The organism is Mesorhizobium sp. WSM4837 (assembly GCF_055811435.1).
In genome coordinates this window covers 1-54712 of sequence record NZ_JBVVQE010000048.1, presented here as the reverse complement: position 1 = coordinate 54712, position 54712 = coordinate 1, and the positions used below count along the sequence as shown (strand labels likewise).

Annotated in this window: 43 protein-coding genes and 1 pseudogene; 27 read left to right on the top strand and 17 right to left on the bottom strand. The window is 64.0% G+C overall.

The annotated features are described in order from the left end of the window. Window positions 1–159 precede the first annotated feature (159 nt). The 4 genes from AC0L3D_RS24605 (at window position 160) to ppa (ending at window position 2884) form a co-directional block, all read left to right on the top strand. The gene (locus AC0L3D_RS24605; protein WP_473646087.1) at window positions 160–969 is read left to right on the top strand and encodes a TPM domain-containing protein; all 810 of its coding nucleotides are present in this window, start codon (window positions 160–162) and stop codon (window positions 967–969) included. An 8-nt stretch (window positions 970–977) separates the two neighbouring features. After that, window positions 978–1616, top strand: a complete 639-nt coding sequence (locus AC0L3D_RS24600) for a TPM domain-containing protein (protein ID WP_473530301.1) — start codon at window positions 978–980, stop codon at window positions 1614–1616. Between the two features lie 116 nt (window positions 1617–1732). Then, a complete protein-coding gene (locus tag AC0L3D_RS24595) occupies window positions 1733–2239 on the top strand; it encodes a GNAT family N-acetyltransferase (RefSeq protein WP_473646086.1) in 507 nt (168 codons plus the stop codon). Between the two features lie 111 nt (window positions 2240–2350). After that, window positions 2351–2884, top strand: coding sequence for an inorganic diphosphatase (ppa, locus tag AC0L3D_RS24590; protein WP_023800478.1), 534 nt, complete (start codon window positions 2351–2353; stop codon window positions 2882–2884). A gap of 248 nt (window positions 2885–3132) precedes the next feature. Here the strand turns inward: ppa and AC0L3D_RS24585 are convergent, their stop codons facing one another. Further along, window positions 3133–3726 carry a hypothetical protein gene (locus tag AC0L3D_RS24585; protein ID WP_128248088.1) on the bottom strand — a complete coding sequence of 198 codons (594 nt, stop codon included), beginning with the start codon at window positions 3724–3726 and terminating at the stop codon, window positions 3133–3135. Between the two features lie 45 nt (window positions 3727–3771). Continuing rightward, window positions 3772–4371 carry a TetR/AcrR family transcriptional regulator gene (locus tag AC0L3D_RS24580; protein ID WP_473646084.1) on the bottom strand — a complete coding sequence of 200 codons (600 nt, stop codon included), beginning with the start codon at window positions 4369–4371 and terminating at the stop codon, window positions 3772–3774. A gap of 82 nt (window positions 4372–4453) precedes the next feature. Between AC0L3D_RS24580 and AC0L3D_RS24575 the strand changes: the two genes are divergently transcribed. Continuing rightward, complete coding sequence (locus AC0L3D_RS24575; protein WP_473646082.1) at window positions 4454–5737, top strand: MFS transporter; 1284 nt, start codon at window positions 4454–4456, stop codon at window positions 5735–5737. Window positions 5738–6015: 278 nt separating this feature from the next. Next, window positions 6016–7584 carry an alkaline phosphatase D family protein gene (locus AC0L3D_RS24570; protein ID WP_473646081.1) on the top strand — a complete coding sequence of 523 codons (1569 nt, stop codon included), beginning with the start codon at window positions 6016–6018 and terminating at the stop codon, window positions 7582–7584. Between the two features lie 118 nt (window positions 7585–7702). Here AC0L3D_RS24570 and AC0L3D_RS24565 read toward each other — a convergent pair whose 3' ends face one another. After that, on the bottom strand, window positions 7703–7978 hold the full coding sequence (locus tag AC0L3D_RS24565) for a hypothetical protein (RefSeq protein ID WP_023800473.1): 276 nt from the start codon (window positions 7976–7978) through the stop codon (window positions 7703–7705). Window positions 7979–8178: 200 nt separating this feature from the next. On the opposite strand from AC0L3D_RS24565, the gene typA reads away from it, so the two are divergent. Next, a complete protein-coding gene (typA, locus tag AC0L3D_RS24560) occupies window positions 8179–10008 on the top strand; it encodes a translational GTPase TypA (protein ID WP_027154593.1) in 1830 nt (609 codons plus the stop codon). A gap of 300 nt (window positions 10009–10308) precedes the next feature. Then, window positions 10309–10923, top strand: a complete 615-nt coding sequence (locus AC0L3D_RS24555) for a LysE family translocator (protein ID WP_023800471.1) — start codon at window positions 10309–10311, stop codon at window positions 10921–10923. An 8-nt stretch (window positions 10924–10931) separates the two neighbouring features. Here AC0L3D_RS24555 and AC0L3D_RS24550 read toward each other — a convergent pair whose 3' ends face one another. Continuing rightward, entirely contained in the window at window positions 10932–11255 is a 324-nt protein-coding gene (locus AC0L3D_RS24550) for a YciI family protein (protein WP_023800470.1), read from the bottom strand. 159 nt (window positions 11256–11414) lie between these two features. Then, window positions 11415–11582, bottom strand: a pseudogene (locus AC0L3D_RS24545) (peroxidase-related enzyme); the annotation flags it as partial. A 135-nt stretch (window positions 11583–11717) separates the two neighbouring features. Here AC0L3D_RS24545 and AC0L3D_RS24540 point away from each other — a divergent pair. Next, window positions 11718–16526: an NAD-glutamate dehydrogenase gene (locus AC0L3D_RS24540; RefSeq protein WP_473646079.1), complete on the top strand. Its 4809-nt coding sequence runs from the start codon at window positions 11718–11720 to the stop codon at window positions 16524–16526. A 91-nt stretch (window positions 16527–16617) separates the two neighbouring features. Continuing rightward, complete coding sequence (locus AC0L3D_RS24535) at window positions 16618–17997, top strand: MFS transporter (RefSeq protein WP_473646078.1); 1380 nt, start codon at window positions 16618–16620, stop codon at window positions 17995–17997. Between the two features lie 211 nt (window positions 17998–18208). Here AC0L3D_RS24535 and purH read toward each other — a convergent pair whose 3' ends face one another. The 4 genes from purH to htpX all read right to left on the bottom strand — a co-directional run bounded on the left by purH (window position 18209) and on the right by htpX (window position 24178). Further along, a complete protein-coding gene (gene purH, locus AC0L3D_RS24530; RefSeq protein WP_473646076.1) occupies window positions 18209–19825 on the bottom strand; it encodes a bifunctional phosphoribosylaminoimidazolecarboxamide formyltransferase/IMP cyclohydrolase in 1617 nt (538 codons plus the stop codon). Window positions 19826–19915: 90 nt separating this feature from the next. Then, the gene (locus AC0L3D_RS24525) at window positions 19916–21640 is read right to left on the bottom strand and encodes a heparinase II/III family protein (RefSeq protein ID WP_128168599.1); all 1725 of its coding nucleotides are present in this window, start codon (window positions 21638–21640) and stop codon (window positions 19916–19918) included. Between the two features lie 133 nt (window positions 21641–21773). Further along, a complete protein-coding gene (locus AC0L3D_RS24520) occupies window positions 21774–23174 on the bottom strand; it encodes an RsmB/NOP family class I SAM-dependent RNA methyltransferase (RefSeq protein ID WP_473646075.1) in 1401 nt (466 codons plus the stop codon). Continuing rightward, window positions 23165–24178 (bottom strand): zinc metalloprotease HtpX, encoded by a 1014-nt coding sequence (htpX, locus tag AC0L3D_RS24515; protein WP_023800104.1) that lies wholly within the window; start codon window positions 24176–24178, stop codon window positions 23165–23167. The genes AC0L3D_RS24520 and htpX overlap by 10 nt, the downstream gene beginning before the upstream one ends. Window positions 24179–24301: 123 nt before the next feature. Between htpX and AC0L3D_RS24510 the strand changes: the two genes are divergently transcribed. Further along, window positions 24302–24541, top strand: a complete 240-nt coding sequence (locus AC0L3D_RS24510) for a DUF1674 domain-containing protein (protein ID WP_287063409.1) — start codon at window positions 24302–24304, stop codon at window positions 24539–24541. Between the two features lie 172 nt (window positions 24542–24713). Here the strand turns inward: AC0L3D_RS24510 and AC0L3D_RS24505 are convergent, their stop codons facing one another. Further along, entirely contained in the window at window positions 24714–25379 is a 666-nt protein-coding gene (locus AC0L3D_RS24505) for an HAD-IA family hydrolase (RefSeq protein WP_023800102.1), read from the bottom strand. A 172-nt stretch (window positions 25380–25551) separates the two neighbouring features. Here AC0L3D_RS24505 and AC0L3D_RS24500 point away from each other — a divergent pair, with 172 nt between their 5' ends. From AC0L3D_RS24500 to AC0L3D_RS24490, 3 genes are all read left to right on the top strand, one after another. After that, window positions 25552–26421: a transglutaminase-like domain-containing protein gene (locus AC0L3D_RS24500; protein ID WP_473518060.1), complete on the top strand. Its 870-nt coding sequence runs from the start codon at window positions 25552–25554 to the stop codon at window positions 26419–26421. 340 nt (window positions 26422–26761) lie between these two features. Beyond that, window positions 26762–28123, top strand: coding sequence for a pilus assembly protein TadG-related protein (locus tag AC0L3D_RS24495; protein ID WP_473646073.1), 1362 nt, complete (start codon window positions 26762–26764; stop codon window positions 28121–28123). Between the two features lie 432 nt (window positions 28124–28555). Then, on the top strand, window positions 28556–29824 hold the full coding sequence (locus AC0L3D_RS24490; protein ID WP_023800100.1) for an SAM-dependent methyltransferase: 1269 nt from the start codon (window positions 28556–28558) through the stop codon (window positions 29822–29824). 58 nt (window positions 29825–29882) lie between these two features. Here the strand turns inward: AC0L3D_RS24490 and acs are convergent, their stop codons facing one another. Continuing rightward, a complete protein-coding gene (gene acs, locus AC0L3D_RS24485; RefSeq protein WP_473646071.1) occupies window positions 29883–31838 on the bottom strand; it encodes an acetate--CoA ligase in 1956 nt (651 codons plus the stop codon). A 308-nt stretch (window positions 31839–32146) separates the two neighbouring features. On the opposite strand from acs, the gene AC0L3D_RS24480 reads away from it, so the two are divergent. Continuing rightward, complete coding sequence (locus tag AC0L3D_RS24480; protein ID WP_027154578.1) at window positions 32147–32419, top strand: usg protein; 273 nt, start codon at window positions 32147–32149, stop codon at window positions 32417–32419. Window positions 32420–32508: 89 nt separating this feature from the next. Here the strand turns inward: AC0L3D_RS24480 and AC0L3D_RS24475 are convergent, their stop codons facing one another. Continuing rightward, window positions 32509–33543, bottom strand: coding sequence for an aldo/keto reductase (locus AC0L3D_RS24475; protein WP_473646069.1), 1035 nt, complete (start codon window positions 33541–33543; stop codon window positions 32509–32511). Between the two features lie 38 nt (window positions 33544–33581). After that, window positions 33582–34760, bottom strand: coding sequence for an MFS transporter (locus tag AC0L3D_RS24470; protein ID WP_473646067.1), 1179 nt, complete (start codon window positions 34758–34760; stop codon window positions 33582–33584). Window positions 34761–34897: 137 nt separating this feature from the next. On the opposite strand from AC0L3D_RS24470, the gene AC0L3D_RS24465 reads away from it, so the two are divergent. After that, window positions 34898–35806 carry a LysR family transcriptional regulator gene (locus AC0L3D_RS24465; RefSeq protein ID WP_023800095.1) on the top strand — a complete coding sequence of 303 codons (909 nt, stop codon included), beginning with the start codon at window positions 34898–34900 and terminating at the stop codon, window positions 35804–35806. Window positions 35807–35855: 49 nt separating this feature from the next. Here AC0L3D_RS24465 and AC0L3D_RS24460 read toward each other — a convergent pair whose 3' ends face one another. After that, window positions 35856–36905: an aldo/keto reductase gene (locus tag AC0L3D_RS24460; RefSeq protein WP_128248071.1), complete on the bottom strand. Its 1050-nt coding sequence runs from the start codon at window positions 36903–36905 to the stop codon at window positions 35856–35858. 105 nt (window positions 36906–37010) lie between these two features. Beyond that, on the bottom strand, window positions 37011–37673 hold the full coding sequence (locus AC0L3D_RS24455; RefSeq protein ID WP_473646065.1) for a YggS family pyridoxal phosphate-dependent enzyme: 663 nt from the start codon (window positions 37671–37673) through the stop codon (window positions 37011–37013). Window positions 37674–37819: 146 nt separating this feature from the next. Between AC0L3D_RS24455 and leuS the strand changes: the two genes are divergently transcribed. Then, on the top strand, window positions 37820–40444 hold the full coding sequence (leuS, locus tag AC0L3D_RS24450; protein WP_473646063.1) for a leucine--tRNA ligase: 2625 nt from the start codon (window positions 37820–37822) through the stop codon (window positions 40442–40444). After that, the gene (locus tag AC0L3D_RS24445; RefSeq protein WP_128168587.1) at window positions 40431–41018 is read left to right on the top strand and encodes an LPS assembly lipoprotein LptE; all 588 of its coding nucleotides are present in this window, start codon (window positions 40431–40433) and stop codon (window positions 41016–41018) included. Before leuS ends, AC0L3D_RS24445 begins: the two co-directional genes overlap by 14 nt. Before the next feature lie 108 nt (window positions 41019–41126). Here the strand turns inward: AC0L3D_RS24445 and fsa are convergent, their stop codons facing one another. Next, window positions 41127–41780: a fructose-6-phosphate aldolase gene (gene fsa / locus AC0L3D_RS24440; protein WP_023800090.1), complete on the bottom strand. Its 654-nt coding sequence runs from the start codon at window positions 41778–41780 to the stop codon at window positions 41127–41129. 188 nt (window positions 41781–41968) lie between these two features. On the opposite strand from fsa, the gene AC0L3D_RS24435 reads away from it, so the two are divergent. The 7 genes from AC0L3D_RS24435 to AC0L3D_RS24405 all read left to right on the top strand — a co-directional run bounded on the left by AC0L3D_RS24435 (window position 41969) and on the right by AC0L3D_RS24405 (window position 50284). Further along, complete coding sequence (locus AC0L3D_RS24435) at window positions 41969–44152, top strand: primosomal protein N' (RefSeq protein WP_128168585.1); 2184 nt, start codon at window positions 41969–41971, stop codon at window positions 44150–44152. Window positions 44153–44453: 301 nt separating this feature from the next. After that, complete coding sequence (locus AC0L3D_RS24430) at window positions 44454–44849, top strand: AGROH133_08824 family phage infection protein (RefSeq protein ID WP_023800088.1); 396 nt, start codon at window positions 44454–44456, stop codon at window positions 44847–44849. Window positions 44850–45095: 246 nt separating this feature from the next. Beyond that, window positions 45096–45656, top strand: a complete 561-nt coding sequence (locus AC0L3D_RS24425; protein WP_023800087.1) for a F0F1 ATP synthase subunit delta — start codon at window positions 45096–45098, stop codon at window positions 45654–45656. Beyond that, window positions 45656–47185 (top strand): F0F1 ATP synthase subunit alpha, encoded by a 1530-nt coding sequence (gene atpA, locus AC0L3D_RS24420; RefSeq protein ID WP_023800086.1) that lies wholly within the window; start codon window positions 45656–45658, stop codon window positions 47183–47185. The genes AC0L3D_RS24425 and atpA overlap by 1 nt, the downstream gene beginning before the upstream one ends. A 34-nt stretch (window positions 47186–47219) precedes the next feature. Next, entirely contained in the window at window positions 47220–48104 is an 885-nt protein-coding gene (locus AC0L3D_RS24415; RefSeq protein WP_473646061.1) for a F0F1 ATP synthase subunit gamma, read from the top strand. Window positions 48105–48177: 73 nt separating this feature from the next. Further along, window positions 48178–49761, top strand: coding sequence for a F0F1 ATP synthase subunit beta (atpD, locus tag AC0L3D_RS24410; RefSeq protein WP_027154564.1), 1584 nt, complete (start codon window positions 48178–48180; stop codon window positions 49759–49761). Window positions 49762–49876: 115 nt separating this feature from the next. After that, the gene (locus AC0L3D_RS24405) at window positions 49877–50284 is read left to right on the top strand and encodes a F0F1 ATP synthase subunit epsilon (protein WP_027154563.1); all 408 of its coding nucleotides are present in this window, start codon (window positions 49877–49879) and stop codon (window positions 50282–50284) included. A 219-nt stretch (window positions 50285–50503) separates the two neighbouring features. Here the strand turns inward: AC0L3D_RS24405 and AC0L3D_RS24400 are convergent, their stop codons facing one another. Then, window positions 50504–51988 carry a mannitol dehydrogenase family protein gene (locus AC0L3D_RS24400; protein ID WP_473646059.1) on the bottom strand — a complete coding sequence of 495 codons (1485 nt, stop codon included), beginning with the start codon at window positions 51986–51988 and terminating at the stop codon, window positions 50504–50506. Between the two features lie 176 nt (window positions 51989–52164). Here AC0L3D_RS24400 and uxaC point away from each other — a divergent pair, with 176 nt between their 5' ends. Together uxaC and AC0L3D_RS24390 are read left to right on the top strand one after the other, a co-directional pair. Next, window positions 52165–53574, top strand: a complete 1410-nt coding sequence (gene uxaC / locus AC0L3D_RS24395; protein ID WP_473646057.1) for a glucuronate isomerase — start codon at window positions 52165–52167, stop codon at window positions 53572–53574. A 36-nt stretch (window positions 53575–53610) separates the two neighbouring features. Further along, window positions 53611–54588: a TRAP transporter substrate-binding protein gene (locus tag AC0L3D_RS24390; protein WP_287050659.1), complete on the top strand. Its 978-nt coding sequence runs from the start codon at window positions 53611–53613 to the stop codon at window positions 54586–54588. The last annotated feature ends 124 nt before the right edge of the window (window positions 54589–54712 follow it).

Genomic DNA, 54712 nt, shown 5'->3' with positions numbered 1-54712 from the left:
CCGCCCCCCCCGCCGCCCCCCCCCCCCCCCCCGCCCCCCCCCCACCCCCCCCCCCCCCCCCCCCCCCCCCCCCCCCCGGCGCCCCCCCCCCCCCCCCCCCCCCGCCCCCCCCCCCCCCCCCCCCCCCCCCCGGGGGGGGCCCCCCCCGGCAACGCCAGCCTGGCATTCCTGTTCATCGCCCTAAGCCTTCTCTTCCTCCCCCTCTTCCTCCCCCTCACCGCTTTCGCCGCCGAATTGCCTGCCCTGACCGGGCGGGTCGTCGACAATGCCGGCATCATCGACGCCGCAACCGAGGCGGCGCTGACCCGCAAGCTTGCGGATTTCGAGGCCGAGAGCTCTGACCAGATCGTCGTCGCGACGCTTCCTGGCCTCGACGGCGAGGAAATCGAGCCCTACGCCAACCGGCTGTTCCGCGCCTGGAAGCTCGGCCAGGCCGGCGAGGACAATGGCGTGCTTTTGCTGGTCGCCAAAGACGACCGCAAGATGCGCATCGAGGTCGGCTACGGGCTGGAAGGCACGCTGACCGACCTGCACACCAGGCTGATCATCGAAAACGACATGGTGCCGGCCTTCCGCGCCGGCGATTTCTCCGGCGGCATAATGAAGGCCGTCGACGACATGGTCATGGTGCTGGAAGGCAATCCGGAAGAGCTGGAAGCGCGCGGGACCCGCAACCAGCAGCCGCCGTTCAACACCGACGATCTGTTCTTTGCGATCTTCATAAGTATATGGGCGATCATCTTCTTCGGCAGCATCGCCGCCTCCATCCTGCCGCCGATCTTCGGCCGGAAACTCGGCCCCGGCCGCTATCGCTGGCTGGGCATGACCTTCGAGCCGGGCCGGCGATCTTCTGGCGGCTGGTCGTCCGGCGGGGGCGGCTGGTCGTCGGGCGGAGGAGGCTCAGGCGGTGGCGGGTTTTCGGGCGGCGGCGGCTCGTCCGGTGGCGGCGGATCTTCAGGAAGCTGGTGAGACACGACATGGCAACTCGACCGATCAGCCCCGAGGACCATGACCGCATCGCCAAAGCGATCCGCGTCGCCGAATCGAAGACCGACGGCGAAATCTACTGCGTGGTCGCCTATGCCAGCGACGGCTATTTCTTTCCGGCGGCCTTCATGGCGACGCTGGCGATGCTCGTCGTTAGCCTCGCCGTCAGCTACGGGCTGGAAGCGTGGTGGCTGTCGATCCGCTTGCCGCATTTCGTCATTGCCCAGCTTCTGGCGATGGCCTCGGTGCTTGTGCTGTTGTGGGCGCTGCCCGGCTTGCGCATCCATCTGGTGCCGAGACGGCTGCGCTACCAGGCCGCGCACGCCAATGCGATAAAGCAGTTCCTCGCCCGCAACGTCCACCGCACCACGGCGCGCACCGGCGTGCTGGTGTTCGTTTCGATCGCCGAGCACTACGCCGAAGTGATCGCCGACAGCGGCATCGACAGCCGTGTCGGCCAGCATGTCTGGGACGGCGTCGTCCGCGACCTTACCGCGCATGCCCGCGACCATCGTCTCGCCGACGGCTTTATCAAGGCGATCGAAGCGACGGGTGCGGTGCTGGCCGAGCATTTCCCGGTTTCTTCCGGCGACAGCAACGAACTCGACGATCATCTGGTCGAAATCTGAGTCGCTACGAACGGTTTTTTCAGCACTCAACGGCACGTCTATCGTCTGTGCGAAAGCTTGGGAGCGGCTGACCGGACTCTTGCAATCGGGCGATGCGGGTTTATGGTTAACCAATCATGAAGACGCTGAGCATCGACATCAGGAAAGCCGAGCCGCGCGACGCAGGCGCCATCGCCGACGTGCACCTGCTGGCTTGGCGCGGCGCCTACTCCGGCATCATCCCGCATCGCACGCTGACATCGATGATCAACCGCCGCGGCGCCGACTGGTGGGCGAACGCCATCCGCCGCGCCGCCACCGTCCTGGTTGTCGAGATCGGCGGCAAGGTTGCCGGCTACGCCACGATCGGCAAGAACCGCGCCCGCGAGCTCAAGCAGCAGGGCGAGATCTACGAACTTTACGTGCGCCCGGAATATCAGGGCATCGGGCTCGGCAGCCGGCTATTCTCGGCAGCACGGGCGCGACTGGCAGACCACGGGCTGAAAGGCATGGTGGTGTGGGCGCTGGAGGACAACCAGAACGCGCTCACCTTCTATGCCGGCACCGGCGGCCGCGACGTCGCCGAGGGAGTCGAGGTTTTCGAGCAGAAGGCTCTGAAGAAGGTCGCCTTCGTCTGGGAATGACGGCTCGACACGCCTCTCGCCAGCACCCTCAGCCGATTTCAGTACCATTCGCCGCATTGCACCATGCGCCGCTGCCCGCTATCGGTTTCCAATCGAAAGAGGGACAAAGCCATGCGTATCGAAGCCATCGCCATCGGAAAGAACCCGCCGGAGGACATCAACGTCATCATCGAGGTGCCGATCGGCGGCGAGCCGATCAAGTACGAGATGGACAAGGAGGCCGGCACGCTGTTCGTCGACCGCTTCCTGCACACCTCGATGCGCTATCCCGGCAATTACGGCTTCGTGCCGCACACGCTGTCGGGTGACGGCGACCCGATCGACGTGCTGGTCTGCAACACGCGGGCGCTGGTGCCGGGCTGCGTCATCAATGTGCGGCCGATCGGCGTGCTGGTGATGGAGGACAATTCCGGCCTCGACGAAAAGATCATCGCGGTGCCTTCGCCCAAGCTGACGCTGCGCTACGAGAACGTCACCGAATACACGCACCTGCCCGACATCACCCGCCAGCAGGTGCAGCACTTCTTCGAGCACTACAAGGATCTCGAACCCGGCAAATGGGTCAAGATCGAGGGCTGGCACGATGCCGCCTACGCCAAGAAGATGATCGTCGAGGCGATCGAACGGGCCAAGGCAAGCAAGTAGTAGCCGAACGCCTGAAGTTGCGAGCAAACTGCTGGCGTAGCGCCGCCCCTCATCCGCCTGCCGGCACCTTCTCCCCGTGAACGGGGAGAAGCCCGCTGACCTCGACCTTGGCGCCCATTCAGCAACGGTGGTAATTGGCGAAACCATTGATGGCTGCGTCTTTCTCCCCGTCACTATACGGGGAGAAATGCCCGGCAGGGCAATGAGGGGCAGCGCTGACCGACGTTACTTTTCAATGCGACGCGCTCCTAATTGTCGACGCGGCCGAAAGCGGGCGCGTTGCCGATAACCACGCGCTTGTCCTTGCCGCAGGCAAAGGTCCGCGCCTTCTCGTCGGCGAGCTTGCGTGCCTGGTCGTTCGCGCCGGGGTTGCCGGTGGCCAGCACCAGGCCGACGGTGCAGCCTTCATAGGTCTCCGGCTGGGCGACCTTGGCGACGATCAGCACGTCGGTCGGCTTGTTCTCCACCTCGGGATTGCTGATCGAGCGCCGATGGATGACCGCAAACGGGACGGCGCGATCGCCGTTCGTCTCGATGCGCCACTCGAGTTTGGATGCGGCCGTGTTGAAGGCGACAAAACTTTCCCAGACTGCGGTCATGTCGCTGGGCGGAAAACCATAAAACAGCGATTCGCGGGCGTCGTCGTAGGCGATCAGCACCGGGTAGCCGCGATAGCCCGAACAGGCGAGACTGGCCCAGTCGCCGTCGCCTTCCTCCGCTTGCGCGTAGGTCACGCAGTCCTTCTTCCAGTCGAGATCGGTGTAGGCGCTGGAAATGTCGCCGGCCCGGGCAGGCTGGCAGAGGCCGGCGAGGGCAAGCGGGATCAGCAAAAGAGCACGCATCGCGGGCAACTCCGTTTCGGGGCTGCCGCACGGTATCGTTAATCGCTATTTCTTCAAGCTCGCTTCGATCAGCAGGTCGGCGTTGCGGGCCACGGACTTCGCCGGTCCGCCGGCCCCGAACAGTTGGCCACTGATATAGGCGCCTTCGATCAGAAGCAGCAGCCCGTCGCCCAGCGTCTCGGCGTCGCCGGCACCCATCGCCGCCGCCATGGCGCGCAGGCGTCGGCGCAATTCCTGCTTGTTGGCCTCACTCACCACCCGGGCCGGGTGGCCACGTTCGGGATATTCGACGGCCGCATTGGTCATGCCGCAGCCGCGATAGTCGGGCTTTTGCGTGCGCTTGCCGATGCGGGTCAGGAAGGCGGCGATCTGCGTGCGCGGATTGCCGGGATGGGCAGCCACCGCCGCGTCGAAGCGGGCCCAGAACTCGAGGTCGTATTGCCGCAGATAGGACGCGGCCAATTCGTCCTTGGAGGGAAAGCTGCGATAGAGGCTGGGCTTGGTGACGCCAGCGCGTCGCACGATCTCGTCGACGCCGATCGCCCTGATGCCTTGCCGGTAGAACAGGTCGCGGGCAACGCGAAGGATTTTTTCGCCCGCGCGGGGCCGTTCATCCGCTTTGATCGCTGGTTCAATGCTTTTCATTCTTGGACGTGCCGTTGCCTGCTTGACAATGTTACCGATCGGTACGTATGCTCCCATGCGTTGCAACGTACCGGTCAGTAACATGATAGCTCGATCCCGCCCGTTTGGCCAGCGCTATGCTTTCGTCGTGGTCGCCGTCATTTTCCTGTGCCTGCTGATCGCGGCGGGCCTGCGGTCGGCGCCGGCCGTCATGATGCTGCCGCTGGAGGAGAGTTTCGGCTGGCGGCGCGATGTCGTCTCGCTCGCCGCGGCCATCGGCATCTTCCTCTACGGCCTGACCGGGCCGTTTGCCGCGGCACTGATGGAACGGATCGGGCTGCGCCGCACGCTGCTGGCGGCGCTGGTGCTGATGTCGGGCTCGACGGCGCTCAGCCTGTTGATGACCCAGCCCTGGCACCTGCTTCTCACCTGGGGCGTATTCTCCGGCGTCGGTTCCGGCGCGGTCGCCACGGTGCTCGGCGCCACCATCGTCAATCGCTGGTTCAAGACCAATCGCGGCCTGGTGATGGGGCTGATGTCGGCCTCGGCCGCCACCGGCCTGCTGGTGTTCCTGCCATTGCTCGCCGCGCTCGCCCAGTCGGGCGGCTGGAAGCCTGTCGCCATCGCCATTGCGGTCGCCACCGCCTGCCTGGTGCCGCTGGTCTGGCTGCTGGTGCCGGAACGGCCGTCGGCGATCGGCATGGTGCGCTACGGCGCGGACGTCGACGACGTGCCGCCGGTTGCGCCGGCCTCGCAGGGCAATTTCCTCACCCACACGCTCAGCACGCTGCGTTGTGCCGCCGGCACGCGGGTGTTCTGGTATCTGTTCGCCACTTTCTTCATCTGTGGCTTCACCACCAACGGACTGGTCGGAACGCACCTGATCGCGTTTTGCGGCGACATGGGCATCGGCCAGGTGCAAGCCGCCGGCCTGCTGTCGCTGATGGGCATCTTCGACCTGATCGGCACGACGCTGTCGGGCTGGCTCACCGACCGTTTCGACCCGCGCAAGCTGCTCGGCGTCTATTATGGCATCCGCGGCCTGTCGCTGATCTATCTGCCTTATTCCGGCTTTTCGTCGACCAGCCTGATCATCTTCGCCGTGCTCTACGGATTGGACTGGATCGCCACCGTGCCGCCGACGCTCAGGCTGTCGAACGAGGCGTTCGGCGACCGCAGCGGGCCGATCGTCTTCGGCTGGATCGTCGCCGGCCATCAGGTGGGTGCAGCGGCGGCCGCCTTCTTCGGCGGCACCATGCGTGAATTGCAGGGCAATTACGAACTTGCCTTCCTCATCGCCGGCATGACGGCAATAGCCGCAGCCTGCATCTCGCTGTTGATCAACACCAGCCGTCCGGCCTTCGAGCCGAACCCGCAGGCGGCTTGAGCTATAACGGCCGAGCGCTAATCTCCCCCCTTGAGGGGGAGATGGCCGCGGAGCGGCAGAGGGGGTCGGTCCGACCGGGCTCGGCCCCTTATCGCAGACGCAGGAGGTCGGCGCTCCACGCGACACGACCCCCTCTGTCGCCTTCGGCGACATCTCCCCCTCGAGGGGGGAGATTAGCCAGCCTGTTGATCGTCAGAAAACCTTCATGGTTTCGAGATGTGCGTGAAACATTGAGGCTGGACCTTGGCGGCGACGTTTAAGCCATCCAGGAGACAGCCATGAACAAGATTTCGCGCCGCGCTTTTGTCACGTCGGCGAGCGCCGCCGGCCTCGTCGGCGTATCGGGCCTCGCGCTTCCCTATTATTCGCGCGCCAATCAGCGGCCCGCCTTCACCCATGGCATCCAGTCGGGCGATGTCGACGCAACCAGCGGCGTGGTGTGGACGCGGACCGACCGCCCTTCGCGCGTCATGTTCGAGGTCTCGTCGACGGAGAATTTCGCCAATCCCTTGCGCCTTGCGCCGCTCGATACGTCGCCGGCCAGCGATTACACGGTAAAGCGGCTGCTCACCGACCTCACCTCCGACCAGGACATCTTCTACCGCATGGTCGCGGCCGATCTTGCCGACATCAACGCCGTCTCCGAGCCGATCGTCGGCCGCTTCCGCACGGCGCCGGCCTCGAAACGCGACATCCGCTTCGCCTGGTCGGGCGATACCGCCGGCCAGGGCTGGGGCATCGACGACACCGGCATGAAGACCTATGCCACGATCGGCAAGCATACGCCCGACTTCTTCCTGCATTCCGGCGACACCATCTATGCCGACGGCCCGATGAAGGACGAGGTCGAGCTGCCCGGCGGCAGCAAGTGGAAGAACAAGGTCCTCATCGACGAAAAGCGCAAGGTTGCCGAGACGCTGGACGAGTACCGCGGCCAGTGGAAGTACAACATGATGGATAAGAACGTGCTGGGGCTCAACGCCATCTGCCCGACCTTCTACCAGTGGGACGACCACGAGGTGGTCAACAACTGGTCGGATTCGAAGAACCTGAGCGCCGACGACCGCTACTCGGAAAAAAACATCCATGTGATGGCGGCACGCGCGGCACGCGCCTTCCACGAGATGACGACGATCCGCTACGAGCCGTCGGAACCGGGCCGCGTCTATCGCAAGATCGCCTACGGGCCGCTGCTCGACGTCTTCTTCCTCGACATGCGCTCCTATCGCGGCGCCAACGGTCCTGGCATGCAGGATACGGTGACGCCGCAATCGCGCATCCTGGGCGAACAGCAGATGAAGTGGCTGAAGCGCGAACTGGCAAACTCCAACGCGACCTGGAAAATCATCGCCGCCGACATGCCGCTCGGCCTCGTCGTCTGGAACGACGCCACCAACAAGGCCGGCGCCGAGGCCGTCAGCAATGGCGACAATGGCCTGGCCAAGGGCCGCGAATTGGAAATTGCCGACCTCCTTCGCTACATAAAGAATGCCGGCATCACCAACACCGTCTGGCTGACCGCCGACGTGCACTACACGGCGGCGCATTACTACAATCCCGACAAGGCGCAGTTCCAGGACTTCAATCCGTTCTGGGAATTCGTCTCGGGTCCGCTCCATGCCGGCACCTATGGACCCAATGATTTCGACATGACCTTCGGCCCGGAGCTGAAATTCATCAAGGCGCCAACCGCCGAGCAGGGGCAGAACCTGCCACCCTCGGCCGGCCTGCAGTTCTTCGGCCTCGTCGACATCGATGGCGCCACTGAACAGATGACGGTGCGGCTGATGGATCGCGACGACAATGAACTCTACAAGGTCACGCTCGACCCGGTGCATTCGGCGTGAGGGGACTGGCGCCTGTTCACCCTCCCCTTGCGGGGAGGATCGGCGAGGCGGCTTCGCAAAGCGAAGCTCCGCTTCGCGGATCGACCCTCCCCACAAGGGGGAGGGTAAGGCGCGGTCGTCAGTCTGGATAGCAAACGGTCGGAATATTGGGCCAAACAGCGCTGTCGCAGTTGGCGGCCTCCTGCCTTTGCTTGAAGGCGGCGCTGACCGGCCCGGTCACCACCGGGTCGACGCCATCGGGAGCGTCGGCAAACAACTGCTCCGCCGTTCGGGTGTCGGACGGCAGGGCAGGCTCCGTCGACGTCGCGGCCGACTGTGCCACGCCTGCCGCAAGCAGGACGGCGAGGGCAGCCCATGCAAGGATTGGCCGGTATCTGATGCCCGTTTTGCTCATGAAATTTGAACTGTCCCGACCGTGAAAGGTTCCGCTTTGGTTAATAATTCAATTTCACACCAAGACGCTTAAGATTTGGTGACCATCTATTTGGTGGCACGCCTCCTCTTTCGCAATTGCGAAAAACCCTGTATGAGCCGCCCAACCGAAAGAGGCAGCGCCTTTTGGCCTGCTGCCTGCAACGCTCCCGAGACCACAACATGAAAATTCGTAATATCGCGATCATCGCGCACGTCGACCATGGGAAAACCACCCTCGTCGACCAGCTCCTGAAACAGTCCGGCTCATTCCGCGACAACCAGCGCGTTGCCGAACGCGCCATGGATTCGAACGACCTCGAAAAGGAACGCGGCATCACCATCCTGGCCAAGGCGACCTCGGTCGACTGGAAGGACACCCGCATCAACATCGTCGACACCCCCGGCCACGCCGATTTCGGCGGTGAAGTCGAGCGCATCCTGTCGATGGTGGATTCGGCGATCGTGCTGGTCGACGCCGCCGAAGGGCCGATGCCGCAGACAAAATTCGTCGTCGGCAAGGCGCTCAAGGTCGGATTGAAGCCGATCGTCGTCATCAACAAGATCGACCGGCCGGACGCCCGCCACGTCGAGGTGGTCAACGAAGTGTTCGACCTGTTTGCAGCGCTCGACGCCACCGACGAGCAACTCGACTTCCCGATCCTTTACGGCTCGGGCCGCGACGGCTGGGTGTCGGAAAACCCCGAAGGTCCGAAGGACCAAGGCCTGGCGCCGCTGTTCGACCTCGTCATCAAGCACGTGCCGGCGCCGACCGTCCACCCCGGCCCGTTCCGGATGATCGGCACCATCCTGGAAGCCAATCCGTTCCTTGGCCGCATCATCACCGGCCGCATCGAATCCGGCACGCTGAAATCCAACCAGGCGGTCAAGGTGCTGCATCATGACGGCACCCAGGTCGAAACCGGCCGTATCTCGAAGATCCTGGCTTTCCGCGGGCTCGAGCGCCAGCCGATCGACGAGGCGCAGGCGGGTGACATCGTCGCCATCGCCGGCCTGTCGAAGGGCACCGTCGCCGACACGTTCTGCGACCTGTCGGTGACCGAGCCGCTGCATGCGCAGCCGATCGATCCGCCGACCGTGACGATGTCGTTCCTCGTCAACGATAGCCCGCTGGCCGGCACCGAGGGCGACAAGGTGACCAGCCGCGTCATTCGCGACCGCCTGCTGCGCGAGGCCGAAGGCAATGTCGCGCTGAAAATCGAGGAATCGCCTGACAAGGATTCGTTTTTCGTCTCCGGCCGCGGCGAATTGCAGCTTGCCGTGCTGATCGAGACGATGCGCCGCGAAGGGTTCGAGATTGCCGTGTCGCGGCCGCGCGTCGTCATGCAGAAGGGCGAGAACGGCGAGTTGCTCGAGCCGGTCGAGGAAGTCGTCATCGACGTCGACGAGGAGCATGCCGGCGTCGTCGTGCAAAAAATGTCGGAGCGCAAGGCCGAGATGGTCGAATTGCGCCCGTCAGGCGGCAACCGCCAGCGCATCGTCTTCCACGCGCCGACGCGCGGCCTGATCGGCTACCAGTCGGAACTGCTGACCGACACCCGCGGCACCGCCGTCATGAACCGGCTGTTCCATGCCTACGAGCCTTACAAGGGTGAGCTGCCGGGCCGCACCAACGGCGTGCTGATCTCCAACGAGCAGGGCGAGTCGGTGGCCTATGCGATGTGGAACCTGGAAGACCGCGGCCCGATGGTCATCGATCCGGGCGTCAAGGTCTATCAGGGCATGATCATCGGCATCCATTCACGCGACAACGACCTCGAAGTGAACGTGCTGAAGGGCAAGAAGCTGACCAACATCCGCGCCGCCGGCAAGGATGAGGCGGTGAAGCTGACGCCGCCGATCCGCATGACGCTGGAACGCGCGCTGGCCTGGATCCAGGACGACGAGCTGGTCGAAGTGACGCCGAAGACCATTCGTCTGCGCAAGCTCTATCTCGACCCGAACGAGCGCAAGCGTTTTGAGAAATCGGCGAAAGTGGTCGGCGCGGCGTAAGGCGGCGTCTCATTGAAGGGGATCGGCGCTGCCCCTCATCCGCCTGCCGGCACCTTCTCCCCGTGAACGGGGAGAAGACCGCTGAGCGCACCCTCGGCGTTCATTTCTTGCAAAGCTGGTAATTGGCGGAACCGTCGATGACAGCGCCCTTCTCCCCGTTGACGGGGAGAAGATGGCGGCGGCCAGATGAGGGGCAGCGCCGACGCCTTTTCAGGGGGCAAAGTTCTCTGCAAGCTGCAGGGGTGCCAAACCGCCGCTGATCGGGTATCCTTGGGCTCTCTGACGCTCGAAGGCACTCACATGCACGTCACCTCGCTTTTGATCTTCGCCGCCGCCCTTTTCGTCGCCGCGGGCTCGCCCGGCCCCTCGATTGCCGCCCTGGTGGCGCGGGTTATCGCAAAGGGCTTTCGCGACGTGTTTCCATTCCTGCTCGCCATGTGGATCGGCGAGGCCATCTGGCTGTCGCTGGCGGTGTTCGGGCTGGCGGTGGTGGCGCAGACCTTCCATCTTGCCTTCGTCGTGCTGAAATGGGTCGGCGTCGCCTATCTCGCCTACCTCGCCTGGAAGATGTGGACGGCCCCGGTCGAGGCGCGCGAAGGCGAGATGCCGCGCGAGGAGTCGGCCGTCAAACTGTTCTTTGCCGGCATGGCGGTGACGCTCGGCAATCCCAAGATCATGATGTTCTACCTGGCGCTGCTGCCGACCATCATCGATCTCGCCTCAGTGACGGTCGTCGGCTGGATCGAGCTGACGCTGACCATGGCCGTGGTTCTGGTCGCCATCGATCTGGCCTGGGTGCTGGCGGCAGCGCAGGCGCGAAAACTCTTGAAGAGCAGGCGGGCGATGAAGATCGCCAACCGCGTCAGCGCCACCACCATGGCCGGTGCCGCGGCGGCGATTGCGGCTCGATCCTGAGCCGGTCGTCAGCCCATTTCGATGATCGGCGCGATCTCGACGCTGAAACCCGGGTCCTTCAGGATAGGACAATCCTTGGCCTTGGCGACGGCATCGTCGATGTCGTTCGCTTCGATGATTGTGTAACCGGCGGTCGGATTGCTGCCGCCATTGTTCTCGACTTTGCCGCCGGGCAGCACGGTCTTCGACATGCCGACCGGATTGCCACCGTCGACCACGGCCGAGCCAAGCTTGCCGTACCAGCCGTTCCAGGCATCCATCGCCGCTTGCCGTTCGGCGTCGTCGGTCGGCATCTTGCCGGAGCCGTGATAGACATAGAGAAATTTCGCCATGTTCTCCTCCGTTGATCTTCCGTTGATCGGCGGGCGTCGAACCGACATGCGGTCACGCCGCAGGGCGATCATCGGACCAAACCGAAAAACAAGCAACGAGAATGCGAATCACTAATGTGAGGTCCAGTTGGCTCGCAATCGCCATGCTCTCACCGCGCCATCGCCTGGTATGTCGGTGAAGGCGCGCAGCTTCGTCTCGTCGAAAGCGTAGGCCAAAAGCACATTGGGAACGAGGCCGAGCTTCTCCTCGCATTTGGCGAAATAGGCTTTCGTCGCTTCGCTCAGTTCCGCAGGCGCGAGGTCAAGTGCGACGATTTTGTCTTTTATGGCGGATTTCTCCTCATTTTCGCTGACCCACCGGCGAATCCCGACATTTCGTCGCAAGCGGTCAAACCTTTGTCGCCAAATATCGGTCATCTGCTACCATAGTCGCAAAACATATGACGGGAGGGATTTAGCGACATGGCCGGCCTGAAATCTGCAAAGCAGTTGAAAAAGATAAGCACGGCCAAGGGCAGCGAGAAACCCGGCAGGCTTGCCGATTACCTGCTGGCCCGTGCGCCGGCCGAAGATGTCGCCGCCTATGAGGTCACCGCACTCGAACGTGCCGCCGATCTCGCCGGACGCGCCGTCGCCAGGCACAAGAAGGGCGATTGCGTCGTCGCCATAGACGTCGATTCCGGTGTCGTGCGCCAGGGCAGGCCGATGACGGTGATCACCGTCGTCAACGACAACATGCCGTTCCTGTTCGATTCCATCCTCGGCGAGATCACCGAGAGCGCCGGCGAACCGCTGCTGGTTACCCATCCGGTCATCGTCGTCAGGCACGGCAAGAGCGGCGTCGACGAAATCCTCGGCGATGGCGGCTTCGCCAAGGGCGATTACAGTCATGAACGGCTGAGCGTCATCCACGTCCATATCGGCCGTCTTTCGTCCGAGCAGGCCGAGGCATTGGCTGACCGGCTGAAGAAAATATTGGGCCAGGTGCGCGCCGCCGTCACCGACTGGAAGCCGATGCTGGCCCGCCTCGACCAGGCAATCTCCGAGTTCCGCTACGCTCCGGTGCCGCTCGACAAGGCCAACGTCACCGAAGCGATCGCCCTCCTCGAATGGCTGCGCGACGACAATTTCACCTTCCTCGGCATGCGCGAGTTCAAATATACCGGCGGCGAGAAGAGCGGCACCCTGGAGCGCACCGAAAAGCCCGGCCTCGGCATCCTCTCCGATCCCGACGTGCTGGTGCTGCGGCGCGGCACCGAAGCGGTGTCGACGACGCCGGAAATCCGCGCCTTCCTGCACGGGCCGGAACCGCTGATCGTCACCAAGGCCAATGCCAAATCGTCGGTGCACCGCCGCATCTATCTCGATTACATCGGCGTCAAGACCTACACCGCCAAGGGCGTGCTTGCCGGCGAGCTGCGCATTGTCGGCCTGTTCACCTCGACTGCCTACACGCGCTCGGTGATGAAGATCCCCTATCTCAGGTCGAAAGCCGAAACCATCATCGCCAAATCCGGTTTCAACCCTGAAGACCACTCCGGCAAGGCACTGATCAACGTGCTGGAGAGCTATCCGCGCGACGAGCTGTTCCAGGTTCCGGTGCCGATCCTGCGCAAGCACGCCGAAGCCATTCTGGGGCTGATCGAGCGGCCGCGCGTCAGGGCGCTGGTGCGCGCCGATCAGTTCGACCGTTTCGTCTCGATCCTCGTTTTCGTGCCGCGCGACCGCTACGACAGCGTCGTGCGCGAGAAGATCGGCACCTATCTGAAGACGATGTTCCAGGGCCGGCTTTCGGCCTACTACCCGGCCTTCCCGGAAGGCGGGCTGGCTCGTGTCCACTTCATCATCGGGCGTTCCGGCGGCAGGACGCCGAAGGTCGACCAGGCGACGATCGAGGCAGCGATCCGCGCCATCGTGCGGACCTGGGACGACATTCTGCGCGAGACCGCCGAAGAGACCGGCGCCGATGCGGCGCTCACGGCGATCGCCTCGCGCTTCTCGGGAAGCTATCGCGACAGCTTCTCACCGGCGGAGGCGCTGGCCGATGCCGGGCGCATCGCCAGGATCAGCGCGGCCAATCCGATCGCCATCGACTATTATCGTCATGCCAACCAGGAACCGCATCAGGCGGCGCTGAAGATCTATCACCATGGCAGCCCGGTGGCGCTGTCGCGACGGGTGCCGGTGCTGGAGAACATCGGTTTCCGCGTTATCAGCGAGCGCACCTTCGAGGTCGGGGACGAGGCTTCCGACATGATCAATACTGATCAGCCGGGCATGGTCTTCATCCACGACATGGAACTCGAAAACAGCTACGGCAAGCCAATCGACCTTGGCGACCGCGGCGCGCTGTTCGAAGACGCGTTCCTTTCCGTCTGGCGCGGCGACATCGACAATGACGGCTATAACGGCCTTGCCCAGACCGCCGGCCTGTGGTCGGCCGAGATTTCCATCCTGCGCGCCTACGGCCGCTATCTGCAGCAGGCCGGCATCCCACAGAGCCAGGATTTCATTGCCGCCGCGCTCAACCGCTATCCGGAGATCGCGCGTGGCCTGCATGAGCTGTTCGTCGCCCGCCTCGGACCGACGGCGCAGACGGACGGGGCGGTCGCGGCCAGGCACCTCAAGGCCAAGATCAGGGATGCGCTGGAAGAGGTTCCCAACATCGACGACGACACCATCGTCCGTCGCTACCTCAACCTGATCGAAGCCTCGCTGCGCACCAATCATTTCGTTCCCGATCTGAAGGAGAAGGGCCAGTCGCTGGCGATCAAGCTCGATTCGCAAGCGGTCGACGGCCTGCCGGCGCCGCGGCCGTGGCGGGAGATCTTCGTCTACGGCTCCGAAGTCGAGGGCGTGCATCTGCGCTTCGGCCCGGTCGCGCGCGGCGGCCTGCGCTGGTCGGACCGCGCCCAGGACTACCGCACCGAGGTGCTCGGTTTGGTCAAGGCGCAGCAGGTCAAGAACGCGGTGATCGTGCCGGTTGGCGCCAAGGGCGGTTTCTATCCGAAGAAGCTGCCGATGGGCGCCGGCCGCGACGCCATCTTCGAAGCCGGCGCGTCCGCCTACAAGAATTACGTCTCCAGCCTGTTGTCGATCACCGACAATATCGGCCTGGACGGCGTCATTCCGCCGGCTCAGGTCGTGCGGCGCGACCAGGACGACCCCTATTTCGTCGTCGCCGCAGACAAGGGCACGGCGACCTTCTCCGACACCGCCAACGCCATCAGCGAGAAGCATGGCTTCTGGCTCGACGACGCCTTCGCCAGCGGCGGCTCGGCCGGCTACGACCACAAGAAGATGGGCATCACCGCCAAGGGCGCCTGGGAAGCGGTCAAGCGACATTTCCGCGAGATGAACCGCGATATCCAGACCACACCCTTCACCGTTGTCGGCGTCGGCGACATGTCGGGCGACGTGTTCGGCAACGGCATGCTCCTGTCCGAGCAGACCCGGCTGATCGCCGCTTTCGACCATCGCGATATCTTTATTGACCCTAATCCCGACATGGCGGCTTCGATGGCCGAGCGCCGGCGCATGTTCGCTCTCGCCCGTTCGAGCTGGCAGGACTACGACAAGACAAAACTGTCCGAAGGCGGCATCATCGTTTCGCGCAGCCAGAAATCGATCACGCTGCCGCCGGCCGCGGCCGCGGCGATCGGCCTCGGCAAGACGACCGCCTCGCCGGTCGAGATCATGAGCGCCATCCTTAAGGCGCCGGTCGATCTTTTGTGGTTCGGCGGCATCGGCACCTATCTCAGGGCATCGACGGAGACCAACCAGGACGCCGGCGATCGCGCCAACGATGCTATTCGGGTGACCGCGCTCGAAGTGCGCGCCAAAGTCATCGGCGAGGGCGCCAATCTTGGCGCGACGCAGCGGGCCCGCATCGAGTTCGGGCTGAATGGCGGGCGCTGCAATTCCGACGCCATCGACAATTCGGGCGGCGTCAACTGCTCCGACGTCGAGGTCAACATCAAGATCGCGCTGGCTTCCGCCATGCGCAAGGGGGCGCTGACCCGCCCAGCGCGCAACAAGCTTCTCGCCGAAATGACCGACGAGGTGAGCGCGCTGGTGCTGTCCAACAATTACGAGCAGACGCTGGCGCTGTCCCTTGCCCGCAAGCGCGGCCTTGCCGATATCGCCCATCAGAGCCGTTTCATGGCAGCGCTCGAGGCGCGCGGCCTGCTCGACCGCAATGTCGAAGCTCTGCCGTCGCCGGCAGGCCTTGCCGAACGCGAGGCGCGCGGCGAGCCGTTGACCAGGGCCGAGCTCGGCGTGCTGCTGGCCTATGCCAAGATCGTGCTGTTTTCCGACATCGTCGCCAGCGACGTGCCGGACGATCCGCATTTCGACCGTGACCTGATGGGCTATTTTCCGGACCGGATGACGAAGAAATTCGCGGCCGAAATCCATGGCCATCGCCTGCGCCGCGAAATCATCGCCCGTGTCATCGCCAACGATCTGGTCAATCGCGGCGGCCCACCCTTCGTCAACAGGCTGCAGGAAGCAACCGGCCGCAGCGCGGCCGACGTGGTCCGGACTTTCGCTATGGTGCGCGACGGCTTTGGCTTGCCGGCGCTCTATCGCCAGATCGACGCGCTCGACAACCAGATCGACGGGCAGGTGCAGCTCGACCTTTATCAAGCCGTCAGTCGGCTTACCTATGTCGCCAGCGGCTGGTATCTCAAGAACGATACCAGCACCGCTCCGCTGGGCCAACGGATCGCCGAATTGCAGAACGCCCGCAAGGCACTGGAGCCGAAGCTCCCTTCGCTGCTTCCGGCCTTCTCGCGTGAGCGGATAGAGGAGCGGCGGCATGGTCTGGCCAAGGGCGGCGCGCCCGAACAGCTGGCAGAACATCTGGCGCTGATCGATGTGGCCGGCGTCGTGCCTGACATCGCGCTGACGGCCCGAACGGCGAATGCCGACATCATCGCCGCCGCGAAGGCGTTTTTCGCGGTCAGCGATGCCTTCCGCATTCCGCGCGTCGAGGATGCGGCGCGCTCGATCGCGCCGTCCGACTACTACGATCAATTGGCGCTTTTCCGCGCCACCGACACGATCGGCGCAGCCAGGCGCGGCATCGCCGTGGCGGCGCTCACCGGCCATGCCGGGGCGGCGGACCCGGTGGCGGCATGGCTGGAGGCCGGCGGCGAGAGGGTCGGGCGCATCCGCGAGCGGCTGCAGGCGCTGACCGAGGGCGGCGACATCACCGTGTCGCGGCTGTCGGTGGCATCGGGGCTGATCAGCGACCTGACGGCGCTGTGAGAAGTCTTCCACATCGCGCGCGATTGCCGGCAGGAACTGCGCTATAGAGCGAAACGGTGCCCCACGTGGGGCGCCGTTCGTGGGAGGGCATATGGCCGAAACAGCAGTGCAGCGAGCGCCGGAACGCGGCATCTGGGGATGGATGCTGTTCGACTGGGCAGCACAGCCGTTCTTCACCGTCATCACCACCTTCATCTTCGGTCCCTACTTCGTCTCGCGCATGGCGAGCGATCCGGAAACGGGCCAGGCGGCATGGGGTTACGGCATCGCCGCGGCGGGTCTGGCCATTGCCGTGCTATCGCCGATCCTCGGCTCGATCGCCGACCAGACCGGCCCGCGAAAACCGTGGATCGCACTCTTCGCCGCGGTCAAGATCACCAGTCTTTGCCTGCTATGGTTCGCTGCTCCCGGTTCGAACCTTTTCCTGGTCGTGCTGTTCTTCTCGCTGGCTTCGGTCGCGGCGGAATTCTCGACCGTGTTCAATGATTCGATGATGCCGCGCCTGGTGCCGAAGAGCGAAATCGGCCGAATCTCGAACATGGCATGGGGGCTCGGCTATCTCGGCGGGATGATTGCGCTGATCTTTGTCGTCGCCTTCATGGCCAGTTCGCCGGAAACCGGCAAGACGATCGTCGGCCTCGACCCGCTCTTCGGCCTCGACCCGAAGCTCGGCGAGGACGCGCGCGCCACCGGACCCCTCTCGGCGGCCTGGTATTTGCTGTTCATCCTGCCAATGTTCTTTTTCACACCGGATGCGGTGAAGGGCATTCCGCTTGGACCGGCGGTGCGCGAGGGACTGTCGGAACTGAAATCGACGCTGGGCGAAATACGCAAACGCAGCGGCATCTTCCGCTTCCTCGTCGCCCGTATGATCTATCAGGACGGCGTCAATGCGTTGCTTGCGCTGGGCGGTGCCTTTGCGGCGGCGATGTTCCACTGGTCAATCACCGAGATCGGCCTGTTCGGCATCATCCTCAACGTCGTCGCCATCGTCGGCTGCCTGGTTGCCGCACGCCTCGACTTGGCGCTCGGCTCCAAGACCATAGTGATGATTGCGCTTGTCCTGCTCAGCCTCGCCACGATCGGCATCGTCTCGACCGGGCCGGGCTACACGCTGTTCGGTGTCTGGATGCTGCCCGGAGCCGACAACGGCGGATTGTTCGGTACGCCGGCGGAAAAAGCCTACATCTTCTTTGGTCTGCTGATCGGGCTTGGCTTCGGGCCGGTGCAGGCATCGTCGCGCTCCTACATGGCGCGCAGCGTCACCGCGGCCGAATCGGGCCGCTATTTCGGCATCTATGCGCTGGCCGGCAGGGCGACCAGTTTTGCTGCGCCATTCCTGGTGGCCACAATCACCTTGGCCAGCGGCTCGTCGCGGCTAGGCATGGCGGCAATCGTGCTATTCCTCGGCGTCGGCCTGGCGATCCTGATCCGCACGCCGTATCCGGCGGATAATCCGCCGGCGGAGTAGAGCTGCTCTTTCCTTCTCCCCTTGTGGGAGAAGGTGGATCGGCGCGTGCGCCGAGACGGATGAGGGGTGCTGGAAGGAACTCAACCTGAAAACATCAAGGATTTGAATCGCTTACGCCTTCATCGTAGCGCTCCGTCCAGCACCCCTCATCCGACCGAGCTTCGCTCGGCCACCTTCTCCCACAAGGGGAGAAGGCAAGAGGCGCCTAATCCTAATGCCTGAAATGCCTGACGCCGGTAAACACCATGGCGATGCCGTGGGCGTCGGCGGCGGCGATGACATCGTCGTCGCGCATCGAGCCGCCCGGTTGGATGACGGCGGTAGCGCCGGCTTCGATCGCCGACAAAAGCCCGTCGGCGAACGGGAAAAAGGCATCCGAGGCGACAACGGAATTTTTGGTCAGCGGCTCGGCCAGGCTGGCTGCCTCGGCCGCGTCGAGCGCCTTGCGCGCGGCGATGCGCGAGGAATCGACCCGGCTCATCTGGCCGGCGCCGATGCCGACGGTGGCACCGTCTCTGACATAGACGATGGCGTTCGACTTGACGTGCTTTGCGACGCGGAAAGCGAATTTGAGATCGGCCATTTCGGCCGTTGTCGGCGCCCGCCGGGTCACCACTTTCAGGTCGAGGTCGTCGACCACCGCATTGTCGCGGCCCTGGACGAGCAACCCGCCGGAAACGGATTTCACAGTGGAGCCGGCCGCGCGCGGATCGGGCAAGCCGCCGGTGACCAGCAAGCGCAGATTCTTCTTGGCGGCGACGATGCGGATTGCTTCGTCCGAGGCGCCCGGCGCGATGATGACCTCGGTGAAGGTTTTGACGATCTCTTCGGCGGCCTCGGCATCGAGGGTGCGGTTCATCGCGACAATGCCGCCAAAGGCCGAGACCGGATCGCAGGCAAGCGCTTTGGCATAGGCCGCCTTCAGCGAAGCGCCCTCGGCGACGCCGCATGGGTTGGCGTGCTTGATGATGGCGACGGTGGCGGAGCGGGCCGGATCGAACTCGCCGACCAGTTCGAACGCGGCGTCGGTGTCGTTGATGTTGTTGTAGGAAAGCTGCTTGCCCTGAAGCTGGCGCGCCGTCGCGACGCCCGGTCGCTTGTCGCCATCGACGTAGAAGCCGGCGCTCTGGTGCGGGTTCTCGCCGTAGCGCATCACCTGGTCGAGCCTGCCGCCGAAGGCGCACCAGGTGGGATGCTCGATCTCCAGCGCTTCGGCGAACCAGCCGGAAATCGCAGCATCATAGGTCGCGGTGCGGGCGAAGGCCTTGGCCGCCAGCTTCTTGCGGAAATCCAGCGAGAGCGAGCCGAAATTCATCTCCAGCGCGTTGAGCACCGAGGCATAGTCCTCGGGATCGGTGACGATGGCGACGTAAGCGTGGTTCTTGGCCGAAGCGCGGATCATCGCCGGGCCGCCTATGTCGATGTTCTCGACGATCGAGGCGTAAGCGGCGCCGGAGCGGCGGACATCCTCGAAAGGGTAGAGATTGGAGACGACGAGATCGATCGGCTCAATACCATGATCGCGCATCGCCGCGGCGTGTTCGGGATCGTCGCGCACGCAAAGCAGCGCGCCGTGCACGGACGGATGCAGGGTCTTGACGCGGCCGTCCATGATCTCGGGAAAGCCGGTGAGTTCGGAGACGTCGCGCACAGCCATGCCTGCCTCGGCGATCGCCTTTGCCGTGCCGCCGGTGGAGACCAGCTCGACGCCGGCCGCGGCCAGCGCCCTGGCGAAATCGATGAGCCCGGTCTTGTCGAAAACGGAAAGTAGCGCGCGACGAACGGGAACGAGGTCGGGCGCGGGAATGTTCTTGGCGGCGACGGCCATGGGCTGGCGGCCTTTCACGGCTGGTTGGGACAGTGTCCGCGCGCCGTAGCACATGAGGCCTGGAAATCAAACTGCGGGGCTACCGCAGTCTCAGCTTTTTGCCGGATGACCGGCGATGGCCGTCCGTGTCAGTTGCCAATGGACTTCGGAAATCTCTGACGCCTTGAAGGCCAGCACGATCTGCCGGCTGCGGCGCGGGCCGCCAAGACCGGCGAAATAAATGGATTCTTCGACCTCGGGCGCCACCTCGGTGCAGGTGAACACCCATGTGTCGGCTTCATCGGCGGTCAGCACCAGACGGTCGTGCTCGTCCTTGAGCAGGCCTATGTCGGGATGGATGTGGAAGCGCACGGTGACGAAATCGCGGCCGTTGTTGCGGATCGCAGCATTGCCCGGCCGCAGAAGGCGATCCCTGCCGGCGAGCACATTGCCGTTCGTCGACAATTTCAGTTCGCGCTCATGCAGCAAGCCGAAGCGCGCGACATAGCCGTCATGGCGAGCCAGAAAACCCTGTGTGCCTTGCTGGTCGGTGCGCTTGCAAGGCACATGCTGCGGGCCGCCGATCAACGGCGTGCCGAGCAGATCGTTGACGCGCAGCGAGTGGCTGAAACGCGCCGACGAGGTGTCGTTGATGGTGGCTGTCGAATGGGCGGCCGTGGCGCGGGCAAGCGGCCGGAATTCGGCGGCGCCATAGGTGTCCACGCCGGCGTTGACGACATAGTGGCGGCGGCCGGAAGACAGCTCGAAGGAAAGGCATCCGGCGTGCGCCGCGTTGGAAACATCGATGCGCGGTGGCGGGCCGGTATCGGCGATCACGGTGACGCCGCCCATGGAGAGGCGCTCGTAGCCCGAATGCGGTGCGTGCAGCAATGGCGCGCCGGCGGTGTCGTCGTGGCGCAGAATGGTGGCGATGCGGTTGTGGATGGTCGCGCCCATGCCGTTGAAGCGGGCGAGGCTGCCGTCCTGGTGGCGAAAGAAACGCAGCGCCGGCAGCATGCGATCGATGGCGCCCATCAGCGCCGCCGGCGGCGTTTCGGCCTGATTGGCATAGGTCTGGCGCAGCGGCAGAAGGTCGGCGAGGATTTCAAGCACGGCCATCGGATTGCGCGAAATATGGCCGCCATCCGGCAGAATCTGACGGTCGAGTTCCTCGGCGAGGTTGCGGGTCGCGCCGCGCAGCGCCGACGCCGGCGCCGGTAGCGACAGAGCGGCAAAGGCAAGCGCGATGCGGGCGCGCAGCCTGTCCTTGCCGTCCGGCATCTCGCGTGCCATCGCCCTGAGATAGCGGATCTGCATGGCCAGCGATTTCAGGAAGGCCCGGTAGAAGGGAAATTCAGCACCCTGCAGCACCACCGAGGAATGCTGCAGCCAGGCAATGACGCGCTTGGCCGTCGTGCCGGGCTCCCAGGCGACACCGGAAATATTGCTGCCATGGATGGTGATCCAGTCGGAGACCAGCGCGCGGGCATTGGCGGCGGCAAGCTCGGTGCCGGCGGCGCGCATATGGCGCAGCCAGCGAAAGCCGTGCAGGGCCTTTTGCCAGCCGGGATTGGCCACGGCAATCTGGAAGGGCGACTTGCCGCCGGTCTCTACCAGATGTCCCGACAACGGATAGCGGCCATAATAAATCTCGAGCGCAATCTGTCGGTCGGCCAGGCGCAGGTCTGGCGGAGCGATCAACACGCGTTCCGGTGTGCGGCCGGAGTAGCGCCAGCGATGGATCGGCCCGCCACGCAGGCGCCGGCGCGTCTTGCGCCAGAACTCCTTCGCGACAAGCGTCCATAGACGCGTCGTGCTGCCGGCAGCGATCGCCAAAAGCCCTCCTCATAGCGCCCAATCCGAAGACAAGCTTATGTGATTCAAGAACTTATGCGAAGGTGAATTCCACGGAGGCCTTGAAATTCAGCCTGTTTTCCGCAGGATTCTTCCTAAAACAGTCTTCAAACTTTCAGCGTTGGCCGGGTCTGCGCATGCGGGCGGCGAAGAAGCCATCCAGGCCGGACCGTTCCGGTGAGCCGAGCTCCAGATCTGCGGGCGTGGTGCGCAGCGTGCCCTGCGGCGTCAGGAACGGATCAATGCCGGCGATCTCGCCCGGGCGGAGCGGATCGTCGACAATGTCAGCCGTCCCGGCGAGGAAGGCGCGGTGAAGCGCCTCGCCTTCGAGCGGGTCGAGCGAGCAGTTGGAAAAGACGATGCGCCCGCCAGGCTTGACCAGGCTGACGGCGCGGGCGAGCAGCCTGCGTTGCAGATCGGCGAGTTTTTCGATGTCGGCCGCCGTCTTCGTCCAGGGCACGTCGGGATGCCGCCGCACCGTGCCGGTCGAGGAGCAGGGCGCGTCGAGGAGGACGGCGTCGAACAGTTGTTCCGGCTCATATTTGAGCAGATCGGCCTGCACAACCTCTGCGGACAAACCGAGTCGTTCGAGATTTCGCGAGAGCCGCGCAAACCGGTTCTTCGAGGAATCGATCGCGGTGACCGTGGCGCCGCCGAGAATGAGCTGAGCGGTCTTGCCGCCGGGGGCGGCGCAGAGATCGGCGACGCGCAAACCCCTCACGTCGCCGAAAAGCCGGGCAGGAAGGCTGGCGGCGGCATCCTGGACCCACCAGGCGCCGTCTTCAAAGCCGGGCAGTTCAGTGACCGAGGCGCTGAGTTTCTCAACGCGCACAGTGCCGGTCGGCAGCACGATGCCGCCGAGCCGCTCGGCCCACAGCGCAGGATCGGTCTTGACCGTGAAGTCGACCGGCGCCTCGTATCTGTGGGCGGCGAGGATTTGCCGGGCTTTCTTAGTGCCATAGGCGGCTTTCAGCCGGTCGGAAAACCATTTCGGCGCTTCGTCGGTGGCGGCAAGCGCTGCAGCCAGTTCGGCCTGCTTGGATCGCGCCAGCGTGCGCAGCACGCCATTGACGAGACCGGAGAAGCGCACCGTGCGCGGATCGGACTTGGCGTGGGTCACGGCAAGGTCGACTGCGGCGCTGTCGGGAATATCGAGGAACAGGATCTGCGCCGCTGCTACATGCAGAATATGCGAAAGCGCGGTGGCGTTGGGTGGCAGCGGCTTTTCCAGGCGGCGGGCCAGCAACCCTGATATGGTCATGCGGAAGCGCAGCGCAGTGACCAGTATGGCGCGCACCAGCGCCCGGTCACGCAGGTCGAGCGCCTTGTATTGCGGATGGCCGTTCTCGTGGTCGGTCAGCCCGTCCAGCGCCGTCCTCGCATCGATGACGGCGGCCAGCAATCGTGCCGCGGCCTTGCGCGCGGCCAGGCCGGCAATAGGTTCGCCGGGGCTCGCTGCATTGTTTTCATGATCGCCTGAAATTCGGTGCCGGCGTTTCGCTTCGCTCACGACCACGGACCCTTGGGTCCGGTCGGATTGCGGCCCCAGGGATTGGACTTCGGCCTGGCCGGTTCAGCCGGCTGCTCAGCTTTCTCCCACGGGCCCGAAGGCCGCTGTTCGTCTGCCTGCCGCGGCATCGGCGTTTGCGGCCGCGCGGAGGCGGATGCGCCACCGGCCATGTCCTGCGCCATCGCCTGCAGGGCAGCGATGCGGTTGTCGGTGCTCGGGTGGGTCGAAAACAGGCTGTCCATGCGCTCGCCGGAAAGAGGATTGATGATGAAGAGGTGGGCAGTTGCCGGATTGCGCTCGGCATCCGGGTTGCGGATGCGTTCGGCGCCGCGAGCGATCTTGTCAAGGGCCGAGGCAAGCCAGAGCGGCTGTCCACAGATCTCGGCGCCGCGCCGGTCGGCCTCGTATTCGCGGGTGCGGCTGACCGCCATCTGCACGATCATCGCGGCAAAGGGCGCCACGATCATCGCCACCAGCACACCGATAATGCCAAGGGAATTGTTGTTGTCGCGATTGCCGCCGAAAAAGAAGGCGAAATTGCCGAGCATCGAGATCGCGCCGGCAAGCGTGGCGACGATCGTCATGGTGAGCGTGTCGCGGTGCTGCACATGGGCGAGCTCGTGCGCCATCACCGCCGCGACTTCCTCATGCGACAGTTGCTGCAACAGCCCGGTGGTGGCGGCGACCGCGGCATTCTCCGGATTGCGGCCGGTGGCGAAAGCGTTGGGCTGCGGGTTGTCGATCAGATAGGTTTTCGGCATCGGCAGGCCGGCCTGTCTGGCGAGACTCTGCACGATGGCGTAATATTCCGGGGCGTTCCTTTCGTCGACCTCGACCGCGCGATTCATCGATAGCACCATCTTGTCGGCGTTCCAATAGCTGAACAGATTCATGGCGGCGGCAATCAGCAGGGCGATCACCATGCCGCCCGATCCGCCGATCAGATAGCCGACGCCCATGAACAGCGCGGTCATCGCTGCCAAAAGCATGGCGGTGCGAAGTGTGTTCATTGTCTGCTCCGTTTCTGCCGGCCTTCCGCAAAAAGGGTCGATCCTTGTCGGCTCATCGCTATATGATGGGAAACGTGTGGCCCTGTTTCAATTGGGCCATGTTTCAATCGCCGGGAATATCGCATGATCGACGAAGCCAATATATCAGGCGAAACCAGCAATGCAGACGCCGGCCCCGGTCACGACGTGCCGCAAAGGACGCTGACACCGGCAGCCCGCCGCGCTTTGGCGGAAGCGGAAGCACGGCGCGAACACTATCGCCAGCAGGAAGCCGCGATGCCCCGGGAACTCGGCGGCCGTGGCGGCAGGGAACCCGGCCGCTATGGCGATTGGGAAGTGAAGGGCCTGACCAGCGATTTCTAAGGGCCAGCGATTTCTAAGGGTATGTCGATATTCAGGTGCCTGCGAACAGCGGATTCCTGCGCTTCTCACGGACCTGCAAGTCCGCTCCGTTCCGGTTCTCGGAACCCACCTAGTCTGGTCGCTTCGCGCCCGTCTTCGACTCCGGCTCGGCCTGACCTCATCTCAACATACCCTAAGCCGCAGCGCGCTCCGCGCCGAGGACAATCCAGCCGCGGTCGTCGACGGTGACGCCGATCCCGTCATAACCGGCGATCGCAGCATGCGGCGTTTGCAACGGATGCTGGTGCGTGGCGCTAATGACCACGACGGTGGCTCCCGCGGCCTCGGCCGCCGCTATCCCGGCGGGCGCATCTTCGAAAACGAGGCAGTCGCGCGCGTCCACGCCCAGTCGCTCGGCCGCCAGCCGGAAGCAATCCGGCGCCGGCTTGCCGCGGGAAACGTCCTCGGCCGCGACAAGGGTGGCGGGAAGCGGGATGCCGGCGGCCGCGATGCGCAGCAGAGCCAGCTCGCGCGGCGCCGAAGTGACGATTGCCCAGCGCTCGGGTGGCAGCGACGCCAGAAACGCCGCGGCGCCGGCGATTGGAAGGATGCCGTCGATATCGGCCACCTCGGCCTGCAGAAGCGCATCGGCTTCACGCATCGGGTCAACGCCTGGAAGCGCCAGCCGAGCGATGGTCTCGATCGCTCGCACGCCGTGGATCGTTGGCAGGAATGCGGCAACGTCGAGATCTTGCCGGCGTGCCCAATCTGCCCAGACCCTTTCTGCCGCGGCAATCGAATTGACCACCGTGCCGTCCATATCGAACAGCAAGGCTGCGAATTTTCTGCCTGCGAACATCTGCTATCCCAAGTTGTTTCGGAAGGAACCAAAGCCTGTCGATCGACCGTAACGTCGCACCGGCGGCATGGGAAGGCACGAGATCGCCTTTTTCGACAGACCAGGGAACCACGGCCGGCCATCTCGCGTTAATCCAATCGTCTTCCACGACACTCACAAGAGGGGATCCGCAATGCTGATTCGGCTCGGCTACGAAATCGCCATCGACTGTGCTGAATCCACCCCGGTGATTTCGCTGCTCGAGATCCACAAGCAGCGCCAGGCCGACATCAAGCGGCAAACGCGCGTGCTGACCTCGCCTTCCGTCCCAACCAGGCTCTATCACGATCTTTATGGCAACACCTGCCGCCGCTTCAACGCGCCTGGCGGAGGCTTTCGCATTCTTTACGACGCCGTCGTCGAGGACAGCGGTGAGACCGACGAGGTCAACACGCTGGCCAGGGAAGTGCCGGTGGCGGAGTTGCCCGACGAGGTGCTCTGTTACCTGCTCGGCAGTCGCTATTGCGAAACCGATCATCTCAGCGATCTGGCCTGGCAGGTTTTCGGGCCTGTTCCATCCGGCTGGGCCCGGGTGCAGGCGATCGTCGACTATGTCCACAACCGTCTGTCGTTCGGCTACGGCTATGCGCGCCCGACCCGCACGGCGGCGCAGGCGCATGAGGAGCGCGTCGGCGTCTGCCGCGACTTCGCTCATCTGGCGATCACGCTCTGCCGCTGCATGAACATCCCAGCCCGCTACGTGAACGGTTATCTCGGCGACATCGGCGTGCCGGTCGACCCGGCACCGATGGATTTTTCGGCGTGGCTGGAAGTGTTCCTCGACGGCAAGTGGTACACGTTCGACCCCCGCCACAACATGCCGAGGATCGGCCGCGTCGTCATCGCGCGCGGTCGCGACGCGACCGACGTGCCGCTGCTGCACAGTTTCGGCCCGCACCGGCTCAGCCTGTTCAAGGTCTGGACCTACGAGCAGGAAAGCAATCTGTTCAACCCGCCCCATCGCGGCGTCGACAGGACGGCCAGCGCGCAGATGCTGGCATAGAAGCGCGCAAGCGCAAACGGCGCGTCCGGCTGTTACGATCACCGGGCTGTCCTACGGATATGATGCGCCTGATCCGCTTCGGCACAGACCCTCTGTGCCGGATCGGGATCGAGCTGTTGTGCTCCACGGCAGCGGTCGGGATCATGGTAAGCGCTTGGTGAACGAAACTGCCGCAGCGGCTTGTCGTTTACCGTCTATTTACCTTGCCGCATTTCGAAACCAAGCAGAAACAATGGTTTGACGATGAGCCGCCGGCTTTTGCTGCGATGACGACGCCGTCCGGCCGGAATCCTGCAATGCGGCCCTCACACGGCTCGAGTCGTGGCGAATGGAGGCGAGCATGCGGCGTTTTGGGGGTCTTGTTCACGCGATCGGCGGCTTTGCCGGAGATCGAAGCGGAAATTTAGCGGTTCTGTTCGGCATGGTCGCGTCGGTGCTGGCGCTTGGCGTCGGCTTTGCCGTCAATGTTTCGCAGCTCTACAACACCAAATCGAGCTTGCAAGGCGTGGTCGATGCGGCGGTGACCTCGACGGCACGCGACCTGACCACCGGCGTCATCAACGAGGCCGACGCCAACAAGTCGGTGCAGGCGTTTCTCGATGCCAACAGCCGAGCGGGCATGCTGCAGGCTGATCGGATCGTCCTCGACAAATTGACCATCGACAAAATCGCCAAGACGGTTCAGGCGGAGATCCATGTCGATCTTGGCCTCTATTTTCCAATCTTCGGCATGGGCGACATGAAGCGCATTGCCGCATCGACGACGGCAGTCTATTCGGACAGGACGATCGAAGTGGCGATGATGCTCGACGTCACAGGTTCAATGGCCGGCCAGAAAATAATCGACCTGAGGACGGCCGCAGCGAACGCGGTCGACAGCTTTCTGGGCGGTCAGGACCCCGCCAGCCCCCGAGTGCGAGTCTCCATCGTGCCCTACGCCAATTCGGTGAATGCCGGCGCGCTTGCCGGCAGCAGCGTCTACGTCGAAGCCTCGACCAGCCAGCGCAAGCAGGCGCCCGGCAATGGCGCTATACAGTATGTCTCCGGCTTAACGCGTCCGGACAATTGCGCCACTGAGCGCAAGGGCACCTATCAATATTCGGATGTAGGTCCCGACATCAGCATGATCAATCGCGATTACCTGTTGTCGTTCTTCGCCTGGCCGACCGGCACGGCTGCCTGCCCGGTCGCCGCGTTGAAGCCGCTGACGGCGGACGCCGTGGCGCTCAAGAACGTCATCAAGAACTTTGTCGCATCGGGCGGCACCGCGGGCCATATCGGCGTGCAGTGGACCTGGTACATGCTTTCGGAAAACTGGGGCAGTGTGATGAACGCGTCGCAGCGGCCGGCCAAGGCGGATCCGAAAAAGGTCGCCAAAATCGCGATCCTGATGACCGACGGCGAGTTCAACCTGTCCTATTTCGATGCCAGCACTGTCGGTGAGGTCTACAATGATGCCGGCAAGGAACCGACCCGCACGGCAGCCAAGACGCTCTGTACCGCCATGCGCGACAAGGGCATCGAAATCTTCACCATCGGTTTCGATCTCAACGAGGAGAATGCCCAGGCGACACTGCAGAATTGCGCGAGCCCGGATACCGGCAAGATCAAGCACTTCTATCAGGCCGCGAACGGGACGGAGCTCAACCAGGCTTTCCAGGACATTGCGCGCAACATCGAAAGCCTGGCATTGACCAAATAGAGGGCATTGACTAGGCAGGATCCGGACAAGGAAAAGGCCGCCGCTTCTTTCGAAGCCGGCGGCCTTCCGTGTTTCCGTCCATGGCGCGGCTCATGGCAGCGACGTGACTTAAAGTGCTGGTGCGTCCTTTGCGCATCCAAAGGACGCGCGGCGCTCCAGGCGTCGCCAGCCGCGCATCTCGCGCCTTAACGGGAAGACTGCTTCCCGAAAGTGCAATCCGCTGAGGCCACGTTCTGGAAAACGAAATCACTCGACATCGGATCACCTCCTTTCGATTTGTTGAACACGCCCTCATGATGGGGTGTCGATCTGCAAATGGCAAGGCGCCATCGTGAAAATGCGGTGCGCGTTTGGCGCTAACTGCTTGCGGCTATCCGATCGGACAGGCAATGTCGCTGCCGGACCGCCAGGGGCTGAGCAGGAGGAACGCGGATGGAGGCAGCCGAGAGAGCCGCACGGATCGTTCGAACGGTTATCGAGACGTTGAAGCCGGGCTTCGCGGTCAAGCTGTGGAACGGCGAGCGGATCGGCCCCGCCACCGGCCCCGTGGTCACCATCAACGACCAGGACATCGTCTGGCAGGTGATGCGGCGGCCCAACCTCTCGACGCTGATCGAAATGTGGATTTCCAAGACCATCGACGTGGAAGACGGGTCGCTGTTCGATTTCTACGCTCTGCCTGCGCAGGGCAAGCTCAGGGCGAAGCTCAAGTCGTTGCCCAAGCTCGCGGTCCTGCGCGACCTGCCAGCCGTGCTGTTTTCGCGAAAACAGATGACGGCGCGGACCGACCTTTCCGGGCGCAACCCCTTCGTCAGCGGGTCGAACAGGCAGGCAATCCAGCACCACTACGACATTTCGAACGCCTTCTACCGGCTCTTCCTCGACGAACGCATGGTCTATAGCTGCGGCTATTTCACCGATTTCGCCAATGGCATCGACCAGGCGCAGAAGGACAAGCTCGATCATATCTGCCGCAAGCTGCGGCTGAAGCCCGGCGAAAGGCTGCTCGACATCGGCTGCGGCTGGGGAGCCATGCTCATCCATGCCGCGAAAAATTACGGCGTCGTCGGCCATGGCGTCTCGCTGTCGGAAGCCCAGACCCAGCTCGCCCGCGAGCGCATCCGTGCTGAGGGACTGGAGGATCGCATCACCATCGAGATAAAGTCCTATGCCGAGCTGTCCGGCTCCTTCGACAAGATCTCGTCGATCGGGATGTTCGAGCATCTGGGGCTGGCCAACCACGCCGCCTATTTCTCGACCATTCGTCGCCTGCTCAAGCCGGGCGGCATCTATCTGCATCACGCCATCACCCGGCGCGACAAGGGCAGCATCAAGAAGACCTTGCGCAAGGGCCCGGAATTCAAAGCGCTGATCAAATACATCTTTCCCGGCGGCGAACTCGACACGATCGGCATGACGCTCGGCAATCTCGAAGCGCACGGCTTTCTTGTCTACGATGTCGAGAATTTGCGCGAGCACTACGCCCGCACCTGCCGTCTGTGGGCCGAGCGCCTCCACGCACGCTTCGATGAAGCGATCGCCGAGGTCGGCGAAGCCAAGGCGCGCCTCTGGCTGCTTTATCTCACCGGCTGTTCGATCACTTTCGAACGCGCCTCGGCGCAGATTTTCCAGACCGTCGTCACCAAGCGCGCGCGGGGCCCGAGCGGACTGCCGCCGACGCGGGCGGACCTTTATCGGTAGAGCGGGAGCGAGCGATCTCATCCGATCGGGTTTCCGCCGAACGTCGACCGGATGTTTCTTATGCCCGCTTGTTCTGCCGGTTGGCGATGAGGTCGTCGACGACCGCCGGGTCGGCCAGCGTCGAGGTATCGCCGAGCGCGGCAAAATCGTCCTCGGCGATCTTGCGCAGGATGCGACGCATAATCTTGCCCGAGCGGGTTTTCGGCAGGCCCGGAGCGAACTGAATCTTGTCGGGCGTGGCGATGGCGCCGATGTCCTTGCGGACGTGGGCGACAAGTTCCTTGCGCAACTCCTCGTTCGGCTTCTCGCCAGCCATCAATGTGACGTAGCAGTAGATGCCCTGGCCCTTGATGTCGTGGGGGTAGCCGACGACGGCGGCTTCGGAGACTTTCTCGTGCGAAACCAGCGCGGATTCGACCTCGGCCGTGCCCATGCGGTGGCCGGAGACGTTGATGACGTCGTCGACGCGGCCGGTGATCCAGTAGTAGCCGTCGGCGTCGCGGCGGCAGCCGTCGCCGGTAAAATACTTGCCCTTGTAAGTCGAAAAATAGGTCTGCACGAAGCGCTCGTGATCGCCATAGACGGTACGCATCTGGCCCGGCCACGAATCGGCGATGCAGAGATTGCCGCTGGAAACGCCTTCCAGCACCTTGCCATCGCCGTCGACCAGTTGCGGCTTGACGCCGAAGAACGGCTGCGTCGCGGAACCTGCCTTGAGCGGGGTGGCGCCGGGCAGCGGCGTGATCAGGATGCCGCCGGTCTCGGTCTGCCACCAGGTGTCGACAATCGGCACCTTGCCGTTGCCGACGACATCGAAATACCACTCCCAGGCTTCCGGGTTGATCGGCTCGCCGACCGTGCCGAGCACGCGCAGCGATTTGCGCGAGGTTTTGGTGACATGGGCGTCGCCGGCACCCATCAGCGCGCGCAAAGCCGTCGGCGCGGTGTAGAAGATGTTGACCTTGTGCTTGTCGATGACCTCCCAGAAGCGGGATTGCGACGGATAGTTCGGCACGCCTTCGAACATCAGCGTGGTGGCGCCGTTGGCGAGCGGCCCGTAGACGATATAGCTGTGGCCGGTGACCCAGCCGACATCGGCGGTGCACCAGTAGATGTCGCCGTCGTGGTAGTCGAAGACATATTGGTGGGTCATCGAGACATAGACGAGATAGCCGGCGGTGGTGTGCAGCACGCCCTTCGGCTTGCCCGTCGAGCCCGATGTGTAAAGGATGAACAGCGGGTCCTCTGCCTTCATCTTCTCCGGCTTGCATTCCGCCTCAACTGTCGCGATCTCGTCATGGTACCAGACGTCGCGCCCCGGAGCCCAACCAACCTTGGCGCCGGTGCGGCGCACGACCACGACCTTGTTGACCATCACGAAGTTCTTCGCGGCGATGTCGATCGCCTTGTCCGTGTTCTCCTTCAAGGGAATGGACTTGCCGCCGCGCAGGCCTTCATCGGCGGTGATGACGAAAGTCGATTCGCAGTCGACGATGCGGCCGGCCAGCGCGTCCGGCGAAAAGCCGCCAAAGACCACCGAATGGATGGCGCCGATCCGCGTGCAGGCGAGCATCGCATAGGCGGCTTCCGGGATCATCGGCATGTAGATGGTGACGCGGTCGCCTTTCCTAACGCCGTGCTTCTTCATCACATTGGCGAGCCGGCAGACATGCCTGTAGAGCTCGTTATAGGTGATCTTCCTGTCGTCGTAGGGATTGTCGCCTTCCCAGATGATGGCGGTCTGGTCGCCGCGCTTCTTCAGATGCCGGTCGATGCAGTTCCAGGAAACATTGGTCTGGCCGTCCTCGAACCATTTGATCGAGACCTTGCCGTCGAAGGAGGTGTTCTTGACCTTGCTGTAGGGCTTGAACCAGTCGATGCGCTTGCCGTGTTTGCCCCAGAACTTGTCCGGGTTCTTCACGCTGTCGGCGTACCATTTCAGGTAGGTGTCATTATCGATCAGCGCATTCTTCTTCCACGCCGGCTGGACGCGATGGACATGAACCTCGGACATATCTTTGCCTTCCTCCCGAAACCAGGCCGCCCGGCTTGCTCGCCGAGCGGCATCGCGGCGAAGCGGCCGCGAATTCGCGCGCATTATTAACAGTTCCGCGGTGACGGCAACATTAGACGTTGGATTCGCGCGGCGGGATGCCGCAGAGGTCGTTTTCGCCGCTATCAGCACTCGACCACGATCGCTGCTAACTGCATGTTTTTGTGTCGTAAATCCGGCCTTTAACTACGAAATATCAATAGACGATTGAGCAAATAGCGCGCACAATTTCAAATTGGGAGGAAAGGAGAATCAACCAGGGGACCGCGATGCGCGACCATTCCGAAATGGACCTGATGCTCAAGGGCTACGGCTTGACCACGGCCAAGATTCTTTATCACTTTCCCGATCACCCGCATCTGCTGCAGAGCTTCATCTGGCAGGATTACGACATCGCTCCGAAATTTCCGGTGCTGATCCGGTTCATCGAATTCTGGCAGACCAAGCTCGATGGTCCGCTGCATTCGGTGAGCTATACGCACCAGAAGCTGATCGCGCCCAATGAGTGGCGGAAGCTCGATGGCGAGTTCGTGCTGCATTAGGGCAACGGCGCAGGATGTCAGCTTACAATCGTATTGGGTGCTGAGGTCGGCGCTTTGCGGTGTCCGGCAGGACAGAGGGCCCGCGCGCATTAGACCGCAGGTGGGCTCAGCCGGGCAAAACCCTCCTGCCGGCGATACGGAAAATACGGATAGGCTGCGGTCACCGCGCTTGCTGCGTCGAGCTTCTTGATCTGGTCTGATGTCAATGACCAACCGACGGCACCAAGATTCTGGCGCAGCTGTTCCTCGGTGCGCGCGCCGATAATGACGGAGGCGACGGTCGGCCGCTGCAGCAACCAGTTGATGGCGATCTGCGGCACGGTCTTGCCGGTTTCCCTGGCCGCGGCTTCGAGCGCATCGACAACCCTGTAGAGCAGCTCGTCTTCGACCGGCGGCCCGAAGCTTGCGGTGTCGTGCAGCCGGCTTTTTTCCGGCAGTGGCTCGCCGCGGCGGATCTTGCCGGTCAGGCGGCCCCAGCCGAGCGGGCTCCACACCAGCGCGCCAACGCCCTGGTCGAGGCCGAGCGGCATCAACTCCCATTCATAGTCGCGCCCGACCAGCGAATAGTAGACCTGATGGGCGACGTAGCGCGGGTAGCCGTGCTTGTCCGCCAGGCCGAGCGATTTCATCACTTGCCAGCCGGAAAAGTTGGAGACGCCGACATAGCGCAGCTTGCCGGCGCGCACGAGACTGTCCAGCGTCGACAGCACCTCCTCGATCGGCGTTGCGGCGTCGAAAGCATGCAGCTGCAGCAGGTCGATGTAATCGGTGCCGAGACGCTTGAGCGCGTCCTCGACCGCGTTGATGAGGCGCGAACGGGAGGACCCGGCATCATTGGGTCCGTCGCCCATCGGCAGCGAGGTCTTGGTCGAAATCAGCACGGCATCGCGGCGGCCCTTGACGGCCGCGCCGAGCACTTCCTCGGAGGCGCCGTTCGAATAGACGTCGGCGGTGTCGAACAGGTTGACGCCGGCCTCCAGGCAGATGTCGACCAGCCGCCGCGCTTCCGTCGCATCGCTGTTGCCCCAGGCGCCGAACAGCGGCCCCGAGCCGCCGAAGGTTCCAGCGCCGAACGAGAGCGCCGGAACCTTCAGGCCCGAGGCGCCAAGACGTCGATAATCCATCTTTTTCTCCTGTGATGTCTAAGGGGTTCGTCGGGTTGCTACGAGCAGGCAGATGCCGGTTCGCCAAGCGTCGGGCGATCGAGGCGCAGCGCCAGCCACGCCACGGCGAGCGCCGAGAGCGGCAGCAGGGCGGCGAGCCAGGTGACGGCGCCGAGGCCGGGGCCATGCGCGATGACCATGCCGCCGAGCCAGGCGCCGGCGGCGTTGCCGAGGTTGAAGGCGGCGATGTTGAAGGACGAGGCGAGGCTCAGGCCGGCGCCTTCAGCCTTTTCCAGCACCCACATCTGCAGCGGCGCTACGGTGGCGAAGGCGGCGGCGCCGAGCAGGCCGACATGGATGACAGCCATCGCCCGGCTGTGCAGGGCGAAGGTCATCGTGCCGAGCACCAGCGCCAGCACAACGAGACTGCCGAGGACGGAAGGCACCAGCCAGCGGTCGGCGAACTTGCCGCCGGCGAGATTGCCGGCGATGAGGCCGCCGCCGAAGACAAGCAGGATCGGCGACACCGCCGCTTCCGCAAAACCGGTGATCTCGGTCAGCAGGGGGGCGATATAGGTGAAGACGGCGAAGACGCCCGCATAGCCCAGCACGGTGACGGCGAAGCCAAGCAGAACCGGGGCGCGGCCGAGCAGGGCGAGATCGCCGCGCAGGTCGCTCTTTTCCAGCGCTGCCGGGCTGCGCGGCACCAGCAGGAGAATGATGGCGAAGGCGACGATGCCGACCAGGGTTACAGCCCAGAAAGTCGCCCGCCAGCCGAAGGCCTGGCCGAGCCAGGTGCCGAAGGGCACGCCGAGGATGTTGGCGATGGTCAGGCCGGTGAACATCAGGGCGATCGCCGAGGCCTTCCTGTTGGGAGCGACCAGCCCGGTCGCAACCACCGCACCAACGCCGAAGAAGGTGCCGTGGGCGAAGGCGGTGAGCACGCGGGCAGCCAGCAGCGTCCAGTAGTCGGGGGCCAGCGCGCAGGCGAGGTTGCCCAGCGTGAAGACCGCCATCAGCGCCAGAAGCACGGTCTTGCGCGGCCAGCGGCCGGTGGCGATCGTCAGCAGCGGCGCGCCGATGACGACGCCCAGCGCATAGCCGGAGATCAACTGGCCGGCGGCCGAGATCGAGACGCCGAGATCGGCGCTGACGTCGAGCAGCAGGCCCATGATGACGAATTCGGTGACACCGATGCCGAACGCACCAGCGGCGAGAGCATAAAGTGCAAGAGGCATCGCGGTTCCCACTCCGATGACAGCAGTTTTGACGACAGGACGCCGTGTCCTCCTGCGCCCCGACCCGGAAGATCGTGTTGCCATGTGCTGTGAACCAGCCTTGCGTCGGGCACATTGTCTGTGAAATAGATTCACGAATGGCGAGGCCTGACATCAACCGCTCCGGCGAGATCGAAGTGTTTGTCCGTGTCGTCGAAGCGGGCAGTTTTTCCGCTGCGGCGCGGATGCTGCGGATGACGCCGTCGGCGGTGAGCAAGCTGATTGCGCGGCTTGAGGCGCGGCTTGGCGCGCGGCTGATCAGCCGTTCGACGCGCAAGCTCCAGTTGACTCCAGAAGGCGCGGCCTTCTTCGACAGCGGCGTGCGCATCCTGGCCGACATGGCGGCAGCCGAGCGCGAGGCGGCGGCCGGTGCTGCGCCGCGCGGCCGGCTGCGGGTCAACAGCTACGTGCCGTTCGGGCAGCACCGGCTGATCCCGCTCTTGCCGCGCTTTCTCGAACGCTATCCGGAAATCGCCATCGATCTGGTTTTGACCGACAATGTCATCGACCTGATGGAGGAGCGCGCCGATGTCGCCATCCGCGCCGGGCCGCTCGGCGAATCACGTTTGGTGGCGCGCAAGCTCGGGCAGAGCCGGCTGGTCGTCGTCGCCGCGCCATCGTACATCAGGACGCATGGCGCGCTCCAAACGCCGGCCGATCTCGATCATCACAACCGGATGGGTTTCTGCTTCGTGCGCCATGTCGACGGCTGGCCCTTCGTCGCTGCGGCCGGCGACGCCTTCATCGTCCCGATCACCGGAAACGCGCTGGTCAGCGACGGCGAGGCGATGCGGCTGATGGCGCTTTCGGGCACTGGCATCGCCCGGCTGGCGCGCTGGCATGTCGAGCCCGACATCGCCGCCGGCCGGCTGGTCCCGCTTCTGGAGGACTTCAACCCCGGCGACGAGGAGCTTACCCACGCTGTTTACGTCGGCCAGGGCAAACATTTGCCGGCCCGAGTGCGGGCCTTTCTCGACTTTCTGGTCGAGACGGTCCGGCTGAGCTGAGCCCAAGAAAGATCGGGAGCCCGCCGGCTCCCGAAATCGAAGATGAGATTTACTTCTTCTCCGCAAAGGGCGCCGGACGCCGGCCAGCCGCCTGGCGCTCGAGCATCCAGCCCGGATATTCGGATGGCAGCGCGCTGACTTCGTCGAGACGAGCAAGATCGTCGCTGTCGAGCTTCAACTCGGTGGCGGCAAGGTTCTGTTCGAGCTGCTCCATGCGGCTGGCGCCGATGATCACGCTCATCACGAAAGGCTTGGCCAAGACATAGCCAAGTGCCACCGTGGCGACGCTGACGCCGTGCTTGCCGGCGATCTCGCGCATGACGGCGACCGCCGCCCAGGCGCGGTCTTCATTGACCGGCGGGAAATTGAAGCTGGCGCGGCGGCCCTCGCCATTGCCAGGCGCGCCGGGTCCGTATTTGCCGGAAAGCAGCCCGCCCGCCATCGGCGACCAGACCATCAGCCCAAGCTTCTCCTCGTTGAGCAGCGGCACGATCTCGCGCTCCAGATCGCGGCCGGCGATCGAATAGTAGGACTGGACCGTCTCAAAACGGGCAAAGCCCTTGCGTTCGGCGATGCCCAATGCCTTGGCGATGCGCCAGGCCGCCCAGTTCGAGACGCCGACATAGCGGACCTTACCGCTGGCAACCAGATCGTCGAGCGCCCTGAGCGTCTCGTCGATCGGCGTTACCGCGTCGGTGCCGTGCAGCTGATAGAGATCGATATGGTCCAGTTGCAGCCGTTCGAGACTGCCGTCGACCGAATCTATGATGTGGCCGCGCGAGGAGCCGCGCTGGTTGGGGCCGTCGCCCATGGCGCCATGGACTTTGGTGGCGATGATCACGTCCTGCCGCTCGATGCCGAGATTGCGCAGCGACTGGCCGAGAAACCGTTCCGATGCGCCGAAGGAATAGACATCGGCCGTGTCGAAGAAATTGATGCCGGCGGCGAGCGAGCGCTGGACGATCCTGTCGACGCCATCCTGGTCGAGGCTGGCGATCAGGCCCCATTGGTTGTTTTGGTCGGCGGCGCCGAAGGTCATGGTGCCGAGACACAGTTCGGAGACAAACATCCCCGTGTTTCCAAGTTGACTGTAGCGCATGGTGCGGCTCCGGAAAGTTTTGGAATGACCCGGTAGATATAGGAACGATACGTTTCGTTTCTACTTGTTGGCGTAACGGCCGGGTGGCTCTGGACCAACTGTCCGCTAGCGGCTGCCGAAGATCGCCGAGCCGACCCTGATGCTGGTTGCACCGAAGGCGATCGCGGTTTCGTAGTCGCCGGACATGCCCATCGAAAGCGCCTCCACACCTGCCTCCGTGCTGAGCTTTTCCAGCAGCGCGAAATGCGGGCCGGGATTCTCATCGGCCGGCGGAATGCACATCAGGCCTTCGATGGCGAGACCATGGACCTCGCGGCAGCGCGTAACGAAGGGTACGGCTTCGCGCGGCTCGATCCCTGCCTTTTGCGGTTCCGAGCCGGTGTTGACCTGAACGTAGAGTTTTGGTGACCGGCCTTGCCTGGCGATTTCCTTGGCGAGTTCGGCGGCGATCTTCTCGCGATCGACCGTCTCGATGACGTCGAACAGGGCGACTGCTTCCTTCGCCTTGTTCGATTGCAGCGGACCGATCAGGTGCAGCTCGATGTCGGGGAAGGCTTGCTTCAGCGCTGGCCATTTGGCTTGTGCTTCCTGGACGCGGTTCTCGCCGAAGACGCGCTGGCCGGCGTCGATGACCGGGCGGATATCGTCGGCGCTGAAGGTCTTCGAGACCGCGACCAGCGTCACCGCGCCGGCTTGCCATCCTGCCTCGCGCTCGGCGGCGGCGATCCTCGCCTTGACCGTGAAAAACTGTTCTACGGCGCTCGCCATGCCTATATCCTGACTCTGGTTTTTGTCCTGGCCGGGGCGTCGCAGTTGACGGGTCCGGCAATCCATGGTGAACACCGCGACGACATTTCCTGAGCCGCCGGGCATGTCCGGCTGTTCGCGCATGCTTTTTAAGTGAAAAACATCCAATGGCAACCGAACGATACAATCCGCGCGCATCAGAGCCCAAATGGCAGAAGGCCTGGGACGCCAAGAAGCTGTTCGAGGCTGACAACGACGACCCGCGTCCGAAATACTACGTGCTCGAGATGTTTCCGTATCCGTCGGGGCGCATCCATATCGGCCATACCCGCAACTACACGATGGGCGACGTGGTGGCGCGCTACAAGCGGGCCAAGGGTTTCAACGTGCTGCACCCGATGGGCTGGGACGCCTTCGGCATGCCGGCCGAGAACGCGGCGATGCAGAACAAGGTTCATCCCAAGGACTGGACCTATCAGAACATCGCCGCCATGCGCGAGCAGCTCAAGGTCATGGGCCTGTCGCTCGACTGGGCGCGCGAATTCGCCACCTGCGATGTCGACTACTACCACCGCCAGCAGATGCTGTTCCTCGATTTCGTCGAGAAGGGGCTGGTGACGCGCAAATCCTCCAAGGTCAACTGGGATCCGGAGGACATGACGGTGCTTGCCAACGAGCAGGTCATCGACGGACGCGGCTGGCGCTCCGGTGCGCTGGTCGAACAGCGCGAGCTGACGCAGTGGTTCTTCAAGATCACCGACTATGCGCAGGACCTGCTGGACTCGCTGGAGGGCCTCGACGAGTGGCCAGAAAAAGTCAAGCTGATGCAGGCGAACTGGATCGGCCGTTCGGAAGGCCTGCTGATCCGCTGGCCGCTGGCCGCGCCGATTGCTGGCGAGGATGAGCTGGAGGTCTACACGACGCGGCCTGACACCATCTTCGGCGCCTCCTTCATGGCGGTCGCAGTTGACCATCCACTGGCCAAGAAGGCGGCCGAAAACAATCCGGCGCTGGCCAAGTTCATCGACGAGGTTCGCCACATGGGCACTTCGGTGGCGGCGCTGGAAACGGCCGAAAAAAAGGGCATGGATACCGGTATACGAGTCGTCCATCCGTTCGACGCGAACTGGACGCTGCCTGTCTATGTCGCCAATTTCGTGCTGATGGAGTACGGCACCGGCGCCATATTCGGTTGCCCGTCCGGTGACCAGCGCGACCTCGACTTCGCTAACCGATATGGCCTGCCGGTCATTCCGGTGGTGATACCGGAAGGCGAGAACCAAGGAAATTTCCAGATCATTGATGAGGCCTATGTCGGCGACGGCGTGATGATCAATTCGCGCTTCCTCGACGGCATGAAGCCTGATCAGGCGTTCGATGAGGTGGCGAAGCTGCTGGAACAAAAGACCATCGGCAATCGGCCGATGGCCGAGCGCAAGGTCAACTTCCGCCTGCGCGACTGGGGCATTTCGCGCCAGCGCTACTGGGGCTGCCCGATCCCGATGATCCACTGCGAGGATTGCGGCGTGGTGCCGGTTCCGAAGGCGGACCTGCCGGTCAGGCTGCCGGACGATATCGAGTTCGACCGGCCGGGCAATCCGCTCGACCGCCATCCGACATGGCGGCATGTCAAATGCCCGCAATGCGGCAAGGATGCACGCCGTGAAACCGACACGATGGACACTTTCGTCGATTCGTCCTGGTATTTCGCCCGCTTCACCGCACCCTGGGGGAACGATCCGACCGATCCCAAGGCAGCGACCGAATGGCTGCCGGTCGACCAGTATATTGGCGGCATCGAGCACGCCATTCTGCACCTGCTCTATTCGCGCTTCTTCACCCGCGCCATGCGCGAGACCGGCCATGTCGATCTCGCCGAGCCGTTCAGGGGCCTGTTCACGCAAGGCATGGTGGTGCACGAGACCTATCGGGTCGGCAGTGGATCGAACAGCCGCTGGGTTGCTCCCAGCGAGGTGCGGCTGGAAGACGTCGACGGCAAGCGCCGCGCCATCGAAATCGCGACCGGCGAAGAGGCGGTGATCGGCCCGCTCGAAAAAATGTCGAAGTCGAAGAAGAACACAGTGAGCCCGGAAGAGATCACCGACGGCTATGGCGCCGACACCGCGCGCTGGTTCATGCTGTCGGACTCGCCGCCCGAGCGTGACGTCGAATGGACCGACGAGGGTGCCGCCGGCGCGCACCGCTTCATCCAGCGTATCTGGCGCCTGGTGTCGACGGCTGCCGAATCGCTCGCCGGAATCCGACCGGCAGCGGCGAAGGAGGGCGAGGCAGGGACTGTTTCCAAGGCCGCGCACAAGGCGTTGAAATCGGTCGGCGAGGATATTGAAAAGCTCGCCTTCAACCGCGCCATTGCCCGCATCTACGAGCTCGCCAATGCGCTCACCACGCCGCTCAACGAGGCGGCCGAAGGCAAGGCCGATCCGGCGCTCAAGGCTGCCTGCCGGCAGGCCGTCGACATCCTCGTCCATCTGATTGCGCCGGTCATGCCGCATTTGGCCGAGGAATGCTGGCAGACGCTCGGCGGTACCGATCTGGTCGCCGAACGGCCTTGGCCCGTCTATGATCCGGCGCTTGTCGTCGACAGCGAGATCGTGCTGCCGGTTCAGGTCAACGGCAAGAAGCGCGGCGATTTGACAATTGCCCGCGACGCGGACCAAGGTGCCGTCGAAAAAGCGGTTCTGGCTCTCGACTTCGTGCAGAAAGCGCTTGAAGGTAGGGCACCGCGCAAGGTGATCATCGTCCCGCAGAGGATCGTCAATGTCGTTGCCTGATCCGAGGAAGACAGAAGTGACGCATTTGCTGCGCCGTATAACGCTGTATGGCCTGGTCGCTTCGGTTGCGCTGGTTTCGGCCTGCACGGTGCGCCCGCTCTATTCGAGCGCGCCGCTGTCGGCCGGCTCGCAAGTCGGGGCTGCCGCCGAACTCGGGTCCATCTCGGTCAAACCGGTCAACACCCGTTACGCCCAGCAGGTCCGCAACAATTTGATCTTCGCGCTCGGCCAGGGTGCGGGCGAGCCGGCGTCCCCCGCCTATTCGCTCGATCTCGGCGTTACCGAACTTGTTGAATCCGCTGCAACCGTGCAGATCACGACCGATGACGACGAGCCAACGGCGGGCACGGTGACACTGACCGCGAATTATCTCCTGACCGACGCCAGGACCGGCAAGACCATCGCGACCGGCAAGCGCTCGATAGCGTCGTCCTTCGACAGGCCGCGTCAGGAGTTTGCCTCCTACCGGGCGCAAATCGACGCCGAGAACCGCGCGGCGCGCGAGCTGGCGGATCTGCTGCGCCTGTCGATCGCGCAGGATCTGGTCAAGCACGGCAAGACAGTGGCCGGTTAGAATTTTTCGGCTTGGGCCGAGACGTTCCGGTTACCGCCGAGGCCTGATTGATGGCGCAAAAAAAGGCCGATTGCTCGGCCTTTTTTATGTGAACACCGCGTCTTGATTTCAGCCGATTGTCTGGCCGGTCTTGGCCCAGTCGGCGAGGAATTGCTCCAGGCCCTTGTCGGTCAGCGGGTGCTTGACCAGCGCCTTCAGCGTCGCCGGCGGCGCGGTGATGACGTCGGCGCCGATCAGTGCGGCCTGCTTGACATGGTTCACCGTGCGCACCGAGGCGGTCAGGATCTCGGTCTGGAAATCATAATTGTCGTAGATGGTGCGGATATCCGCAATCAGCTCCATGCCGTCCCAGCCGCTGTCGTCGATGCGGCCGACGAAGGGCGAGATGAAGGAGGCACCGGCCTTGGCGGCGAGCAGCGCCTGGGTGGCCGAGAAGCACAGCGTAACATTGACCATGCGGCCGTCCGACCGGATGTCCTTGCAGGCCCTCAGGCCGTCGAGCGTCAGCGGCACCTTGATGCAGACATTATCGGCGATCCTTGCCAGGATCTTGGCCTCCGCCATCATGTCCTTGTATTCGGTGGCGACGACTTCGGCCGAGACCGGTCCCTTGACGATCTCGCAGATCTCTCTTGTGACGTCGGCGATCTTGCCGCCGGATTTGAGGATCAGCGAAGGATTGGTGGTGACGCCGTCGAGCAGCCCCAAATCATTCAGTTCACGGATTTCCTTGACATCGGCGGTGTCGACAAAAAATTTCATGACGGTCTCCTGAAGATTTTTATCGCATCGGCCCGAAAATCGAATCGATTTTCGGAAGCACGATGCGAGGTTTAAAGTTCTAGAGCGTACTTTGTGCGTCCGGATGGACGCACGTCGCTCTAGTGCGTGTCATGCACATTTGGGGTCGGACTTTGATCTAGACCAAAGTCGGGGCAAGGTCACGCCTCATGATCGAAGATTCGCCCTTTGTCGCGGCCGCACCGGTGCTGGTGCCGATGCCCGCCGAGCGCCCCTACACCTATGCCGTGCCCGCCGGCATGCGCGTGGTGCCGGGCTCGATCGTGCGCGTTCCGCTCGGCCCGCGCCAGGTCGCCGGCATCGTCTGGGACGGAGCCGTCGAAAAGGTCGATGCCAAAAAACTGCGCCCGATCGAGCAGGTCTTCGACTGCCCGCCCATCGACCGCGCTATGCGCCGCTTCGTCGACTGGATCGCGCAATACACGCTGTCGCCGCCCGGCATGGTGGCGCGTATGCTGCTGCGGGCGCCGGAGGCCTTCGACCCGGAACCGTGGATCGAAGGGCTGCAACGCACCTTGGCCAGACCCGACCGTGTGACGGATGCGAGGATGCGCGTGCTGGAGACAGCCGAAGGCGGGCTCGCCTGGACGCGGTCCGGGCTGGCGCATGCGGCCGGCGTGTCGTCGACGGTGATCGACGGGCTGAAGGCGCAAGGCGTGTTCGAGACCGTCATGATCCCGCCGCGACCGGTGGTCGCAGCACCCGACCCAGGCTACGCCCAGCCATCGCTGATGCCGGACCAGCGCGATGCAGCCGAGATGCTGCGCAGCAATGTCGCGGCCGGCGCATTCGGCGTCACGCTGCTCGACGGGGTGACCGGATCGGGCAAGACCGAGGTCTATTTCGAGGCGGTGTCGGCGGCGCTCGACCGCGGCAAGCAGGTGCTGATCCTGCTGCCGGAGATCGCGCTGACCCACGCCTTCCTCGAGCGCTTCCAGGAACGGTTCGGCGCCAAGCCGGCCGAATGGCACTCGGACCTGCCGCCAAGGATGCGCGAGCGTGTCTGGCGGCAGGTGGCGGAGGGTGGCGTGCGCGTCGTTGCCGGCGCGCGTTCGGCGCTGTTTTTGCCGTTCAGGGAGCTTGGGCTGATCGTCGTCGACGAGGAGCACGACCCCGCCTACAAGCAGGAAGACCGCGTCTTCTACAATGCCCGCGACATGGCGGTGGTGCGCGGCCACATCGGCGGCTTTCCGGTCGTGCTCGCCTCGGCGACACCGTCGGTCGAAAGCCGGGTCAATGCGAGCCAAGGCCGCTATAGCAGGGCGGTGCTTTCGGCGCGCTTTGCCGAGGCGGCGCTTCCCGACCTGAAGACGATCGACATGCGCCGCGCCCCGCCGGCACGCGGCGGCTTCCTGTCGCCGGTGCTGCTTGGCCACATGCGCCAGACACTGGAGAAGAAGGAACAGTCACTGCTGTTCCTCAACCGGCGCGGCTATGCGCCGCTGACGCTGTGCCGGGTCTGCGGCCATCGCTTCGGTTGCCCGGTCTGCTCGGCCTGGCTGGTCGAGCACCGCTTTCGCGGCCAGCTCGTCTGCCACCATTGCGGGCACAATGAGCGGCGGCCCGAGGCCTGCCCGGAATGCGGCACGCTCGACCATCTGGTCGCCTGCGGGCCGGGCGTCGAGCGCATCGCCGAAGAGGTCGTCGCGCATTTCCCCGACGCCCGCACCATCGTCCTGTCGTCTGACCTGATGGGCGGCGTGCGGCGGCTGAGGCTGGAGCTTGAAGCCATCGCAAATGGCGAGGCCGACATCGTCATCGGCACGCAGCTCGTCGCCAAGGGCCACAATTTCCCCAACATGACACTGGTTGGCGTGGTCGACGCCGACCTCGGCCTGGCCAATGGCGATCCGCGCGCCGCCGAACGCACCTTCCAGCTACTCAGCCAGGTGACCGGCCGCGCCGGCCGCACCGGCAAGAAGAGCCTTGGCCTGCTGCAGACCTTCCAGCCCGACCACCCGGTCATGCGGGCGATCGTCTCCGGCGACGCCGAGGCTTTTTACGAGCGCGAAATCGCTGAGCGCGAGCGGGCGGTGCTGCCGCCTTTCGGCCGGCTCGCCGGCGTCATCGTCAGTGCTGCGACGCGGGCCGAAGCGGAGGGCCATGCGCGGGGTTTGCGGCGCGCCGCACCTCAGGCCGCCGATCTGTTCGTGCTCGGCCCGGCCGAGGCGCCGCTGTCGCTGATCGGCGGCCGCCATCGCTTTCGCCTGCTGATCCAGGGCGAGCGGCGCGCCGACATGCAAGGGTTCATCCGCACCATGCTGGCCGAGGGACCGAAGCTGCGGGGCTCGGTGCGCGTGCAGGTCGACATCGACCCGCAGAGCTTTTTGTGAGGCGTTTGGAGTTAGTCTAGTCGGCCGCAGGCGGGTCTTGCAATATATTCCAGCACCACACCTCGAGCGCCTCACTCCCTGTGTGGTCTCATGTGGTCATAATGCATAGCATGCATAGCGTTCCATAAAGGAGGAACAGCCCGTCATGAAGCTCTTGGTACGACGCGCATCCATACCGAGGCGGCGGTCGTGTTCGCGTTGGACTGATGCGCGCCCGTAATTCGTGACGCGCATCTGGCGCATGGCTCTTGCTTCGCTAGAATGCCCGAAATTTCGAAACAGCCATTTGCGAGGGGACAGTATGGAATTTGCGTTTCCGTGGCCGATGAGCCAGGGCGAGTGGCTGGCGTGGTCGAGCGCCGTCGTGACCTTGCTGTTCGGGCTGATGTTGTTCCTGGCGCCGGCACTGGCTTTCCGGATACTCAGACTGCAGGTCAAGCCCGAAAAGGCGGCGGCGATCGCCGAAGGGCGCGGCAGGATGTCAGGCTTCTATCTCGGCGTCGGCCTGTGCTGCATTCTGCTGGCGCAACCGCTGCTCTACATGGCGCTTGGCTTTTCCTGGCTGTTCACCGCCTTCGGTCGCCTGCTGTCGATGATGTCGGACAGCGCCAACACACCTTTCAACTGGGCGTCCATCGTGGTCGAACTGGTGCTGGCGGCGCTGCCGCTTGCCTTCGCTTTCGGCTTTGTGCCTTGAATCAAAGGCTAATTCGGGACCGGCGGTCGAACCGCGCCGCCGGATGCGACAATAGTGCCTGAAAACCATGCGGGGCGACGCATTGCGGTCTTAAAATGCCTGTGCTAGACGGCAATCGACTTTCGGCCGGGGATAGCGGAAGCCGCGTCTTCGTGCTTGGAAAAATGCAGTAAGGTCAAAGATTTAGCCAGAGTTTTCGCTCGCGCCAATAATCTGCGGCCTGTCAGACAAGAGAAAAGACGGTCCGTGGCCCAATCGTCATCGCCAATCTCAGGTGTCGCAGAGCGCTATGCGGGTTCGCTGTTCGAGCTCGCGCTCCAGGCGAATTCGGTCGGCCAGGTCGAGGCCGACCTCAACAGTTTCGCGGCGATGCTCGAAGGCAGTGCTGATCTGACCCGGCTGATCAATAGCCCGGTGTTCTCCAGCGAGGACCAGGCCAAGGCCATTGCGGCGATCGCCGACAAGGCAGGGATCACCGGCCTCACCGGCAATTTCCTGCGCGTCGTCGCCCAGAACCGCCGTCTGTTCGCTATTCCCGGCATGATCAAGGCATTCCGCCAGATCGCCGCCGAGCATCGTGGCGAGACCGCCGCTGAAGTGACCTCGGCGCATGCGCTGACCGACGCCCAGCAAACCGAGCTGAAGGCGGCGCTGAAAAGCGTTGCCGGCAAGGATGTCGCGATCACCGTGACCGTCGATCCGTCGTTGCTCGGCGGGCTGGTGGTCAAGATAGGCTCGCGCCAGATCGATACGTCGCTCAAAACCAAACTCAATTCGCTCAAGCTTGCACTGAAAGAGGTCGGCTGATGGACATCCGCGCCGCGGAAATTTCCGCAATTCTGAAAGACCAGATCAAGAATTTCGGCAAGGAGGCCGAGGTCTCCGAAGTCGGCCAGGTTCTGTCCGTCGGTGACGGCATCGCCCGCGTCTACGGCCTCGACAATGTCCAGGCCGGCGAGATGGTCGAATTCCCCGGCGGCATCCGCGGCATGGCGCTCAATCTCGAAGCTGACAATGTCGGCGTCGTCATCTTCGGCGCCGACCGAGACATCAAGGAAGGCGATATCGTCAAGCGCACCGGCGCCATCGTCGATACGCCGGTCGGCATGGGCCTGCTCGGCCGCGTCGTCGATGCGCTCGGCAACCCGATCGACGGCAAGGGCCCGATCCAGGCGACCGAGCGCAAGCGCGTCGACGTCAAGGCGCCCGGCATCATTCCGCGCAAATCGGTGAACGAGCCGATGTCGACCGGCCTCAAGGCCATCGATGCGCTGATCCCGGTCGGCCGCGGCCAGCGCGAGCTGGTCATCGGCGATCGCCAGACCGGCAAGACCGCGATCATCCTCGACACAATGCTCAACCAGAAATCGGTGCACGAGCACGGCCCGGAGAAGGAAAAGCTCTACTGCGTCTACGTCGCCGTCGGCCAGAAGCGCTCGACCGTTGCGCAGTTCGTGAAAGTTCTCGAAGAGCGCGGCGCGCTCGATTATTCGATCATCATCGCCGCCACCGCTTCCGATCCGGCGCCGATGCAGTTCCTTGCGCCGTTCACCGCCTGCACGATGGGCGAATATTTCCGCGACAACGGCATGCACGCGCTGATCAGCTACGACGATCTGTCGAAGCAGGCCGTCGCCTATCGCCAGATGTCGCTGCTGCTGCGCCGCCCGCCTGGCCGCGAAGCCTATCCGGGCGACGTCTTCTACCTTCATTCGCGCCTGCTGGAGCGGGCCGCCAAGCTCAATGACGACAATGGCGGCGGCTCGTTGACGGCTCTGCCGATCATCGAGACCCAGGCCAACGACGTGTCGGCTTATATCCCGACCAACGTCATCTCGATCACCGACGGCCAGATCTTCCTGGAAACCAATCTGTTCTTCCAGGGCGTCCGCCCGGCGGTCAATGTCGGCCTGTCGGTGTCGCGCGTCGGCTCCTCGGCGCAGATCAAGGCGATGAAGCAGGTCGCCGGCTCCATCAAGGGCGAGCTCGCGCAGTACCGCGAAATGGCGGCCTTCGCCCAGTTCGGCTCCGACCTCGACGCCGCGACGCAGCGCCTGCTCAACCGCGGTGCACGCCTGACCGAACTCCTGAAGCAGCCGCAGTTCTCGCCGCTCAGGGTCGAAGAACAGGTCGCGGTGATCTTCGCCGGCGTCAACGGCTATCTCGACAAGTTGGCGATCGACCAGGTCAGCAAATTCGAGCATGGCTTGCTCAGCCACATGCGCTCGGCCGGCAAGGAGGTGCTCGACGGCATCCGCAAGGAGAAGGCGCTGTCGGACGATCTGCGCGCCAAGCTGAAGGCGGAGATCGACACCTTCGCCAAGACCTTTGCTTGAACGACGGCCGGACGGACGGGATCAGGTTTGAAGCATGCCTTCACTAAAAGACCTTCGTAACCGTATCGCCTCGGTCAAGGCGACGCAGAAGATCACCAAGGCGATGCAGATGGTCGCCGCGGCGAAGCTGCGCCGCGCGCAGGAGGCGGCGGAAGCAGCGCGCCCCTATTCGGAGCGCATGGGCGCGGTGCTGGCCAACATCACCCAGGCGATCGGCGGCGGCGGCGAGGCCCCGGCGCTGATGACCGGCACCGGCAAGGACGACGTGCATCTGCTCGTCGTCTGCACCGCCGAGCGTGGTCTGTGCGGCGGCTTCAATTCGCAGATCGCACGCCTTGCCCGCGACCACATCCGCAAGCTTTTGGCCGACGGGAAACAGGTCAAGATCATCTGCGTCGGCAAGAAGGGGTTCGACATCCTGCGTCGCGACTATGCGGCGCTGATCCTCGAGCGCGTCGACTTGCGCGAGGTGAAGACGCTGGGCTTCGTCAATGCCGATGGCATTGCCAAGAAGGTCATCCATCTCTTCAACGAGGGCGGCTTCGACATCTGCACGCTGTTTTACTCGCAGTTCAAATCGGTGATCAGCCAGATCCCGACAACCCAGCAGATCATCCCGGCAGGCGTGGCTACCGCTACCGCCGAAGCGACGGACGGCGGCAGTGCCGTCTATGAATACGAGCCGGAGCCGGGCGAAATCCTCTCCGATCTCATTCCGCGCAACATTTCCGTACAGGTTTTTCGCGCCCTGCTCGAAAACGCCGCCGGCGAGATGGGCGCCAAGATGAGCGCCATGGACAATGCGACGCGCAACGCAGGCGACATGATCAACAAATTGTCGATCACCTACAACCGCCAGCGGCAGGCGCAGATCACCAAGGAATTGATCGAAATCATTTCGGGCGCCGAGGCGCTCTAGGCGCGCTCCCATGAAGGTCGGCGACCTTCAGGCGGATCGCGTGAGAAACAAAGAGACGAAAAGGGTAAAGACGATGGCGAAAGCAGCGACCCCCCAGAAGGCGGCCCCGAAGACCGCCGCGACGGCGGCAGCACCGGCAAAGGCTCCGGCAGCCGCAGCGAAGGCGGCTCCGGCCAAGAAGGCGGCAGCGCCCGCCAAGGCTGCCGCGGCGAAGGCGCCGACCGTTGCCATCAACAAGACCGGCCTGGCTGGCAAGGTTCGCCAGGTCATCGGCGCCGTTGTCGACGTGCAGTTCGGCGAACATCTGCCGGCGATCCTGAACGCCCTGGAAACGTCCAATGTCGGCAATCGCCTCGTGCTCGAGGTGGCGCAGCATCTCGGCGAGAACACGGTGCGCTGCATCGCCATGGACTCGACCGAAGGTCTGGTTCGCGGCCAGGACGTCTATGACACCGGCGCGCCGATCACCGTGCCGGTCGGTCCGGGCATGCTCGGCCGCATCATCAACGTCATCGGCGAGCCGGTCGACGAGGCAGGCCCGGTCGACGGCATCGAGATGCGCTCCATCCACCAGCCGGCGCCGACCTATGTCGAGCAGTCGACGGAAGCACAAATCCTGGTCACCGGCATCAAGGTTCTCGACCTGCTGGCACCCTATGCCCGCGGCGGCAAGATCGGCCTGTTCGGCGGCGCCGGCGTCGGCAAGACGGTGCTGATCCAGGAATTGATCAACAACGTCGCCAAGGCGCATGGCGGCTTCTCGGTGTTCGCCGGCGTCGGTGAGCGCACCCGCGAAGGCAACGATCTCTATCACGAGTTCATCGAGTCCGGCGTCAACAAGAAGGGCGGCGGCGAAGGATCCAAGGCGGCGCTGGTCTATGGCCAGATGAACGAGCCGCCGGGCGCACGCGCCCGCGTCGGCCTGACCGGGCTGACTGTTGCCGAATATTTCCGCGACCAGGGCCAGGACGTGCTGTTCTTCGTCGACAACATCTTCCGCTTCACGCAGGCGGGCTCCGAAGTGTCGGCGCTGCTCGGCCGTATCCCCTCGGCCGTGGGCTATCAGCCGACGCTGGCCACCGACATGGGCGCGCTGCAGGAGCGCATCACGACGACGACCAAGGGCTCGATCACCTCGGTGCAGGCTATCTACGTGCCGGCCGACGATCTAACCGACCCGGCGCCGGCGACCTCGTTCGCCCACCTTGACGCGACGACCGTGCTCAACCGCGCGATCTCGGAAAAGGGCATCTATCCGGCCGTCGATCCGCTCGATTCGACCTCGCGCATGCTCGACCCGATGGTCGTCGGCGAAGAGCACTACCAGGTCGCCCGCCAGGTGCAGTCGATCCTGCAGCGCTACAAGTCGCTGCAGGACATCATCGCCATCCTGGGCATGGACGAGCTGTCGGAAGAGGACAAGCAGACGGTGGCCCGCGCCCGCAAGATCGAGCGCTTCCTGTCGCAGCCCTTCTTCGTCGCCGAAGTGTTCACCGGCGCGCCGGGCAAGCTGGTCGATCTCGCCGACACCATCAAGGGCTTCAAGGGCCTCTGCAACGGCGACTACGACCACCTGCCGGAAGCCGCCTTCTACATGGTCGGCGGCATCGAAGAAGCGGTCGAGAAGGCACAGCGCCTGGCGGCCGAAGCGGCGTGATTGGTGAATGGTCAATAGTGAATTGTGAATGGGGAGCAGCGGACAGGAAATCGAGGCTGAGTGAAGGTCTTTCGGACCATTCACCATTCACCATTCACCATTCGCTGAGTTGATCATGCCTGAAGCTTTCAAATTCGAACTGGTCTCGCCGGAGCGCCTGCTGGTTTCCGAGCAGGTCGAATCCGTCGTCATTCCCGGCGCCGAAGGCGAAATGACCGTCATGGCCCATCACGCGCCGGTCATGACCACGATCAAGCCCGGCGTCGTCACGGTGAAGACCGCAGAAGGCAAGGCAGAGCGCTACGTCGTGTTCGGCGGCTTTGCCGACATTGTTCCGGCCGGCTGCACGCTGCTGGCCGAATCGGCTGTAGCCGTCGGCGACATCGACCGCGCCGACCTCGCCCGCCGTATCCAGGAAGCCAGGGAAGACGTCGCCGACGCCAAGGACGACGAGACGCGCAGCAAGGCCGAGCAGTTCCTTAGCCAGCTCACCACACTCGAAGGCGCGATTTTGCCGGCATAGGGCGGGGCGCCCTCTTGCCTTCTCCCCTTGTGGGAGAAGGTGGATTGGCGCGCAGCGCCAAGACGGAAGAGGGGTGTTGGACGGAGTGCTGTCGGCGCCAAGCTGGAGCACCCCTCATCCGACCTCGCTTCGCGAGGCCACCTTCTCCCACAAGGGGAGAAGGTAAGTGCCTCAGCCCGTTCGCGATCTACCGCGCGCATGGCGCGTTGCAGGCCGGCCTCAGAGCTTTTCGCCCTCAATGCCCAGCGCTGTGAAAGCAGCAGCCACGCCGCCCTGGCGCAGGCGTTCGAGATGGGCGGCCGCGAGGTCGATCAGCGTCAGGCGCTCGGCACCGCCCTTGGCGAAGCCGGCCAGGTCGAACATCGCCACCACCGCTTCGCCAGCCGACAGATGCCGAGTGTCGAGTGCGGCCAAAGCCAAGTCGAGCGGGTCGGTGAAGTGGTTTTCCGGCAAGGCTTTGCCGCGCGCCTCGCAAGCCGCGATCCAGGCGGCCACCACCAGCATCAGATAGGCGGGCGGGGCACCGTTACTCATCCGCTCCATTGCCGAGGCAATGATGCGCTGAGGCAGTTTCTGGCTGCCATCATTGGCGATCTGCGCCGTCCGATGGGCGAGCGCGGTGTTCGAATAACGCTTGGCGAGCTGGGCCGTGTAGTCGGTCGTGTCGAGCCCGGCGTCTTTCGGCAGTGTCGTGATCGCCTCGGCCCACAATCCGTCGACGAATTGCCGGATCGCCGGATCGGCGAAGGCGCGGTCGACCGTCTCATAGCCGCTGAGCAGGCCAAGATAGGCGATCGCCGAATGCGAGCCGTTGAGCAGGCGCAGTTTCATGTCCTCGAACGGCCCGACGTCACCGACCATGGTGACGCCGAACCTTTCCCAGGCCGGCCTGCCCGCCGGGAAATCGTCTTCGACCACCCATTGGCAGAACGGCTCGGTCATGACAGGCCAGGCGTCGACGACGCCGAGCTGGCCCGATATCCGTGCCCGGTCGGCATCGGTGGTCGCCGGCACGATGCGATCGACCATGCTCGACGGAAATGCCACCTCGTCAGCGATGTGGCGGGCGAGATCGGTACCGCGCAAAGCGCCGAATTCGACCAGCAGCCGGCGCAGCGTGGCGCCATTGGCAGGGAGATTGTCGCAGCACAGCACGGTGAATGGCTGGATACCGGCGACGCGGCGGCGCGCAAGCGATTCGGCCAGAAAACCATGCGCCGTCCGCGGCATTTGCGGGTTGGCTAAATCGTGGACGATGTCGGGATGGGCTGTGTCCAGTCCGCCACCCGCCGCCCTGAGATAGGCTTTTTCGGTGATCGTCAGTGTGACGATGGCGGTGCGCGGATCAGTCAGCGCGGCCAGCACCGCACCGGGATCTTCCGGCGCCACCAGCATCGACAGGATCGAGCCGACGACGCGCAGGCTTTCGCTGTCGCTGCTCCTGACCGCCAGCGTGTAAAGTCCGTCCTGCGGCGCCAGCGCGTCGCGTGTGTCGGCGCTTCGCAGCGAGACGCCGACAATGCCCCAATCCGTCTCTCCTGCCTCCAGGCAGTCGTCGACATAGGCTGCCTGATGGGCGCGGTGGAATGCGCCGACGCCGAGATGGACGATGCCGGGTACGACACGGTTGCGGTCGTATCCGGGGACCGCGACCGAAGCCGGCAATGCCTGCCGCGTGCTGTTGGAAAGGCGTCTGTCTGTCATCGTGCGATGGGTCTGATCGAGCTCGTGCCGGGCGTGGCCAGCATGCGGCGTAACATCCGTTTCGTTCCCGCACAATGGGCTGACGCCGCGTTAAAGTCATCATACAACAATCTATTTTTTGTATGTTGACATTATTTCTTTCCGATCCTACCGATGGCCGGGTTGGGAGGAACGACGTGGCCGCATTGACCGATCCGGATCTGCTGTTTCCCTCGGAGGCGCGTCCGCTGTCGCTCGCCCGCGATCTCTACGCCGCTGTCAAGGATCTGCCGATCGTCAGCCCGCACGGTCACACCGATCCGCGCTGGTATGCGCTCAACGAGGCGTTTTCCGATCCAGCGCAATTGCTTGTTGTGCCGGACCATTACATCTTCCGCATGCTGTTCAGCCAGGGCGTCCGGCTCGAGGATCTTGGCGTGCCAACGCTCGACGGCTCACCGGTGGAGACCGACGGCAGGACGATCTGGCGCCGCTTCGCCGAGCACTATTATCTGTTCCGCGGCACGCCGACGCGGTTATGGCTCGACCATGTGCTTGCCTACCTGTTCGGCATCGAAGAGCCGCTGACGGCCGCAACCGCCGACGCCCACTACGACACGATCTCGACCTTGCTGCAGTGGGAGAATTTTCGCCCGCGAGCCCTGTTCGAGCGCTTCAACATTGAGGTCATCGCGACGACCGAAGGCGCGCTCGACGATCTCAGATGGCACCAGATGATCCGCGACAGCGGCTGGGAGGGCCGCGTCGTCACCGCCTATCGGCCGGACGCCGTCGTCGATCCCGATTTCGAAGGCTTTTCTGCCAATCTCGATCGGCTCGGCGACATCACCGGCTGCGACACCGGCAGCTGGGCCGGCTATCTCGATGCGCATCGCCAGAGAAGGGCCTTCTTCAAAAGTTTTGGCGCGACCGCGTCGGATCACGGCCATCCGACGGCAGAGACCGCCAATCTGTCGGATGCTGCCGCGCATGAATTGTTCAACCGCATCCGCCGGGGTTCGGACGACGAGCGTGAGCGAAAACTGTTTCGCGCCCAGATGCTGACCGAGATGGCCAAGATGAGCCGCGACGACGGGCTGGTCCTGCAGATCCATCCCGGCTCCTGGCGCAATCATTCGCCTGCCGTCTTCCACAAGTTCGGCAGGGACAAGGGTTTCGATATCCCGACCAGAACCGACTATGTGACGGCGCTGAAGCCGCTGCTCGACTGCGTCGGCCTGGAGCGCGACCTTGCAATCATCCTCTTCACGCTCGACGAGACCAGCTATGCGCGCGAACTGGCGCCACTCGCCGGCGTCTATCCTGCGCTGAAGCTCGGGCCGGCCTGGTGGTTCCACGACAGCCCGGAGGGCATGCGCCGGTTCCGCGAGATGACCACCGAGACTGCCGGCTTCTACAACACCGTCGGCTTCAACGACGACACCCGCGCCTTTCCATCCATCCCGGCCCGCCATGATGTGGCGCGTCGGGTCGATTGCGCCTTTCTTGCGCGTCTCGTCGCCGAGCACCGGCTCCGCGAGGACGAGGCGCACGAGCTGGCGCTGGAACTTGCCTATACGCTCGCGAAAAAGGCGTACCGGCTCTAACGGCGCTTGCCGCCATCGTTCAAACGGGAGGAACCAATGCTGCATTTTTCTAGACTGGCGGGAGCTACGCTACTGGCCGCCGCACTGATGGCCGGAACGGCAAGCGCCCAGACGGTCCTGCGCTCGTCCGACACGCACCCGGACGGCTATCCGACGGTCGAGGCGGTCAAATATTTTGGCGAGCTTGTGAAGGAGCGCACGGCCGGCCGCTATTCAGTCGATGTCTATCATTCCGCGCAGCTTGGCGAGGAAAAGGACACGATCGAGCAGGTGCGCTCCGGCGTGATCGACCTCAACCGCGTCTCGATGGCGCCGTTCAACGGACTCATCCCCGAAACCACCGTGCCCTCGCTGCCCTACATCTTCCGCTCGGAAGACCATATGCACAAGGTCATGGACGGACCAGTCGGCGACCAGATCGCGGCGGCGTTCGAACAGGTCGGGCTGGTGCTGCTCGCCTTTTATGACGGCGGCGCGCGCTCCTTCTACAATTCGAAGAAGCCGATCAACACTGTAGCCGATATGGCCGGCTTGAAATTCCGCGTCATCCAGTCCGACATATTCGTCGACATGGTGGCCGCACTCGGCGCCAACGCGACGCCGATGCCGTATGGCGAGGTGTATTCGGCGATCGAAACCGGGGTCATCGACGGCGCGGAGAACAATTTTCCGAGCTACGACACCGCCAAGCATGCGGAAGTCGCCAAGCACTATTCGCTCGACGAGCACACGATGGTGCCGGAAGCCTTTGTCATGGCGAAGTCGAGCTGGGACAAGCTGACGCCGGAAGACCAGGCGATCTTCAAAGCGGCCGCCAAGGAAAGCGTCGCCAAGCAGCGTGAGCTGTGGGCCGCCAAGGTCAAGGAATCGCGTGCCAAGGTCGAGGCGGCCGGTTCGCAGATCACGACGCCGGACAAGCAGCCCTTCATCGACGCGATGGGACCGGTCTACGAAAAGCACGTCAAGGACGACAAGCTGAAGGCGATGGTCGAAGCCATTAGGGCCGTGCAGTGATCAGCGGGGGGGGGGGGGGGGCGCCCCCCCCCCCCCCCGGGGGGGCAGCCCCCCCCCCCCCCCCCCCACACCCCCCCCCCCCCCCCGCCCCGCCCGCGGGGGGTGTGGCGGGCCCCCCCCCCGG

Bases quoted from the DNA above. Each gene is read 5' to 3' on its own strand.
- AC0L3D_RS24600 (WP_473530301.1), top strand. From the start codon at position 978: ATGGCAACTCGACCGATCAGCCCCGAGGACCATGACCGCATCGCCAAA.
- AC0L3D_RS24595 (WP_473646086.1), top strand. From the start codon at position 1,733: ATGAAGACGCTGAGCATCGACATCAGGAAAGCCGAGCCGCGCGACGCA.
- ppa (WP_023800478.1), top strand. From the start codon at position 2,351: ATGCGTATCGAAGCCATCGCCATCGGAAAGAACCCGCCGGAGGACATC.
- AC0L3D_RS24585 (WP_128248088.1), bottom strand. From the start codon at position 3,726: ATGCGTGCTCTTTTGCTGATCCCGCTTGCCCTCGCCGGCCTCTGCCAG.
- AC0L3D_RS24580 (WP_473646084.1), bottom strand. From the start codon at position 4,371: ATGAAAAGCATTGAACCAGCGATCAAAGCGGATGAACGGCCCCGCGCG.
- AC0L3D_RS24575 (WP_473646082.1), top strand. From the start codon at position 4,454: ATGATAGCTCGATCCCGCCCGTTTGGCCAGCGCTATGCTTTCGTCGTG.
- AC0L3D_RS24570 (WP_473646081.1), top strand. From the start codon at position 6,016: ATGAACAAGATTTCGCGCCGCGCTTTTGTCACGTCGGCGAGCGCCGCC.
- AC0L3D_RS24565 (WP_023800473.1), bottom strand. From the start codon at position 7,978: ATGAGCAAAACGGGCATCAGATACCGGCCAATCCTTGCATGGGCTGCC.
- typA (WP_027154593.1), top strand. From the start codon at position 8,179: ATGAAAATTCGTAATATCGCGATCATCGCGCACGTCGACCATGGGAAA.
- AC0L3D_RS24555 (WP_023800471.1), top strand. From the start codon at position 10,309: ATGCACGTCACCTCGCTTTTGATCTTCGCCGCCGCCCTTTTCGTCGCC.
- AC0L3D_RS24550 (WP_023800470.1), bottom strand. From the start codon at position 11,255: ATGGCGAAATTTCTCTATGTCTATCACGGCTCCGGCAAGATGCCGACC.
- AC0L3D_RS24540 (WP_473646079.1), top strand. From the start codon at position 11,718: ATGGCCGGCCTGAAATCTGCAAAGCAGTTGAAAAAGATAAGCACGGCC.
- AC0L3D_RS24535 (WP_473646078.1), top strand. From the start codon at position 16,618: ATGGCCGAAACAGCAGTGCAGCGAGCGCCGGAACGCGGCATCTGGGGA.
- purH (WP_473646076.1), bottom strand. From the start codon at position 19,825: ATGGCCGTCGCCGCCAAGAACATTCCCGCGCCCGACCTCGTTCCCGTT.
- htpX (WP_023800104.1), bottom strand. From the start codon at position 24,178: ATGAACACACTTCGCACCGCCATGCTTTTGGCAGCGATGACCGCGCTG.
- AC0L3D_RS24510 (WP_287063409.1), top strand. From the start codon at position 24,302: ATGATCGACGAAGCCAATATATCAGGCGAAACCAGCAATGCAGACGCC.
- AC0L3D_RS24505 (WP_023800102.1), bottom strand. From the start codon at position 25,379: ATGTTCGCAGGCAGAAAATTCGCAGCCTTGCTGTTCGATATGGACGGC.
- AC0L3D_RS24500 (WP_473518060.1), top strand. From the start codon at position 25,552: ATGCTGATTCGGCTCGGCTACGAAATCGCCATCGACTGTGCTGAATCC.
- AC0L3D_RS24495 (WP_473646073.1), top strand. From the start codon at position 26,762: ATGCGGCGTTTTGGGGGTCTTGTTCACGCGATCGGCGGCTTTGCCGGA.
- AC0L3D_RS24490 (WP_023800100.1), top strand. From the start codon at position 28,556: ATGGAGGCAGCCGAGAGAGCCGCACGGATCGTTCGAACGGTTATCGAG.
- acs (WP_473646071.1), bottom strand. From the start codon at position 31,838: ATGTCCGAGGTTCATGTCCATCGCGTCCAGCCGGCGTGGAAGAAGAAT.
- AC0L3D_RS24480 (WP_027154578.1), top strand. From the start codon at position 32,147: ATGCGCGACCATTCCGAAATGGACCTGATGCTCAAGGGCTACGGCTTG.
- AC0L3D_RS24475 (WP_473646069.1), bottom strand. From the start codon at position 33,543: ATGGATTATCGACGTCTTGGCGCCTCGGGCCTGAAGGTTCCGGCGCTC.
- AC0L3D_RS24470 (WP_473646067.1), bottom strand. From the start codon at position 34,760: ATGCCTCTTGCACTTTATGCTCTCGCCGCTGGTGCGTTCGGCATCGGT.
- AC0L3D_RS24465 (WP_023800095.1), top strand. From the start codon at position 34,898: ATGGCGAGGCCTGACATCAACCGCTCCGGCGAGATCGAAGTGTTTGTC.
- AC0L3D_RS24460 (WP_128248071.1), bottom strand. From the start codon at position 36,905: ATGCGCTACAGTCAACTTGGAAACACGGGGATGTTTGTCTCCGAACTG.
- AC0L3D_RS24455 (WP_473646065.1), bottom strand. From the start codon at position 37,673: ATGGCGAGCGCCGTAGAACAGTTTTTCACGGTCAAGGCGAGGATCGCC.
- leuS (WP_473646063.1), top strand. From the start codon at position 37,820: ATGGCAACCGAACGATACAATCCGCGCGCATCAGAGCCCAAATGGCAG.
- AC0L3D_RS24445 (WP_128168587.1), top strand. From the start codon at position 40,431: ATGTCGTTGCCTGATCCGAGGAAGACAGAAGTGACGCATTTGCTGCGC.
- fsa (WP_023800090.1), bottom strand. From the start codon at position 41,780: ATGAAATTTTTTGTCGACACCGCCGATGTCAAGGAAATCCGTGAACTG.
- AC0L3D_RS24435 (WP_128168585.1), top strand. From the start codon at position 41,969: ATGATCGAAGATTCGCCCTTTGTCGCGGCCGCACCGGTGCTGGTGCCG.
- AC0L3D_RS24430 (WP_023800088.1), top strand. From the start codon at position 44,454: ATGGAATTTGCGTTTCCGTGGCCGATGAGCCAGGGCGAGTGGCTGGCG.
- atpA (WP_023800086.1), top strand. From the start codon at position 45,656: ATGGACATCCGCGCCGCGGAAATTTCCGCAATTCTGAAAGACCAGATC.
- AC0L3D_RS24415 (WP_473646061.1), top strand. From the start codon at position 47,220: ATGCCTTCACTAAAAGACCTTCGTAACCGTATCGCCTCGGTCAAGGCG.
- atpD (WP_027154564.1), top strand. From the start codon at position 48,178: ATGGCGAAAGCAGCGACCCCCCAGAAGGCGGCCCCGAAGACCGCCGCG.
- AC0L3D_RS24405 (WP_027154563.1), top strand. From the start codon at position 49,877: ATGCCTGAAGCTTTCAAATTCGAACTGGTCTCGCCGGAGCGCCTGCTG.
- AC0L3D_RS24400 (WP_473646059.1), bottom strand. From the start codon at position 51,988: ATGACAGACAGACGCCTTTCCAACAGCACGCGGCAGGCATTGCCGGCT.
- AC0L3D_RS24390 (WP_287050659.1), top strand. From the start codon at position 53,611: ATGCTGCATTTTTCTAGACTGGCGGGAGCTACGCTACTGGCCGCCGCA.